Genomic DNA, 57183 nt, shown 5'->3' with positions numbered 1-57183 from the left:
CGGCAGTGGGGATGCGCATGACTGCAAAAGCAGTGGGGTTGCCGCTGCGGATGCGCCGGCGCAGTTCGTTGAGGGCGGGCAGATCTTCAGGATGGATGATGTGCCTGTTGGTTGGGCGGCCGGTTTCGTTAAAGAGGGGCGTGGCCTCCCTGCCGAATTTCAGCAAAAAGTTCGGCGAACAGCGGAACTGGCGTTTTTCGGTATCCACATCGAAAAAAATGTCCTGCGACTGCTCAAGCAGTATCCGGTAGCGCTCTTTTTCCTGCTCAAGCTCTTCCTGCATGCGCTTTTGCTCGGTGATATCCACCACCACGCAATCAATGGAGCGGTGAGCATTCTCATCGCCGGAAAATGTGCCGCGCAACAGCAGGGGAAGCCATTGACCATCCTTGTGGCGAAGCCTCAACTCCGTGGTGTTTGTCACAGGGCTATTTTTTTTGTCTGCCAGCATGCCCATCAGCTTTTGGGTGTCGTCAGTATGCAGCAGATCAATAAAATTGGTCGTTCGCGGCTTGTCGGCATCGTAGCCGAGCAATTGCCAGAATCCGTTGTTGGCATCAAGAATCTGCAAGGGAAGTTGGGTAGATATGCTGATGACGCCGCCATTTATATTGTCGGCTATGTGGGCAAGGCGCTGCTCGCTGGCCATCTGGTTTGACAGACTTTTGCGGCGAAGGTGCAGGGCGTAGGCAACAAGAGCCGAAACAAAGAGCATCAGCTCGGCTATAACCATCAGCAGCGAACGGTTTTCGTACACAATATCCCCCAGTGTGGGGGATGTGGTTGCTGCTGCGATATTGCTGGAAATGATCTGGGTTCGGCTTTTATCGTCAATGGTCAGCAGAAGGTTGTTCAAAATGCCCAGCAGCATATCGGGCAGCCCCGGCCGGATGGTCAGGCGTGCTTCTTCAATATCGCTGTAGCTGGTGACAGGATTGAACTCGCTGAAACGCGGGGAACTCGTCAGGTTGTTGAGAACCATGGAGTTGCCCAGAATGGCGTTGGCTTCGCGGCGGCCCGTGGCTGTCAGGCATGCTTCCTCATCAGAAAAAAGCTTGATTACCGCATTGGGAAACATGCGGGAGGCGTACTCTGCCGCATTATAGATATTTGCCGGTACCGCCAGTGTAAATAACGACTGTTGCTCAAGTTTTACATCGGGTTTTGCGTAAAGGTACAGATTGTTGCGCGTCAGCGGCGCGGTCAGGCGAAAATTCTTGTGCGATTGGAGGGCTGAAGAAGTAAATGAACCAAAGGCCATATCCAGCCTGTTTTGGGCATAGACATCTGTAAAATTCGCGGGGCGCACGGCATAAGGCTCAAAAGTAAACTGTAAGCCGCTGCGCGCCGCTGCATCGCGGAGGATGTCCGGCAGGATGCCACGTGCGTTCCCCGTGGCTGGATCCTGCCACGAATAGGGCTTGCGGTCAGGATCATAGCCCACGCGCAGGGGCGGTTGCTGAGCGATATATGTCAGTTCCGCCCGAGTAAGCGGCGTCTGAAACATGCGCGGAAGATACATGCGCCCCAGGCGATACTCCAGATCGGGCTGCTCCATCTTGAGCTGCACCATGGCCTGCTCAAGTTCCTGCATGAGTTTTGGATTTTTAGGTGAACCTATGTAGAAGAAAGGCGTGAGCTTGCACTTTGCCAGAATTTTTTCATCGTTCCGCAACGAAAGTACGGTTTCCAGAATGGCGTCCACCTGGCCGGAGTGCATGGCTTCCCGCAACTCTTCCCTGCCGGGGTACTCCACAATGGTGGGCATTGTGCCGCCGCGTTGTTTGATAAAGTCGGCAAAATCCTTAAGCCATATGGAATTGCCCAGGCTCCCCACGCGTAATTGCGCGAGGCTCTCCAGATCATCGTAAATAACCGGAGAATCATTGGGAGCCAGAATGGCTGTGTAGGAAGTACCGCCGGGGTATGCGCAGTAGAGATACTGGTGGGCGCGTTCAGCCGAATACCGGGCGGGCGCGCAAGTATCGACCTCGCCCTTGTCCAGAGCGGCAAGGCAAGCGGCCCAGTCTTTTTCAACAATGTAAACTATGTTCCATCCCGTATAGCGGGTGAGCTGGGTCAGGTAGTCGGGAATGTACCCCACAACCTGCCCGTCATCTACGCGGTTGAACTGCGAAATGGGGGGGAGTGCCACACGCACGGTGCGCTGCTGATCGGCAAAGACAGGCTGAACTGTGAGCTGCAACGGGCACAATAAGGCAAAGCAGAACAGGAGCGTAAGAAGGAAAAAATGCCTGTTGCCCATATGCCTTAACCCTGTGACGCAGAACGCCTGTTACGATTGACCCGCCGTACGCCGCAAGGCAAAAAGCCGTGCCGCCAGCGCCTCAAGAATCCTGGCCGGAGTAACTCCGTAGTTCAGGGCATCCTGAGCTTCGGCAAACCATTGGCAGGCTACGGCGCGGGCCTTGCCGCGCAGCCCCGCCAGGGCCGCATCCAGCGGGCGCGCCGGGTCTTGCCTGTCTGAAAGTATTCTGCTCATGGCTTTTTGGCAGCACAGCAACAAGCGGGTTGCCCCTGCTGCGTCGATGGCTCCCTTGGCAGCAACACGGTCAAAAAAACCTTGCCCTTGAACAAGAAATTGCGCAAGGGCGTCTTCCCATGGGCGCATGTCTTCATCATCGGCGCGGCTGTCGGGCCACGGCAGCGTGAGGCAGAATGAGCGGGAAACCAGAGTGGGCAAGAGCTGTTCGCGCTGGGGTGCGAGCAGAACGAAGACGGTGGTGCTTGAGGGTTCTTCCAGGGCCTTGAGCAGGGCGTTGGAGGCTTCGTCGCGGGTGAGGCTGAGCCCCATAAGTATAACAACCCTGCGCCCCTGTCCGTGCGGAGCATCCCGCAGGCGAACCTTGAGTTCGCGCACGCGTTCCATGTTGAACGCACGGACAGGGCCAGGGTTTTCTTCATCTTCACGGTTGCTTATGCGACCGTCATACGCTGCCAGATCCAGATGCTCGCCAGCGGCAATCTGCATGCACACGGGGCAAGTCAGACAGGGCGCGCCCGATGTTTCCGCCTGGGGGCAGTTGACGCGGGCTGCCCAGTAACGTGCCGTATCAAGGCGCTGGGCCTCGCTGCCGCCCTCAAGCAGCAATACCTGCGGCGGAGTCGCACCCAGATTGTCGAGTACGCTCTTCAGCCGGTCAAAGGCGGCATCAGCTATGGCGGGCAGCAGGGTGTTCATGACCTGTAAGGCCGCTCCGCCTCCTAGCGCACGATGGTCTGGCGGCGGTCAGCGCCCACCGAAACCAGCGAAACCTTGACGCCCGTCAGCTCTTCAATGCGGGCGATATAGGCGCGCACAGTTGCGGGCAGCTCTTCATAGCTGGCGCACTGGGTGATGTCTTCTTCAAAGCCGGGCATTTCTTCGTAGATGGGCGTTACGCTGCCAAGGGAGCATTCCTCCTGCGGCAGGTAGCTCAGGCGCTTGCCCTTGTATTCGTAGGCAACGCAGATTTTCAGCACCGGCAGGTTCTGCAACACGTCAAGCTTGGTCAGGGCAATGTCCGTAAGCCCGTTGAGGCGAACGCTTTCGCGCAGCACCACGGCATCCAGCCAGCCGCAACGGCGGGGGCGGCCCGTGGTTGCGCCGAATTCATGCCCCTGCGTGCGCAGGTAGCTGCCTGTGTCGTCCAGCAGTTCGGTGGGGAAGGGGCCGGAACCCACGCGTGTGGTGTAGGCCTTGACGATGCCCACAATGCGGTTCAGGGCCGAGGGCGCAATGCCGCAGCCAGCCGATGCATTGCCCGCCACCGTATTGGACGAGGTCACAAAGGGGTATGTGCCGTGGTCGATATCAAGGTGGATGCCCTGAGCGCCTTCAAAAAGGATATCGCCGCCTTCGGCCTGCGCTTCCTGCATGCGCTCTTCCACCTCGGTGAGGTAGGGAACAAGGCGGGGCGCAAGAGCCAGCAGCTCTTCACTCACGGTGTTTTCATCAAGAGGTTCAAATTTGTAGAGGTCGCGCAGCAGAACGTTTTTTTCCTGCAGGGCGTGAGCCACCTTGGCGCGCACAAGATCGGGGTCGGTCAGGTCGCCTGCGCGCAGGCCCACCCGGGCGGCCTTGTCTTCATAGCAGGGGCCGATACCGCGGCCAGTGGTGCCGATTTTGTGCCCGGCGCGTTTGGCTTCACGGGCCTGATCCAGGCTTTTGTGATACGGCATGATCAGATGGGTCTTCTTGCTGATGCCAAGGCGCGCGGGCGAAACGTCAATGCCTCTGGCGGCAAGGTGATCCACTTCTTCGAGGAACACATGCGGGTCGAGCACAACACCGTTGCCGATGAGGCAAATTTTGTTTTCGTGCAGTATGCCGGAAGGGATCAGGTGAAGAATGGTTTCTTCGCCCTGCACCTTGATGGTGTGCCCTGCGTTGTTGCCGCCCTGAAAGCGGACGATAACGCGGCTCTGGGCGCTCAGCATATCAACAATTTTGCCCTTGCCCTCGTCGCCCCACTGAGCGCCGATGATGACCGTATTCGCCATGGTGTTACCTGCCTGCAATGCCGCCGCGCAACGGCGGGTGATGTAAGGCGCGTTCATACGCCGGACGCGACAGATCGACCGAAGGGAGTCTACCCTACGGCCCTACTGCCGCTAAAGCGGGACGCAAAGCCTTTGATGATACGTATCCCGTATGCAACTGCAAGTCAAATGACCATCCAGGGTCATCTAACCTGCATGCGCGTCAACTTTCGGGCTTGGGGTCAGTCTGTTCCCTTTCGCTCGATCTGGAGGGCTTAAACTCAAGCACCCTGCACTTGCTGGCCGCAGGCGCGGCCTCCGGCCCTTCAAGCTCAAATTCCGGCATGGGATTGACCGCGCCTTCAGGCTCCTTGCCAAGCGGCTGCGCCTGCCTGGCCCAGTGATAGTTAAAAAGCTGGTTTTTCCAGCGTTTGGCCTGAATCAGCGAAAATACGAGCGTAGCTTCCTCCCACCTCTTGGTGGGCTCAAAGCGGCTGGCCGTCGTAGCATACTTGCTCCACAACGACATAAGCGAGGCTTCGTCAATGGCGTCCAATTGCTGGGCCAGCCTGACAAGCAGCTTTTCCATATTACCTCCCATGTAACAAGGTACTGTAGTGTGCGCATGAAATTTCGTCAACGCGGGCATGGACCGGGCAGGTTTGCCGCCAGGCGGCGTCAGGCTTCGGCTGCTGCGGGTCGAGTACCATAAGAGTACACTCCCCTTGCCAGCCGTGCGCCTTATTGATCTGGCGTGGCGTCCTGCCGTTCTGTCGATGGGCCTTGCCGCATTGCAACCTCCAGGCCGCCCCAACCGCCGCCAGCAGCGAATCGGGGCTGGTTGTCCGGCATGTTTTATGGTATGCGAATGCCTCACTTGATCGGCGAACATCTGGAGGCAAGCATGTCGGATCTCAAGTCCATGTACAGCACCGTCCACAAGGACGCTTTCCCTGACACCATGACCATCATTCTGGGCGATGAAAAACTCGTCTACCAAAAGCGCACCTGGACGCTGGACAACGAGGAGAAGGGCCTGCGCTACGGCGAAAACCCCGACCAGCCCGCCGCGCTCTACGCGCTTAAGGAAGGCACCATCACGTGTGGCGGTCTGAACTGGCGCGGCCCCGGCAACGGCATTGTTTCCGCGCTTACCGAAAGCCAGATGATTCAGGCCGGCAAGCACCCCGGCAAGACCAACCTCACGGACGTGGACAACGGGGCCAATATTTTGCAGTACCTCACCGAACGCCCTGCGGCGGTGATTCTGAAGCACAACAATCCCAGCGGCGCGGCCTGGAGCAATGACGGCATCGCTGCGGCCCTTGAAAAGGCCTTCTGGTGCGACCGCATCGCCGCCTTTGGCGGGGCCGTGGTGGTCAACCGTCCCTTTACCCGCGAAGCTGCGGAAATTGTTGCTGCCAACTATTTTGAAGTGGTTGCCGCGCCCGCCTTTGAAGAAGGCGTGGTGGAGATACTCAAGGGGCGCAAAAACCTGCGCATCATGGAACTGCCCGGCCTTGGGCGGCTTGAAGAGCTGACCAGCTCGGCCTTTCTTGACATCAAGAGCCTCGCTGACGGCGGCATTATTGTGCAGAAGTCCTTTGTGAACCGCATTCTTGAAGCCAAGGACTTTTTGCCCGCTACCGCCACCACCAAGGAAGGCGTTTCTGTTGCCGCCCGCGCTCCCAGCAAGCAGGAACTGGACGACCTGCGCTTTGCCTGGGCAGTGGAAGCCGGGGTTACATCCAATTCCGTCATTTTTGTGCGCGACGGCGCAACCCTTGCCATCGGCACGGGCGAACAGGATCGCGTGGGCTGCGTGGAACTCGCCATCCACAAGGCGCATACCAAGTATGCAGACACGCTTGCCTTCCGCGAACTTGGCCTGTCGCTCTACGAACTCAAGGAAAAAGCCGCTACCGATGCGGCTATGGCCGCCAAGCTTGTGGATATTGAAAGCCGCACCGAAGCCTCCCACGGCGGGTTGGCCGGGTCTGCGCTTGTTTCGGACGGGTTCTTCCCCTTCCGTGACGGGGTGGACGTGGCCGTGGCCCAGGGCGTTGCGGCTATTGCCCAGCCTGGCGGCTCCATGCGCGATGCGGAAGTGATCATGGCCTGCAACGAGGCCAAGCCGCAGGTTGCCATGGTGTTTACGGGGCAGCGCTCCTTCAAGCATTAGGAGCTGTTTCTCAATAATTCTTTTGGCCGATGATTGCGTCAGCCAGCATTCTTTACTCCAGTCATGGACAGAAAGAGTCCACTCCTGTAGTAAAAAACACTGTTTTCCTTGTTTTCGGCGCAAAATCTGTTATTGAGAAATATCCTCTAGAGTAGATTAACATTGAAAATGTTTATCTGCGCTGCACTGTGATAACTGCCTTTTGTTCCTGACGTTGTCAGGTGTGCGGCCCGGCCTGGTCAGCGTGGATTTTCGCGTTCCGGCCGGGCCGCAAGCCTTTGATACCAAGAACTGCGCCATATCTGTGCAAACTGATGGACGCAATACCTTGAGAGCACTGCTCCACAGGGCCCCGCATGCAGGACTCCTTGCCACAATCCGACCTCTCTCACTCTGCCTGCGGCTCAGCGGCGGCATCCATGCCCCGGCTGTGCGTATCGGCTCTTTCTGGCGGCGGCGGCAAAACATTGCTCTCTCTGGGGCTCACGCGCGCGCTTGCCGCGCAGGGGCATACGGTCAAGCCCTTCAAAAAAGGCCCGGACTACATTGACGCCGCGTGGCTAACCATGGCCGCCGGAAGGCCCGCCACCAATCTTGATCCCTACATGCTCCAGCCGGAACGCCTCAAGGCTCTGTTTGCGCACGCCATGCGCAAAACACAGGCGCAAAGCGGCGCAACAGAAGTGCTCGGCATGATTGAAGGCAACCGAGGGCTTTTTGACGGCATGGACGTAGCTGGCTCATGCTCCACAGCGGAGCTGGCGCGTATGCTTGGCTGCCCCATCATCCTTAGCATCAACTGCACAAAGATGACGCGCACGGCAGCGGCACTGGTGCATGGCATGACAACCTTTGAGCCGGGGCTGCAGTTTGCGGGCGTGGTGCTCAATCAGGTGGGCACGGCGCGGCACGAGGCCCTGCTGCGCAAGGTTATTGAGGAATATACGGATGTGGCAGTGCTTGGGGCCTTGCCGCGTCTGAAAGATAACCCGCTGCCCGAGCGCCACATGGGCATTGCCTCCTGCGGCGATGAACTTTCACCCGAGGCCCGAGCCGTGCTCGACAAGCTTGGCAGCTTTGTGGCCGAACACCTCAATCTTGACGCCGTGATGGCTGCGGCTCGTGCGGCCGCCATTGCCGATCCCTGGCCTGAGCACGCAGAGCCGTTTTGGTCAACAAATGGGGCGGTAGACGCGGCGGTTGGTATTGCGGTGGAATGTCTCAATTCTGTGGAAGCGCCAACGGAAGCGCCGCTCACGGATGCCTCCACACCGGCTGAAAATTCGGGCGGCACGTTGCCCGATGCGCAGGCCGTCAAATCAGTCCGCCTGCCGCGTATAGCCTATGTGCGCGACAGCGCCCTGTGGTTTTATTATGAAGAAAATCTTGAAGCCCTGGAGCGCGCAGGGGCGGAACTGGTGCGGCTTGAGATCGTGGGGTCGCGTTCCAGCGTCTGGCCTGTACTGCGCGGTGAAAACCCGCAACATGGCGATGCCGGAGAAATAGACGGCCTCTACCTTGGCGGGGGCTTTCCCGAAGATTGCGCGGCAGACCTCAGCGCTTCACCCCATCTGCGCACCTTGGCCGCATGGGCTGGGGCTGGCCTGCCCATCTATGCCGAATGCGGCGGCTTCATGCTGTTGTCTCAGGGCATAGAACGCGAGGGCGTACTCTGGCCCATGAGCAATATCTTCCCCGTTGTTGCACAGTTTTGCGGCAAGCCGCAGGGCCTTGGATACGTGCGCGGGACAGTGGTGGAGGAAAATCCATTTTTCCCCAAGGGGCTGGAAATACTGGGGCACGAATTTCATTATTCGCGCTGCTGCTGGCAGGGTGCTGCGCCGCGACACGGCCTGCGCCTGCGCAAAGGTCAGGGCATGGGCCGCGAGGCAGAGCCGGACGGGCAGAAAAAGGGCGAAACTGCCAAGCAGACCAGCGCGCCCGCTCTGGACGGGCTGCTGAGGCAGAATGTCTGGGCTTCGTACACGCATATTTTTGCCCCGGCAGTTCCCTGCTGGGCCCCAAATTTTGTGGCGGCTGCCGCCCGTTTTGCTCAGGGGCGCTGATGCCCGGAGGTGCTGAAATGTCGGAAGCAAGCCGTGTTTCTGTGGTCATTCCCGTCTGGAACCTCTGGGGCATGACAGAGCCTTGCCTGCGTTCGATGGCCGAGCATTCCGCAGGCGAAAACATGGAAGTGGTGGTTGTGGACAATCACTCCACAGACGCCACCGCTTCTGAACTTGAACCCTTGGGCGAGGCCCTGTTCGGCACGGCATTCAAGGCCGTGCGCATGACTGAGAATGTGGGTTTTGCCCGGGGCTGCAATGCCGGGGCTCAGGCGGCTGGCGGAGATCTGCTGTTTTTTCTCAACAACGACACCACGCTTACCCCAGACTGGCTGCCGCCTTTGCGCGAGGTCATGGCTGATCCCAAGATCGGCGCGGCCGGGCCGCTGCTGCTGTATCCTGACGGCACCGTGCAGCACTGCGGCATCTACGTGAATCCCTTCAATGCGGTGGGGCACCTCTACGAACACCTGCCCGGCAGCTTTGCCGCAGCCCGCAAACCTCATCCCCTGCAGGCCATCACTGGCGCGGCCATAATGCTGCGCAAAACGCAGTTTGAAGCTTGCGGAGGCTTTCATGAAGGGTTTCGCAACGGGTTTGAGGACATTGACCTGTGTTTTGCGCTGCGAGCGCAGGGGCTGAAACTGCGGGTGGAAAGCCGCAGCGTCATTTATCATCATACAAGCCGGACGCCGGGCCGCTTTGCCTATGACAGGGAAAACTGCACCCTGCTCATGCAGCGCAAAGGCGGGGCAGTGCGCCCCGATGAGCACGTGCTGGCAAAACTGGATGGATACGACCTGCGCATTGGTGACGATCTCGATACCTGGATGGTGCTGCCCGAGGAAAAGCAGCAGCGCATGGGTGCGGAGTTCTGCGGCAAGCCCTTTAACAGCGAAGCCTGCAAGGCCTTGCTGCGTGTCGAACCTCTTTGGCTTGAGGGCTGGCTCTTGCTGGCACGGTATCAGGAGCAGGCGGGCGACCTCGGTGCCGCAACAGGCACGCTTATGGAATGCCTGCGGCTCATGCCCGACCCAAAGGTGTGCAAAGCCTTGTCTCAGCTTGATCCCCAGGCCGTATTCGAGGGCGGCATGTGCGACCCGGCCACGGCAAAGGCACGCGTGCAGCAGGCGCGCCGTGCGGCCTATGCCAACGGCGATACAGCTCTTGCCCAGTTGCTCGGTCAGTGGCTTGTGCAGCATGCTGGCTGATCAGGGAACGCTCCGGACATTAAAAAAACGCGGCAGAGACAAGCTCTGCCGCATTTTTTTTCATCAGTTCAGGCTATAATGACTTAGAATCGTGCAACGATCAGGTCTTCAAGACTCCGCTTCGGCACATAGTGGACGCCTTCGGCATCGCGCCAGTAGGCAGTTGCGCCGCCCTCGGGCATAGGGGCCACAACGCGCTTTTCCTTGGCAAGGCCAAGGCCCAGCACCAAAGCGATTTTCATGTCTTCCGGCACGTTCAGCAGGGAAGGCGCGGCCTGATGGTCAAAGGACTGAATCATGCAGCAACCCCAGTTCCGGCTGGTGGCGGCAAGCTGGATGGTCTGGGCCGCAATGCCCACATCCATGCAGGTCAGCTCCTTACCCGTCTTGGGCATAAGAATGACCACAAAACCTGTGGGACGATCACCGGGATGCGGGCCGCCCCAATCTTTCAGCGCGCCCGCCCAGCGGGTGAGAGCGAACAGTTTTTGGCAGGTTTCACCGTTACCTACGAGCATGAAGCGCAGTTCCTGCCCGTTTTTGGCGCAGGGGGCTACGCGTGCGCAGTCCACAAGCCATTCCAGGTCGGCCATGCCAAGCGGCTGGTCTTCATAAAAGCGGCGGCAGGTGCGGGCCGCTTCCGCGAGCGCTTTAAAATCCATAGCTGGCTCCTTGGTTTTTCCGGGGCAAACCCGGTCGTTTGCGTCAGTCAGACTCAGCTTACACTGTTACCAACAGGAACCACAACTGGCTCCACTGGATACACGCGCCAAGAAAATCTCCGGAAACTCCGCCGTGTTCCCGCGTAGTGTCGATCATGCTGTGGATCAGTAAAAATTGACCAAAGGCCAGCAGGGGCAGGCGCCAGAAAGGGCAATTGCCCAAAAGCAGAATCAGTACGAGCATGCCCGATGCCAGCACAACTTGCCAACGGGCCAGTTGCGGGCTTGAGCCAGCGCAGGCAAGGCCGCCGAGCGAGCGTTCATCGTGCGGCACGGTATATGCCGCCAACCAGATGCAGGCTGCGCGACCCCAGGCGGGCGCGAGCAGGGGGGCAATCCACTGGCCGTTGGCAAGTTGCCATGTGAGGCCCAGCCATAAACCGCTGAATGCCACAAGAAGATGCAAAGCCCCAAATGCGCCAAGGCGGCTATCCCGAAGTACAGTCCAGAAGCGTTCGCCGGTGGCTCCGCTGCTTACGGCATCGCCAAGGTCTGATAATCCGTCCCAGTGCAGGCCTCGTGTTGCCCATATTTCGCAAAGCATCCAGGCCCAGGCGGCAAGGGCGGCAACGATACAGCGGCCTGCAAAACCTGTGTCTGGAGCGTCAAAGACCCACAGGCAGACAAAGGCGGCTGCCGTGCAAAGTGCGCCAAGCACCAGACCCACCGGGGCAAAAAAAGGCATGGCCGCGCTGAGAGAATCTGCGGTGCAGCAGGGGCGGGGGGGGACAAGGCGGGTCAAAAAAGCCAGGGCGTCATGAAAGCGCCCTGGCCAGGATGTCACAGAAGTGAGTGCCACGTTTGATTACCGTGTCTGGGGATGGTTGAACGCCAGCGCATAGAGGTGGTGGAAAAAGTCCACGTACTCCACGTTGATTCTGTCCGGCACCTTGATGCGCGAGGGGGCAAAGTTCAAAATGGAGGTAATGCCTGCGTCCATCAAGTGCTGCGCGGCCCTTTGCGCCCGCTCCGGCGGAGTGGTGATGATGCCGATCTCGATGTTCAGATCTGTCACCATGTCCTTGAGGTCGCGTGTGCAGTGCACTTCAAGACCATGGACAATTTCGCCGATCTTAAAGGGGTCGCAGTCGAAAATACCCACAATATTGAATCCCCGGGAGCGGAATTCGCCGTGGTTCAGAATGGCCTTGCCGAGGTTGCCGACACCGATCAGCGCCATGCGCCATTCGCGGTCAACACCCAGGGATGAGGTTATGGCGGCAATGAGCGATTTGACATGATAGCCAACGCCACGGATGCCGAATTCACCGAAGTAAGCAAGGTCTTTGCGCACCTGCGAGCCGTTGACGCCGCAGGCTTCTGCAAGGGGATTGGATGAAATGACTTCGACACTGTCACGTGCGAAATTTTCCAACACCTGAACATATGTGGCAAGGCGCTGGATAGTCGCGCGTGGAATGTGTTTGCTCTTGGGTGGGTTGACCATGTTGTACCTTCTGGGATGCCAAGCGTGTCTTGTTGTTACAAACTTTGTGAATTTGATTTTATAGCAGAAATACACACAGGCGCAAGCTTTGTGAATACATGGCGCGCATGGCAGGCAACTTCGCTAAATAGCAGGAGAAGAAGAGTGCTATGCCTGCAATATCCAGCTGGGATTAAGGGCGGTGGAGCCGTGCCTTAGCTTTTTCCTGCTGACTTTTTTGATAAAATTTATTTCACCACTTAGCAAGTTGCAGCTAACACAGTGTCACAAGTTGGCCACCTGTTATTTCAGTATGTTAGGCTCTAAATGCTATGTAGGACAAAATCTATACCATAAAAGTTAACAAAGGTTAAGCCTCTTACGAAGCTTACTGAATGCTGACTCAAGGAAAGGTATTTGCTGTAGGCAGATAACGGTCTTTTTTTATATATCAAGTCTATCCGGGTGGAAGTGTGGGCCCAACAATGTTTGACTTTTCTTGGCAGGTGTTGTGACTGAGGCAAGGTTTTATCTTCATATTTTTTACTGTTGCAGGCAGCTTGGATAACAAAAAATTGCTGATTTGAAGCAGTATCGGATTCGTATCAATAGCTACAGACGTAGCAGATATGACCTGTTGCAAATAAAAAAAGGCGGCCCAAGGGCCGCCTTTTTACAAATCAATGTGATCCGGACTTACGCGTAGGGGTTGGCGTACAGCAGGATGAAGCTGATAACCAGGGCGTAAATGGCCAGCGATTCGATGAAGGCGAAGGCCAGAATCATGGTACCGGTGATCTTGCCGCTCACGTCAGGGTTGCGGGCAACGCCTTCGCAGGCGCCCTTCAGACCAAGGCCCATGCCGATGCCGCAACCGAAAGCGGCAATGCCGATGCCAAGGGCGGCGGCCAGGCAGGTGTAGCCCAGAGCCGAGGCGTCGAGCTGGTTGGCAGCAAAAGCCATGGTGGCCATGCCGAGAAGGGCCACGGTGTTCAGGGCGATCATCAGAAACTTACGCATGAGACACTCCTTGCACTGTTGTATTGTTGGGTCGTTATCGACCATTCCCCACTATGTGTCGTGTGTAACGTCCCGCAATTTGCCGATGTTTATTCGGCGGGCCGCAGGCAGCCCGTGGCCATCGGCCTAATGCTCGGGTGCTTCAAGCGCGCCCTTGATGTAGAACATGGTCAGCATGAAGAACACGAAAGCCTGCATGGTCTTGCCCAAAAGGAAGAGGGCGTAGATGGGCAGGGTGCCGAGTATGGGAGCCATTACGAAGAACAGCACCATAACGATTTCTTCACCGCGGATGTTGCCGAAAAGACGGAGAGAAAGCGAAACCGGGCGCGAAAGGTGCGAAACCACTTCAAGCGGAAACATGAGCGGAATGAGCACCTTGGAGGGACCGGTAAAGTGGTGGATGTAGTGCGCCTTCCAGCGGATCAGACCCACGGCGTTGTAGAACACGAGCACGAACAGCGCCATGCACACGGTGGTGTTGAGGTTGGCTGTAGGAGCGTCAAAGCCGGGCACAAGACCCATAAGGTTCATGCCGAAGATGTAGATGAACATGCCAGCCAGGAGGCCAACGAACTTGCGTCCATGCTCACCCATGGTGGCAAGGATGAAGTTCTCGATGGTATCCACCAAGGCTTCAAAAAAGTTTTGCAAACCTCCGGGAACCATGGTCAGCCGACGGCGCATGATCAACGCTACGGTGAACAGAATGGCCATACAGACCCAGGAGTAGAACACATGTTTGAATTCCACCATCGTTCCACCGATGGCGATCTCGTCCATGCCCATAAATGTGGAGAGCAATACCGGATGCGGCAAACCACCTGCCATGAGCCATGCCTCCTGGTGAGTACGCGCCAAAGCGCGGCGTTAATGTTAGACCCGTGCGGGCCATTCCCCAAAATTTGCGGCCTTGGGCATTTGCCCTGCCGTGTTGCGGCTGCCGTGCCCCGGGTTGGCTGTCAGGCCTTTCCGGTTAGTCTGCCCGGCGTCGCGGTCCACGCGCTGCCAGGGCATAACTTGCCAGAGCGCAAGCTCCGGCTGCGGCCATGCCGCCTACTATGGCGAAAACAGGGGCTTGATACACAATCAGCGAAACATAGAGAAGCGCGCCGATTATAACCATCCGACCCATCCAGCGCACCAGTACTATGCGCAAAAAGGCCGTGCTGTAATCCCCCAGGCCCTTGCGCAGAAAAAAGCGCGCCAATCCCCAAAATGTCCAGGCCATGATGGTCAGGCCCACTCCAAACCAGAAAAACCAGGGTGTGGCCGTAAAGGCCAGCCCGCCGATCAAAAGGCTGCATGCGGCGAGCAAAATTTCGTTACGCAGCAAAACACGGATAGCCGGGTGATCAATGCCGCGCCGCCAAAGCCAGGCGTCAAGGCTGTGTATCATCTGTTTCAGTCTGCGCACGGCTGTCTGTTTTGCCTTGCCCCGCTGGGGGCGTTTCGTTTTGCTGTTCCGGCGCAAGGCCTTTCCGGCGGGCGTCCTGCGCCGCCATTTTGCGCAGCAGGGCCTGAGTGTCGCGATACACGTTCAAAAAACCTGCCGCTATGCCGATGAACAGAAAAACCAGCTTGCCCCATGGGCTGGTGCCAAACCAGTGGTCAATGCCATAACCAATGGCAAAACCCACTGCGGGGCCGCTCACCAGATGCAGTCCGATGACCCCTGTGTTGGCCATGGCTTCCATACCGGTTTGCTGCTGCTTAAGAAAATCCTTGAACGACATAAGGCCTCCGCGCACGTGGCTGGAACCTGTAAGCGTCATGGTCCCCTTAACGCTGTTCAAATTATCACAGGCGACCCGACGCGTCAATGACTTTGGGCGGAAACTTGTGATTACGCTGCATTCCTTAGGGGCCATAGGCGCGGAAAACTGGCTGTTGATACCAAAAATCGGCTCTGGCAAATTTGCAAAAAAATGTCTGCCTGCGGCTTAGTCGAGCCTGTGCCAGAGGCTCAGACACTCGAGGTGCGGCGTGTGAGGGAAAAGGTCTACCGCTTCAAGCCGCTCCAGGGAATACCTGGAGCGCAGTTGCGCGGCGTCTCGCGCCAGCGTAGCCGGGTTGCAGGATATATAAAGGATTCTGTCTGGCGCGATCTGCATGAGCGCATCCAGCGCGCGCGGCGAAAGCCCGGCCCTTGGCGGATCTGCCAGAGCATCTGTTGCCTGCGGAATGCTGGCTGACTCGTCAAACCCAGCTGCCTGCCAGCGGCTTGCAGGTTCTAGAGGCGCAAGGTGCTCAAGGCGATACGCCGCATCCCCTGCCTCATACTGGCAGTAATTGATGTCATTGGCCCTGGCATTTATGGCAGCAAGCTTCACGGCGCGGCTGTCCTGCTCCAGGCCGAGCAGGGCGGAATAGTTGCGCGCCAGCAGCAGGCCAGGTGCGCCAACGCCACAATAAAGATCGAGCAGACCTCGAGGGCGGACATTGTGTTGGCAATCCGTAGGTCTGTCGGACGCGAGCATGCGCTGTGCCGCATGCGCAAGCGCCTGCGCCCCGCCAGTATTCACCTGAAAGAATGAAGCCGCATCAAGGGTAAAGTTCATGTCGGCAAGGGGCAGAAACAACCGTGCGGCTGAGGGATTTTCCCGGCCAGTGTCGTCCAGGGTCTGCACGCGCTTTTCGCCAAAAGCAAAGGCATCAGCGGTGGCGCGTTCTTCATGGATAAATGCCGACAACTGGGGAAATGCCGCCAGCACCTCCCTGCCGAGCAACCGCACAGCTGCTCGCTGCGCCGTATCGCCAGGGCTTGTGATGCACAGGGCCCACCAGCGCGGAGTGCGCATGTCCGCAGCAAGGCCGCGCCGCAGCACAAAAAAACGCCAGAAGCCATTGTCCACGACCTCGTGAATCGGGATGGCGTGGCTGCGCGGGGTGCTCCGGGCAAAGCCGCCCCGGCGGCCTAGTCTTTGTTGACCTTGCGTGGGGCGAAAGGGCTGACCTTCCCTTGCATTGGGTGCTGTGTAGGCGGCAAATCCGCTTTCAGCTGCCAGTTTGCCCACCATGCTTACTATCTGTAGCGCTTCGGGCGGCATGAGGGCGCAGTGCGGCACATCGACCACATCGCGGCCATTGCGGCGTCGCAGGCCGAGTTTCAAATCGGCCTTGTTGTCCGTGTCGTGCCCGAAGGCAAATTCCATTTTATTGCGAAACCGCGTCAGCGCGGGTGAGCCAGTGACGGGCGGAAGTATAGTTTCAATCAGCTCCCGGTCAAACTTGCCAATGCGGGTCAGGGCGTCCACTGTCAGAGTGCGCTTCCAGTAACGCTGCTGCGCATAGGGCATGGTTTGCAAGGGGCAGCCGCCACACTCGGCATGGTGGGGGCAAATGGGATCGACGGCGTCCGGCGCGTTCTGGATCAGGGATGCGGTTTCCGCATCTATAAAGGAGGACTTGCGCCGCAAAACGCGCGCGTTCACCCGCTGGCCCGGCAGGGCATTTGCCACAAATATGACGGTGCCCTTGCTGGCATGGTCGTCCGTCGGCGCAAGGCGAGCAATGCCGCGCCCATCGTGCGAAAGGGCGGTGATATCAAGTGTGAGATGTGTGGGGGCTGTGTTCATGCGCCCCAGAGATAGCAGCAGGCTTGCGGCTGTGCAAGTGCGGCCGAAAATGAAAGGGCGAGGCGGCGCGTGCTCGGGCGCAAAAAGACATTGCTCCCCGCTATGAAGTTGTGTATTCTCGCCACTCGCGCAAGTCGCGGACTGTTGTAGCGAGTTTTGCAAAAATTTCTGCAAAACGCGCTTGACATTTGTCGGCCTGTGGGGCAAATATGCCTTTCTCTTTTTGGAGGTTGATATGTACGCGATTATCGAGACCGGCGGAAAACAGTACCGCGTCGAAGAAGGTTCTAAAGTAGTTGTGGAAAAGCTTGCGGTTCAGGCCGGAAGCGAGATTTCCCTGGACAAGGTGCTGATGGTCGGCGGCGCTGAATGCAAAGTCGGCGCTCCCTATCTTGCCGGGGCCGCCGTTATGGCGGAAGTGGTGGATCACGGGCGCGGACCCAAGATCAAGGTGTTCAAGCGCTGGCGTCGTAATGACTCGCGCAAGCTGCGCGGTCACCGCCAGGATTACACCACCATTCGCGTTAAGAGCATCAACGCCTAGAACCCGGCTTTAGCTGAGGTTCGGCAGGCCGCGGGCATGGTCTGCCAATAGCCCCGCATTCGTGCAGGGCGCGTTGAAAGATATTTATTTTGCCCCGCCGGTCCACAGGGTCGGCGCCCCAGGGAGGCTACCATGGCACATAAGAAAGCAGGCGGCTCTTCGCGCAACGGTCGCGACAGTGAAGGCCAACGCCGCGGCGTAAAGCGTTTTGGCGGTCAGAGCGTTCTGGCTGGCAATATTCTGGTGCGTCAGCTCGGCACTACCGTTTACCCCGGTGTGAACGTGGGCATGGGCAGGGATTTTACCCTGTTCGCCAAAGTGGCCGGCGTTGTGCGCTTTGAGAAGTATATCCGCAAACGTCGCGTTCACACGCGCGTGCATGTGGAGGCGGCCGCCGACTAAGCGGCCGCGTGGAATTTGCCGATGAGGGAAGGGGCCGCGAGGCTTCTTCCCTCTCGGTGTTTGTGCTGGGGTATGTGTGGCGCAAGGCCACAGACCGAAAAGCAGGCAGCGTAGGGCAAGCAGGTGTTTGCCACATGGCGCTGACCTGCATTGCTGCATGTTTTGCGCGGTTTTTCGGAACGGCAGCCCCTTATACAATACGGCGAGCGCCAGCAATGCAGGCGCAGCCGCGCGGACTGACCGCAAGGATATCCCATGCGATTTGTAGATGAAGCTCGAATTCAGGTGCGCGCCGGTAAGGGCGGGCACGGTTGTTTGTCTTTTCGGCGTGAAAAGTTTGTGCCGCGCGGCGGCCCGGACGGCGGCAACGGTGGTGACGGCGGTTCAGTGTTGCTGAAAGCCGATGGCCGTTTGCTGTCTTTGTACGATTTTCGCCTCAAGCGCCTTTACGAAGCCCGTAATGGTCGCCCCGGCGAGGGCAGCCAGTGCGATGGCAAAAAAGGTGAAGACATGGTGCTGCACCTGCCGGTGGGCACGCTTGTTTTTGTTGAAGGCCCGGATGGTGAAGAGCTGCTGGCCGACCTCAGCGATCCTGAAGCGGAAGTGATGGTTGCGCGCGGCGGACGCGGCGGCAAGGGCAACGAGCATTTCAAGTCTTCCACCATGCGCGCGCCGCGCTTTTGCCAGCCCGGCGAGCCGGGCGAAGAAAAAAATCTTCGCCTTGAGTTGAAGATTCTGGCCGATGCCGGTCTGTTGGGCTTGCCCAATGCGGGCAAATCCACCTTTATTTCGCAGGTCTCTGCGGCGCGTCCCAAGATCGCGGCCTATCCCTTCACCACGCTCACGCCCAACCTCGGCGTGATGATTGACGAAGTGGATCCCGACAGGCGCATGGTCATTGCCGACATTCCCGGCCTTATAGAAGGCGCGCATGAAGGTCAGGGGCTAGGGCTGCGCTTCCTCAAGCATGTGGAGCGCACACGTTTTCTCGTGCACATTCTCAGCGTGGAAGATGTGGGCGAGGATGACCCTTGGGCGGGCTTTAACCTCATCAATGAGGAACTGCGCCGTTTTGACGAAGAGCTGGGCGAGCGTCAGCAGATTGAGGTGGTCAACAAGATCGACCTCATCAGCCCTGAGCGTCTGGAAGAACTGAAAAACAGGGCCAAAGCCGACGGTCGGAATATCTTTTTTATTTCCGCGCGGGACAACATCGACGTTGAGCCGCTGGTGGAAGAGCTGTGGCGCATGCGCGATGAAACCGCCAGCCACGCGCCTATCCTGCATTTTGCCGATACAGACGGTGATGAGGAAGAGGACTTCCCCGAAATTGAAGTGATCTATACCCGCGAGTAGCGGTCTGTGGAGCATATATGACAGCGCCGACGGAAGACTGGCGGCAGGAACGCGCCCGGGTGCTTGCTCAGGCGCGGGTGGTGGTTGTCAAAGTAGGCAGCGCCGTACTCACCGATGCCCAGGGCCTGAGCATGCCTGTGCTGGAAAATCTGGCCGGGCAGTTGGCGCGTTTGCGCAACCTGCTGCCTGCGGGCGATGCGGCATCCGGTAATGCTGGTGGCGCGGAGCCGCGTCGGCTGGTGCTTGTTTCTTCCGGCGCTGTAGCCGCAGGCAGGGCGGCGCTTGCCACGCGCGGGCATGTGGTTGAAACCACAGGCCTCGCGGCGCGTCAGGCTGCGGCAGCAGTGGGGCAGGGGCAGCTCATGCAGAGCTGGGACAAGGTGTTTTTAGCCCACCGCATGCCCACCGCTCAGGTGTTGCTGACCCGCGATGACCTGCGCGCGCGTCAGCGCTTCCTTAACGCGCGCAATACCTTTGCCGAACTGCTGGAATGGGGCGTGCTGCCCATTGTCAACGAAAACGACACCGTATCCATCAGCGAACTGAAGTTCGGCGATAACGACTGCCTTGCAAGCCTTCTGGTCAATCTGACCGGAGCTGATCTTTTCATCAATCTCACTTCCGCCTCGGGCGTGCTGGCTGCCGATCCGCAAAAAGACCCCAACGCCCCCATCATGGATCACATTGATGATGTGGCGGCCCTTGATCTGGGTCAGCTTTGCGGCGGCAAGACTTCCGTAGGCACGGGCGGTATGTATTCTAAGCTGCTGGCTGCCCGTCGCGCCGCGCAGATTGGCGTTCCCACGCTGATTTTGCCGGGGCGCGAGCCGGAGATTATCACGCGGGCCTTTGCCGCCAGCGGTATTTGTCCGGCTCCGCAGGGACATGAGCCATTTACGGGCGGCACATGGGTTTGCCCGGCGCGGCATGCCATACCGCGCCGAAAATTCTGGCTGGCCTATCAGTCTGATCCGGCGGGCAGCGTGCATGTGGACGCTGGCGCGGCCAAGGCCCTGCTGCACAAGGGCGGCAGCCTCCTGCCCGGCGGCGTGTTCCGCGTTGAGGGCAACTTTCAGCAGGGCGGGCTGGTACGCGTGCTGCACGAAGGGCAAAGCCTTGGCGTGGGCCTCTCCAACTACAGCACCTCAGACCTGAAAAAAATTATGGGCCTGAAAAGGCACGAAGTCGCAGCTATTCTGGGCGATGCGCACTATCCTGAGGTTATCCATAGAGACAATCTGCTGCTTGATGCGGCAGTGTAAAGACAAAGGACGGATTCGATTACCCTCAGCAGCGCTGGCCTCAGTATAAAGGGCACCTGGGCAGCACTGCTATGCCCACCCATCAGGTAGACACCGTAAAAGCGAACAGGCGGAACATGTGCAAGAGCCGCTTGCTAAGTTTTTAGTACGAGGCCAAGTGAAGTCGGTGCACGAAGTGCCGCTGGTTGCTGCGCGGGGAGAAATGCAACAATCCGGAATGTTGGTGGGTGGGAGCATTGCCGGGATATAAACCGAGCATGCCCAAGGATATTTGCGCAACAACAGCGCTCAGGATGTTGTGGAAATAATACTGCCAATATCCCGCAAAAGCGGGTCTTCCTCACTCGGCATCGCATCCTTGGCGGCCTTATCCAGAATGCCTGCCTGTTCCACCAAGACTTTCGCCTCGCTTGTGTAAGATCCAGATAGCGAATTATTCCGACTATATATTACATTTACTGTGTTTATTTGTGTTGAAAGATCGCTGATAAGCGCATTTACATCGAGCGAGCCGCTGCTTAAATCAACACTCTTCAGGTAATCCAGATACGACAAATCGTTCAGTGTAAAGGTTGAACTACCGTATCCCATCTGCAGTTTAAAGGTGGAGGATTTTCCGTCGCCGCTGATAGTGAGGCGACTATCGTTCGTCCAGCCATTTTTATTTAACAAAGAAATATTATTGTATTTTGTTCCAGAAGCAACTGATGAGAGCTCCCCGGCGAGGGCTGTAAACGCGGCGCCGTTGACGCTGCCCTTGGTCGGGTCAGCCTTCACCTCTTGGGCAAGGGTCAACATCTTGTTCAGGTTGTCGCGCACCGAGGATGTGGACGTTGCAATCAGCGTGGCAATATTTGCCCCTTCAGTGGCATTTTTCGCCCCTTGCCGCAACATGGATGCATCAGTCCGGATTCGCCCGGTCAAGGCTGCGGCCAGCATTTCTTTGCCGGATGTGTAAGTTGGGGGCACTGACTGCGGCAAACTATCCAGCAGAAGGCTCAAGCTGGCCCTCTTTAAATATGTGGCTGTCAAAATATCATCAAAAAAGTCCATTCCGACACCTCACGCGCGCACAGTTTTGTACTCCTCCTTTTCTTGACGACATTTTCCCCAAAAAGTTTACCTGAATTCTGCCGCTTCTTGCACTGTGGAAGCTACGAAGTATGAAAACACGGCCAGCTCTCTCCGATAGAATTTCGGGAAAAGCTGGCCGATTGAATATTCGTCCTGGCCTTTTTGGCCTGTCCACTTGATGGGGAGCAGACCACTGTCCGGCCTTTCTCTTTTGTTGGACAGGGGGTTAGCTGTGCGATCTGGATTTGCTGAACCGGATGAATACTTCGCGCAATTCCTGCCGGGAAAAGCCCATTACAGCGGGCATGCCCAGGCAGAGCAGCCCGATAGCCGCGGTGTAGATGACGCCGGAAACAAGAAAACGCGGCAGGGAATCCACATCGCCAATGCCAAGATAGAGCGTAAGCTGGCGGCAGCCAAAAGCCAGCAGCAGCAAGACGGCGAGGCTCCATACCTGATGGGCCACGTTGCGCCAGAACTTGAGCGGAATAAAGCGCGAGGCCAGCCAAAGATACACGTTCACCGTGATGATCTGCACGCACACGGTTTTGATCGCCAACCCTACGGCTCCGAGGCCAAGCCCATAATATTCCGGCGGCGCAAGCAGAAACCACGCTGTGCTGAAACCGTAAATGCATTCCAGCGCCGCCATATTGCGCAGCACCTTGGTGCGGCCCGTAGCGTGAAAAACTGATCCGGCAAGCTGCCCATAGGCCTGATGCAGGGGGTAAAGCGCCATGATCTGCACGGGCAGGGTAGCAGCGGCAAACTGCGCGCCGCCAAAAAAGTTCACCAGGGCGGAACCTTCGGCCAGCGTAAAGCACGAAAAATAGGCGGCCACTACGTACAGCAGCGGGGCAAAGCGCGTGAGCAGGCGGCCCATGGCCTCGCGGTCATTGTTGCCCCAGGCGATGGAAAGTTCGCGCATGACCAGAGGTGTCATGGCTGAAACAAAAAGAAAGCAGGCCATGCTGACTTTTTGGGAAAGGGCAAAAAAGCCCTGTTCCACGCTGCCGTCAAACCATTGCAGCAGCCAGCGCTCGGCAGTGAGGAGCAAAAAGGAAAGCAGGGCCTGCACGAACAGCGGGTGGCTGTAATTGAAAAATTCCCGCCCATAGGCGCGCGTCTGCTCAGGTGTGAGCCGGAAGTGCAGGGGAATGCCCGCCTGCCGCCAGTAGGTGCGCGTAACAAGCCAGTACCCAAGGGCAGTTGCCCCAAGCATGAGGTATTGCTGGGCAAAGAGCGTGTGGATGTTCAGCCAGTCGGCCCAGAACATGAGCCCCAGCAAGCCCACCGTAAACAGCGAAACAACGGTGCGCACCATTTCGGAAGAAACTGTCGCGCCCACGGCATCGTTCATGGAGCGCAGCACCCGGCCCCACCATGTCAAAAAAGCCCACAAGGCTGCCAGCGGCGCGAGCCAGAGGGGCACATCTGGCATGAGCAGCTCGCCAGCCGCAGGAATCTGCAGCAGGCCTGCGGCCAGCAAGATAATGGCGAATACCGCAGCTGTGGCGCGCATGTAAAAGCCGATGAGGCCGGTCTCTGCCTGACGGCGCGAGAGGGAATTGTAAAAGCAGGTGGAGGTTCCCATATCCAGAAAGCCGGAAAGCTGCTGGAACAGGTTGGTGGCAAAGCTGTAATTGCCGTACATCTGCGGCCCGAGCGCGCGGGGCAGAATGGCCTCCATGACAAGGTAGACCGGGACGGAGGCGATATTGGCCACGAGCTTGAATATGTAGCGACGGGCCAGGGTTGGGGTAGAGCTTTGCATGCCGGGAAATTAGCTCACTTCGGCGGCGCGCTCAAGTGGCTGAGGCCTGTGCGGAAAAAATACCTGTTCAGCCGGGGGGATTGCCATACGTCTGGATGGTAATTTTCTGTTCGGCAGGGCGGCAGGGGCGGCTATGGCGTGTTTACGGGCGCAAAAAATTACCGTACCATTCTCATTCCGATTGCGGGCGCAAGAGGAATGTTTGTTGTTCATACCATAAGGATACCGTCATGGATGATGAAGCACGCAGCAAAAAAATGAAGTCCGGGCTGGAAAAAGCCCCCCACCGCTCCCTGCTCTATGCTCTGGGCCTCACCAGAGAAGAAATGGAACGCCCCCTGGTAGGCATTGTGAATGCCGCCAGCGAGGTTGTTCCCGGGCATATGCACCTGAACAGCCTGGCCGATGCGGTCAAGGCCGGTGTACGTATGTCGGGCGGTACGCCGCTGCAGTTCCCGGCTATTGCCGTGTGCGACGGCCTGGCCATGAACCACGAAGGCATGCGTTTTTCCCTGCCCTCGCGTGAATTCATCGCGGATTCCATTGAAATTATGGCGCGCGGTCACGCCTTTGACGCCCTGGTGTTCATTCCCAACTGCGACAAGTGCGTTCCCGGTATGCTCATGGCCATGATGCGCCTGAACATCCCTTCGGTGCTGGTTTCCGGCGGCCCCATGCTGCCCGGCGACATCGGCCCCGGTAAGCGCGGCGATCTTATCACCGTGTTTGAAGCCGTGGGCAAGGTGCGCAGCGGCGCCATGACCGAAGAAGAGCTGGAATACATGGCCGAACGCGCCTGTCCCGGCTGCGGCGCCTGCGCGGGCATGTTCACGGCCAACTCCATGAACTGCCTGTCTGAAACCATCGGCGTGGCCCTGCCCGGCAACGGCACCATCCCCGCTGTGAGCGGCGCGCGCATCCGCCTTGCCAAAACGGCGGGCATGCGGGTTATGGATCTGCTGCGCAAGAACATCCGCCCGCTGGACATCGTAACACCCAAGTCTATTGCCAACGCAGTGGCCGTGGATATGGCCCTTGGCTGCTCCACCAACACCGTGCTGCACCTGCCCGCCGTGTTTGGCGAGGCCGGGTTGAAGCTTGGCCTGGAAATTTTTGACGAAGTCAGCAAAAAGAGCCCCAACCTGTGCAAGCTTTCCCCGGCGGGCAAGCATTACATGGTTGATCTGGACAACGCGGGCGGGATCCCTGCCGTCATGACCGAGCTGGACAAGCTGGGCCTCATCAACAAGGACTGCATGACCGCCACGGGCAAGACCGTGGGCGAAAACCTCAAGATCATGAACGCCCGCGTCATGAACCCTGAAGTGATCCGCAGCGTTGAAAACCCCTACTCCAAGCAGGGCGGCATTGCCATTCTGCGCGGCAGCCTGGCCCCCGAGGGCGCTGTGGTCAAGCAGTCTGCCGTTGCACCCGAAATGATGTGCCGCGACGTCACGGCACGGGTGTTTGAGTCGGAAGAAGACGCCATGAAGGCCATTCTTGACGGCAAGATCAAGGCCGGGGACGGCGTTGTGATCCGTTACGAAGGCCCGCGCGGGGGCCCGGGCATGCGCGAAATGCTCTCGCCCACGGCGGCCATCACAGGCATGGGCCTTGGCAAGGATGTTGCCTTGTTGACGGACGGCCGTTTCTCAGGCGGCACCAATGGCGCGGCCATCGGGCACATTTCGCCCGAAGCAGCGGACGGTGGCGTTATCGCTCTGGTGCACGAAGGCGATACCATCCATATCGACATTCCCAACCGCAAGCTGGATCTGCTTGTGGACGAGGCCGAGCTTGCCAAGCGGCGCGCCGCCCTTGTGGTGCCCAAGAAGGATTGTCCTTACCCCGTGCTGCGGCGTTATGCCTATCTGGTCAGCTCGGCTGCCAATGGCGGGCGTTACAAGGAAATCTAACTAACTGAGCGAAATGATTCAAAGCCCCCACGAGCCGGATTTGTTTTCTGGCTTGTGGGGGTTTTCTGGCCCCTGAGCGCAAGTTGCGAAAGAGCATTTTGAAAGGATAAAGAGACATGGCGTTTTTGCATGCGCTGGGCGGTGTATTCGGGCTGATGCTGCTGGGCTTTGTGGGGTTCATGCTGGCGGCGCGCAACTGGTTTGGCGCGGAAACCCGCATTGTGCTGCCGCGCCTGATCACCCAGATCGCCCTACCGCCCTTTCTTATGTACACCATCATGCACTCGTTCCATCGGGACGATCTGCTCATGCTGGCAAAGGGGGCGCTGCTGCCGTTGGGCTCGGTGACCCTCACCTTTGCGATGGCCATTGTGCTTGCCAAGCTGGCCCGCGTCAAAAGGCAGCATTTTGGCCTGTTCTGCGCCAGCGTGGCCAATTCGAACACAATTTTTATTGGTATTCCCGTTAATCTGGCCCTGTTCGGCGAAAGTTCCATCCCCTATGTGCTGCTGTACTATGCCGCGAGCACGGTTTTTTTCTGGACTGTGGGGGTCTACTCGATCACCTGCGATATTACTGAAAACAGAGGAAAAATTCCTCTGCGCACCCGGGTCAGGCAAGTATTTTCTCCGCCTTTCCTGGGTTTTATAACGGGTTTGATTCTGACAATGCTGGGCGTTGAACTGCCCGAATTTTTACAGAACGTCGCCCGCTCGCTGGGTAATCTCACTACGCCGCTTGCCATGATTTTTATTGGTATTTCCATCTACGACATGGGATTGCGCAGTATCAGGATCGGCAAGGATATGGTTCTGCTGGCGATGGGGCGCATGATGCTTGGCCCGCTCGTGATGCTTGGCCTGCTCTATTTCTTTCCGGTGCCTGCGCTCATGGGCAAGGTTTTCATTATCCAGGCATCCCTGCCGGTGATGGCCCAGGCGGCTATTTTGAGCGCCCACTACCATACTGACCCTGAATTTGGGGCGCAGGCCGTCAGCCTGACAACGTTGCTTTCCATGATCACCATACCGCTTTACATGGTTATTTTTTAGAGCAGCCCTGTCATTGTGCCATCTTCAGCGGAGGTAGCAGTTCAAATTAACATGCTCTGTTCTTGCTTTTTTCAAATACAAGGGCCGCAGATTTTGCAATCTGCGGCCTTCAAATTTTGGGGGAGGGATTGGGCTACTTGGCGCTTTCGGCCAGCACGTCCAGCATGAGGGAATCGGGTTTTTTGCTGCAAGCGTCAAGGTAGGCCTTGAGGGTGTCATCGCTGTTAAGCACGGATGCGGGTTTGCCGCTCTTGCCCCGGTTGTAGCCGTCAAGCCAGATCACAAAGCCACTGCCATCGTCGGGGTTGGCGGTGTAATCCTTGCACAGGGTCTTGTCCGCGCGCCATGTGCTCCCTGTATCAACAGGAAATGTCTTGCGGGCTTCCTGCCAAATGGCGGCAACCTTTTTGGTGGGGTCAACCTGGCAGGCGCCGTAAACCTGGCCCAGCATGGGGGCGAGTGTCTCCGGGTCTGCAATGGGGTTGCCCATCTTGGCGCTCACATAGCCGTCAATTTGCAGGCCTTCAAATATGGGCGGCTGGCCGCCTTCGGTCATGGGCTGGGTCACGAGCTCGGCGCAGATGTAGGTGGAAGGATCAATCTTGTCGTTGCTGGCCTGAACAGCCACGGGCAGTCCAAGCATCAGGCAACAGAGAATCAGCATTTTTTTCATGAATACTCCCTTGAAGAAAGCGTTGTACTTCCTTGACCCACTGCGCCCGTCCTGTCAACTGTCGCCGAATGGATGCGCAGCGGCAAAACCGGCCTGGCTCAGTGGTCTGCGCGAGTGTGCAGGCAGAACTCCAACTGGGCGCAAAAAAGGGAGGCTCCATTATGGCTGCCCAAGGGCAATCACAAGGGAACCCCCCGCAAACAGACTATGCTGAATGCCGTGGAATTTTACAGTTCCGGCGGCAGATCCTGCAATTCCTGCCAGGTGAACACGGGGCCGTCCACGCAGACGTAGCGGCCGCCGATGTTGCAGCGTCCGCAGATGCCGACGCCGCACTTCATGCGTTTTTCAAGTGTGGTCACGATGTTTTCAGGCGCAAAGTTGAGCTTTTGCAGGGCCTGCACCGTGAACTTGATCATGATGGGCGGGCCGCAGAGCACAGCCACGCAGTTTTTGGGATCGGGGTTCAGTTCCAGCAGCACGTTGGGGATCAGGCCTACCTTGTGCGGCCAGCCGTCAAAGGGGGCGTCGATGCACAGGGTGCAGTCCAGATCGTCGCGGCGCAGCCAGTCTTCCGTTTCATAGCTGAAGGCCATGTCGCGCGGGGAACGCGCGCCGTAGAGCAGGCTCACCTTGCCAAAGTCGGCGCGGTGTTCCAGCACGTGCAGCATGATGGTGCGGATAGGTGCCATGCCGATGCCACCGCCCACAAAGAAGATGTCCTTGCCCTTCCAGTCGGCATAGGGAAAGTGATTGCCCAAGGGAGCGCGCACGCCCACCTTGTCGCCGGGTGAGAGCCTGTGGATGGCCGAGGTCACTTCGCCCGCCTGCATGACAGAGAACTGGAGGTAGTTCTTCTGCGACGGCGGCGAGTTGATGACGAAGGTGGATTCGCCAGCGCCGAATACGGAGAGCTGGCCCACCTGGCCGGGTTCGTAGGTAAAGGACTTCATGGCGGCATCATCGTCCAGCACCACGCGCAGGGTCTTGATGTTGCCGGTTTCCTGTATGACTTCGGCCACAGTGGCGGGCATGGGCAGGTAGGGGTTGCCCTGCATCATGGGACGGGCCGTGATTTCGCGCAGCATGCCGCCGTCGGGCGCGGGCTTGAGGCCCGGCTTGGCGGCTGGCTTGGCGGCGGCAGTAGGCTTGGTATCCACAGCGGGTTCTGCCTTTGCAGCGGCCTTTTCAGGCGCGGCGGTATTTTGGGGCTCAGTCTTGGGAGTGGTGGCTTTGCCGGTAGTTTTCTTGGTTGCCATGTCTGCTCCTACTTGTCCGTGGACTTCTTGTCATCGTTGCCGTCTTCGATGGCGGCCAGCACGATGGAGCGGATGTCCACGCAGACGGGGCAATTGCTGATACAACGGCCACAGCCGCTGCACGAGAACGAACCCCAGTTTTCAGGATAGGTGGAGTACTTGTGCGAAACGCGGTTGCGCATGCGGAATGCCTTGAGCATGCGCGGGTTGTGGCCGCTGGCCTCGCGGGTGAACAGCGAGGACATGCAGTTGTCCCAGCTGCGCAGACGGCGGCCACCTTTTTCGCTCAGTCCTTCGCCCTCATCGGTGATGGTGAAGCAGTAGCAGGTGGGGCAAAAGTAGGTGCAGGCCCCGCAGGAGAGGCAGCGGTCGGTCTGATCCTGCCAGAACTGCGTGTCGTTAAAGCGGGCAGCCACTTTTTCGGGCGCGTTTTTGATATTGGGTGCAGGCACAAGGCTGGCCCAGGCTTCCTTGCGGGCGGCTTCCGCCTTGGGGAAGAGCTCGGCGCCTTCCGCAAGGGAAGACGCAGCCAGCAGTTCTTCGCCCTTGGGCGTGATGGCCTGCAGCACATAGCCGCCCTCGATCTCGGTCATGAGCACGTCCGAGCCTTCGGGGGAGGTTGGGCCGCCGCCAACCCAGTGACAGAAGCAGGTGTTGCAGCCGCTGCCGCAGGTGAGCGTAACCACCGTGAGCTGCTCGCGCCGCGCCTTGTAGTAAGGATCGGCGTAAGGCCCTTTGAGGTAGGGGCGGTCAAGCACCGCATAGCCCCGCGCATCGCAGGGGCGGCAGGCAAAAACCACGGTGGGCTGAGCCTCGGGCTTGTCGTCCAGGCTCATGGTGACGCGCTCGAGGTTTTCCGGATCCTTGGTTTTCTTGTAGCGCACCAGGGTTTCGCACTGGGGCAGCACGGCCTCCTTGGCGGGCACAGTGGCCTTTTCCAGAGTAAACGGCTTGCCTTCCTGCCACGGCTCAAAGACCACAGAGCGCTTGTTGGCGGGCTTTTCTACCGGCACCAGCACACGGCGGCCATTCTGCGAGAGGTAGGCAAGAAACGCGGGCAAGCCGTCAGGGGTAACAAAGCGGATCATGCTCATTTCCAGTCCCTCTCATGAATGTTCTTTTCAACCACTTCATAACCCAGCAGGGGCGGCACTTCGTCCGGGTTGAGGCCGGGCTGGTAGTCGTCGAAAAGCTGGGCCACAGCGCGGGCAATCTGCTGGCGCAGGGCCAGGATGGGAATGCCCACGGGGCAGGCGCGCTGGCATTCGCCGCAGCCTGTGCAGCGGCCAGCCAGATGCATGGCGTGGATGGTCTGGAAGAAGAGTTTTTCCTTGGCGCTGTCTTCCTGCGTCATCCAGTGCGGATCGCGGCTGTCGGAGACGCAGTAGTCGCGGCACACGCACATGGGGCAGGCGTTGCGGCAGGCGTAGCAGCGCAGGCAGCGGTCCATCTGGCCGCGCCAGAAGGCGAGCCGCTCGTCCAGAGTCATGGAATCGAGCAGGGCCAGTTCCGGCGGGGTATTGGGTGCGCCGTCCACCTTGACGGGCTGACCAAGCAGGGTGTCGGCCAGCACTGCCGAAGGCGTGGTGCAGCCGTAGCATTTGCCCTGGGCGTAGTCGGTCATGCAGAAGCGGTGATCCTTGCCGTCGGCGGTGATGGTCACACCGGCCTCGTCATAGGTCACGCCGTCGATCTTGGTGTAGCGACCCAGATCCTGATTGACGCGGGCCATGTCGAGCGTGCCTTCGCAGGGCAGGGCAAAGATGGTCACATCCTCGCGGCGGATCAGGTTTTCCTGAAGCAGCTCGACAACGGAGCGGGAATCGCAGCCCTTGACCACAATGCCCACCTTTTTGCCCTTGAACGAGGGCAGGTACACGGCGGGATTGTTGACGTTAAAGGGCCCCCACACCAGCTTGTCCACATCCTCGGGGGTCTTCATGAACAGGGGCACGGTGTGCGCGGCGTCATAGCCCTGCTGCCAGCCCAGCACACAGTCCAGCTCGGGCAGCTTGGCCTTGATGGCTTCCTTGAGTTCGGCCAGGGCGGCGTTCTGCCCTGTGCCGAGGGAGCGCAGGGAGGTCAGCGCCATGTCGGCTATTTTGAGCAGCGGTTCCGGATCTTCCAGCTTGGGCGCGGGGCCGAGCTTGTGGATGCGGTCGGTAAAGACCGTGACCACCTGCTGCCAGCGCTGGCCTTCGGAGGCTGAAACCCAGGTGTATTCAAAGCGGCGTTCGTCAATGCCCAGCACGGGCAGGAACTGCTTGAGCACCTCAAGGCGGCGGCGGGCGTAGAAGTTGCCCGCTGCGTAGTGGCAGTCGCGGGGGTGGCAGCCGGAAACCAGCACGCCGTCCGCGCCGTTGAGCAGCGCCTTGACGATGAACAGCGGGTCAATGCGCCCCGAGCAGGGAACACGGATGACGCGCAGGTCAGTTGGCTGGGTGGCACGGGCCACACCGGCCGTATCCGCGCCGCCATACGAACACCAGTTGCAGAGAAAACCTACAATTCTCAGTTCTTTGCCGTTTAGCACTGGCATAAGGCGTTTACCTCCGCAAGGATCTGGTTGTCAGTAGCGTGTGAAAGCTGGATGGCCCCCTGCGGACAGGTGGACGTACACAGGCCGCAGCCCTGGCACACGGTCTCGATGACCTGAGCCTTGCCCTCGCCCCGGATTTCCACTTCCTTGATGGCTCCAAAGGGGCAGCAGCGGATGCACTTGCCGCAGTTGACGCAACGGCGGATGTCCACCTGGGCGATCTGCGGGTCGCTTTCAAGCTTGTCCTTGGAGAAGAGCGCCAGAACCTTGGCCGCAGCGGCGGAACCCTGGGCCACGGAGGCGGGAATGTCCTTGACCCCCTGGCACACGCCCGCCAGATACACGCCGGCGGTATTGGTTTCCACAGGCTTGAGCTTGACGTGGCTTTCCATGAAGAAGCCGTAGCTGTCGTAGGAGATACGCAGTTTTTCCGCCAGCTGGGGCGAGCCCTTGCTGGCCTCGACGCCCACGGCAAGCACCACCAGGTCGGCCTTGATTTCCACGGGCTGGCCCAGCAGGGTGTCCACGCCCATGACCGTCATCTGGCCGTTGCCGTCGGGGTAAATCTGCGACACGCGGCCACGGATGTATTCCGTGCCGTATTCTTCCATGGCCCGGCGGGTAAACTCGTCGTACATCTTCCCTGGAGCGCGGATGTCCATGTAGAAGACAAAGGACTTGGAATCGGGAATGTGATCCTTGGTCAGGATGGCCTGCTTGGCCGTGTACATGCAGCAGAAGCCGGAGCAGTAGGGACGGCCCACGGATTTGTCGCGCGAGCCGACGCACTGCACAAAGACGATGTTCTTGGGTTCCCTGCCGTCAGAGGGGCGCTTCACATGCCCGCCCGTGGGGCCGGATGCGGAGAGCAGGCGCTCGTACTGCAGGGAGGTGATGACGTCGGGGTACGCGCCGCCGCCGTATTCCTTGTACACGGTCCAGTCCATGAGGTCATAACCGGTGGCGGCAACAATGCTGCCCACTTCTTCGGTGATGACTTCATCTTCCATGTCGTACTTGATGGCCCCGGTGGGGCACACCTTGGCGCACACGCCGCACTTGCCCTTGAGAAGCTGGCGGCAGAACTGCGGATTGATGACGGCCTTCTTGGGGATAGCTTGCGGGAAAGCAATAGTGATGGCCGTGGTGTTGCCCGTCAGTTCATTGAAGGTGTCGGGCGTTTTCTTGGCAGGGCATTTTTCGGTGCATGCACCGCAGCCCGTGCACAGGTTCCAGTCCACATAGGTGGTACGCTTGCGGATTTTAACCGTAAAGTTGCCCACGTAACCCGAAATGTCTTCCACTTCGGAATAGGCGTAGAGCGTAATGTTGGAGTGCTGGGCCACGTCCACCATCTTGGGGCCGAGAATACAGGCCGAGCAGTCAACGGTGGGGAAGGTTTTGTCCAGCTTGGCCATCTTGCCGCCGATGGTCGCGTCGCGTTCCACCAGCACCACCTGAATGCCGCCGTCGGCGCAGTCAAGCGCGGCCTGGATGCCAGCCACGCCGCCGCCGATGACAAGCACGCGCTTGTTGACGTCAAAGCTCTTGGCCAGCAGGGGCTTGTTGTTGCGCAGCTTTTCCACCGCAAGCTGCACCAGTTCGGCAGCCTTGTTGGTGTTGGCTTCCATGTCTTTGCCGATCCACGAAACGTGCTCGCGGATGTTGGCCATTTCGAGCATGTAGCGGTTCAGCCCCGCGCGTTCCACCGTGCGGCGGAAGGTGGGCTCATGCATGCGCGGCGAGCAGGAGGCAACAACAACGCCGTCGAGCTTGTGCTCGTGGATGGCAGCCTCAATTGCCGCCTGGCCCGGTTCGGCGCAGGTGTACATGGGGTCATCGGCATAGACCACGTCCGGGTAGGTGCGGGCAATGGCCGCCACCTGGGCGCAATCGACGGTTCCGGCGATGTTGCTGCCGCAGTGGCAGATAAATACGCCTATTCTCATTACCTGCCTCCTTCAGCGGCCTTGGCCTTCTGCTCTGTGGGTTTGGCCGCTTCCTCGCGGCGCAGCTCGCCCAGTTTGCGGATAAGGCCGTTGGGGCTCACGCACAGCTTGTTCAGGCCCAGTTCTTCTTCCGGCAGATCAAAGGCAATGCCCATCATCTGGGTGAAGTAGAGCACCGGCATGCGGAACTTGGTATCCATGGCCGCGCTGGCCTGATCCTGGCGCAGGTCGAGGTTCATCTGGCAGAGAGGACAGGCCACCACAATGGCGTCCGCGCCAAGGCGGGTTGCCAGCTCAAGGATGCGGCCCGAATTCTTGGCTGTCATGGGGCGCTCGGGAATACCGAAGGACGCGCCGCAACAGGCGGTCTTGAGCGGAAAATCAAGCATTTCCGCGCCGCAGGCCGACATCACTTCTTCCATGAGCGTGGGATTTTCCGGGTCGCCAAAGTTCATGACTTCCGCCGGGCGGCTCATGAGGCAGCCGTAGTAGGCCACAAGCTTCAGGCCCTTGAGGCTCTGGCGCACGCGGGCGGCGATGGCGTCCATTTCCATCTGCGCGGCAATGCCCTGCATGACGGAGGTGACAGGCGGGAATTCTTTGGCCGAGGGGCCGTCCAGCAGCTCGTCAACACGGCTGCGGAAGGCGGGGTTTTCCATGCGCTTGGAGGCCATGCGCAGGTTGGAAAGGCAGCTGGGGCAAGGCGTGAGCAGAACTTCAGCCTTTTGCTGGGCGGCAATATCAAGATTGCGCACGCACAGGGCAGCGGAAAGTTCCGTATCCACGGCATGGGCCGGGGTGGAGCCGCAGCAGTTCCAGTCGGGAATATCCACAAGTCTCATGTCCAGGGCTTTGCACACAGCCTGGGTGGACATTTCGTAATCTTTTGAGGACCCCCTGGCGGAGCAGCCGGGGTAGTAGGCAAAATTCATGGGCGCACCCCCTCGCGCTTGGCGCGTTCCTTGTAGCGCGTAAAGATACGGGTAACCGGCCCTGCCCCGCCCGGCAGAATATGGGGCTTGAGGCCCAGCTTGCCTTTTTTGAGGGCTTCGGGCGCGAGGTCAACGTCGGTAAACACGCGAAGCGAGCGCATCATGTAGAGTGCCATGGTGCCGATTTCGTGGGTGCGGCCAAAGGTGCGCACCGTATCCAGGAAGGAAAACCAGAATTTTTCCACCTTGGGAACGGCCACGCGGCCTTCCTTGCGGGCCATGTGACGCAGGGTCTCCATGACTCCGGCCACATCGATGTTGTTGGGACACCGTTGGCTACAGGTGGAACAGGACAGGCACATCCAGATGGAACGCGAATCAAGTACCGCGTCCTTCAAGCCCAACTGTACCGCCCGCATGATCTGGTTGACCTGCATGTCGTAAACGAAACCTGCGGGACAGCCGGCAGTACAATTGCCGCACTGATAGCAGGTGGACACTTTTTGCCCGCTGTGCGCATCCACTTCCTCCGTAAAGGCGGGATCGCGCAGGCGGTTCAGGTTAATGGCTTCGTTCATGGGAACTCTCTGGTTAGAAGCTGATGGGGTGCCGCTGTGACAAGACTATCTACAACGCTACAGCAGAAAAAGTCAAAAATCTAGGCTCACACCCCAGCAAATTATATACTGCGTCTTTACTACGCTTTGTTTGTGGCTTTAGCCGCCAGCGATTGCGCGGCTCGCAGGCCGAGAAGATAACTCTCAACGCCGAATCCGCACACGCTGCCCGCGCACACTGGCGACAGCACAGATTGGTGCCGGAACGCCTCGCGCGCGTGAACATTGGACATGTGAACCTCCACTACGGGCACAGGCAGAATGGCCAGGGCGTCAGCGATGGCATAACTGTAGTGCGTCCATGCGCCCGCATTGATGGCCACTGCGTCAACACCCTCACCAAGCGCCTGGTGGATGCGCTCCACCATCAGGCCCTCGTGGTTGGTCTGAAAACATTCCACAGTTGCGCCCAGTTCCTGGGCAAGCGATTGCAGCGCCGCGTCAATGTCCGCCAGGGTGGCCGTGCCGTACTGTGAAGGGTCGCGCTTGCCAAACATGTTCAGATTGACGCCGTGCAGCACCAGAATTCGCATGGAAGCCTCGCTTTTCATGTCGGTTTATTGGGGCTGTTGCCCAAGGGCGTCCTCAAGGGCGCGGCGTGATTCGGGCGGCAGGCCCTGCCCCGTCCAGAGGCGGAACTGCGCATCGCCCTGACCAAAAAACATTTCAAGCCCCGATATGCAGCGGCGGCCAGCCACGCGGGCCTCGCGCAGAAACCGTGTTTCGAGGGGGTTGTACACGATATCGTAGGCAAGGGGTGTTGCCTTGGCAGCGCCCGCTGCGGAAAGTGGCGCAACCAGTGAAAAATCATAGGGGGTATCGTCTTCCGCCTTGCCGCGCATGCCAAGGGGAGTGGTGTTGACAACCAGCAGGGCCGAAGGCTCGTGCCGGTCTTTCCACAGCAGGGGCGTAAGGCCGAATTCTTCTGCCAGCGGCAGGTGCGATTTATCGGAAGGCGTGGCCACAAAGATTTTGGCAGGGCGCTTTGCATTGCCCGGCGCTGCAAGACCTGCGGCTACGGCCCGGGCAGCGCCGCCCGCACCCAGCAGCAGCACGTCCGCTCCGCCAAGAGGCATGTCTGCGAGCGGAGCCATGAATCCCGCCACATCGGTATTTTCGCCGCAAAGGCGGTCGCCATTCCAGTAAATGGTATTGGCGGCGCCCACCTGACGTGCGAGGGGGCTGACTTCGTCCAGCAGGGGCAAAAGACCAACCTTGTGCGGGATGGTCACAGAGCAACCTCGAATATCAAGCAGGCGTACACGTTCCACAAAGGCGGGCAGTTTTTCGGGCGGTACTTCCCATTTCTGGTACAGCGCGTTGATGCCCAGAGTCCGGAATCCCGTATTGTGCAACAGGGGCGAAAGTGTCTGGGCCAGCGGCCAACCGATGACGCCATAGAGAGCGGTACCATTGGTGGAGGATGCTGTGGCGCTCATGCGGGGTGCTCTCCTGCGGAAAAGTGCGAAAAAAGTGTTTCTTTACAGGGTGATCCACATCTGGAGGCAATACTGTACCCTATGGGGAGGTACGGAGCAATGCTCCGGGGCAAGGATTGCCCGGATAATCAAAGTAGTTGCGTATGATATGGGCGTATCTGGCTCGCAGCGGTATCCTGCCAGAAAAACAGAAAGCCCCGGTTTTGCCGGGGCCGGAAAATCATTACACAAAAAAGGCTCTGCACCGCACTACTATGAACGTTTGAGTTCCATGGCCTTTTGCAGCATCTGGTCTGCCGTCGTTACAACCTTGCTGTTGGACTGAAAGCCGCGTTGATTGACAATCATGTTGACCATTTCCTGGGACATGTCCACATTGGAATGTTCAATGTTGTACGCGTTTATCTTACCGTAGTTTTCCGTGCCTGCAACGCCCATTTCCATACTGCCGGAATCTTCTGTGGCGGAAAAGAGGTTGTTGCCCTCGCGGCGCAGGCCGTCTTCACTGGTGAAACGGCATACAGGAATCTGCCAGAGATTCATGCTTTCGCTGTTGGAATACTTGCCCACAACCGTACCATCGGCGTTGATGCTGATGCTGTTCAGTGAGCCTTCGGCGTACCCATTCTGGGTTCTTGTGCGCGTCACAGGAGAGGAAGAGGTGTAGTTGGTTGTGGCGTCCGCAGCGCGGGTGTAATTGTTGCCCATGCTGGCCAGCGCCGTGGGATCTGTGCCCACGCTTGCGGCGTTGCCGGGGCTGTTTTGCCAGCCGCTCTTGGCGGTGATGCCAAGATTCACAGTGACAGGCGCACCATCGACAGTCATCTGGGGTATGCCGTCCTTTGAGAGTGTGGCCGCGTTCCAGTCCGCAAGGTTTGTGCTGCCCGCAGTGGATGGCGTGTAGGCCGACATGCCGGTGACTTCGCCCTTGTCATTGAAGCTGAGCGTGCCCGCCATCAGGGGCTGGGCCTTGCCGCCATTGGCATCGGCATCCGAGGCAATGAGATACTCCACAGTGGTTCCGGATCCTGTGGATGGTGCGCCGTCAAAATAGATGGTGGCCGAGTGGGCCGTGCCATCGGCGCCGTACAGGGTAATGCTTTGCCCGTACCCATAGCTGGAACTGGCCAGGGGCGGGTCATTGGCGGCATTATACTGGCCGACGAGGCTGAAATAAGGATTTGCAGGGTCACTGGTGGAGTCTTTGGACTGCCCCACATTAAAGCGCATATCAACAGTCGAAGTGGCCTTGGCGGGCATCTTGGCGAATTTGTCAATGGTGACCTGCGCCAGACCACCCTTGGTGCCGTCCTCCGCGTACTTGTATCCCATGAGGGCCATGCCCGCCGGTGTACGCAGAACCCCCTGATTGTCGGGGCGGAAGTCGCCCGCGCGGGTGTAATACTCCTGGCCGCTTTTGTCCGTTACCTGAAAGAAGCCTTTGCCGCTGATGGCCATATCGGTAACGGTATTGGAAGACTCAAGAGCGCCCTGGTTGTACCGTGTGAGCACTGCATCCATCTGTACGCCCTGACCTACCTGCCCAAGGGCCACCTTGGAGTCTGTCTGCGCATCCCACCAGTCGCCTATACTCCCTTGCTGGGCGTAAAAAACGTCAGAAAACAGAGCTGTTTGCTGCTTGTACCCGATGGTGCTCACGTTGGCGATGTTGTTTGAGATAACGTTCATGCCGCTACTCAACGTCTTCATGCCCGTGGCGCCGATAAACAATGACGAGTTCATGCTCTGCCTCCTGCGGGGAGGGAATAATTTTCCCTTGCCCGGAAACGATGTCCCAAACGGCAAGGCGTTTCTGTTGCGAAAGCGTCAGCCGTAGCGCCGTCCAGATGTGCGGCGCGCCTTGCCTGCGGCGCGTTAGTCGCACATCTGGGCAGGCAAAGAAAAAGGGCGGGGAGGAAAAATCTTCCTCTCCACCCTGTATAGAAGCAGAATCCATGCCAGCCGTAACGCTGCTTGCGCTACAGCGGCATGCTATTTTTGCAGCGGCAGGCCTTGCTTCTGCCAGCCCGTGATGCCCTCATTCATGTGAAGGATATTGGTTATTCCTTCTTTTTCCATGGCGTCGTAGGCCCCGGCAGAGCGGTTGCCCGTGCGGCAATAGAGCAACACGGGCTTGTCCTTGGGCAGGCCAAGTATCTGTGAATCAAAGGATGCGCCGAAAAAGTCCATGTTGACTGCGCCTGCGAGATGCCCCTCGCGGAATTCCGCCGGGGTACGCACGTCAACAATGGTCAGCCCCTGTGGAGGATTCTGCAGCAGGGCTGCGGCGTCCTTCACGCTGATATCCTTGGCGGAAACCTGAACGGCAGCCAGCAGGAGGAAGCATGCGAGCGCCGACATCAGGCCGTAAAGCCTGCCGCGCGATGGCGTTGCGGAGGGGGTGTGCGTCATTTCTGCTACCTGTAGTGGTTTGAGATCGGGCTGTGGGCCAGCCAACGACACTATTTTACGGAAGCGCGGGCCTTGGCAAAGCCATCGGCAGCCTTGCGGATCACTTCTTCGCCCACACAGAATGCCAGGCGGAAGTAACCGGGGCAGCCAAAGCCGGAGCCGGGAACCGCCAGCACCCGTTCTTCGACCAGCCTGTTCACAAAGGCCACATCGTCCCCGCCGGGAGCCTTGGGGAAGAAGTAGAACGCGCCTGCGGGCATCTGGAATTCGTATCCGGCATTTTTGAGCACCTCGGCCATGGCCTTGCGGCGGGCGGCGTAGACATTCAGGTCAACCTGGCTGCCCAGGGCTGCGGCCATGATGTGCTGGCCCACCACCGGCGGGTTCACAAAACCGAGAATGCGGTTGGTGAGCGTGAGGGCGGCCATGAGCTCGGCCTTTTCGTGCAGCAGGGGCGACACGGCGGCAAAACCCACGCGTTCGCCGGGCAGAGAAAGATTTTTGGAGAAAGAGCTGATGACCACGGCATAAGGATAGAGCGGCAGCACCGAAGGCACTTCTGCGCCGTCATAGGCAAGGAAGCGGTATGGTTCATCGGCCACCAGCCAGATGGGCTTGCCGTATTCCTGGCTCTTGTTTTCCAGAAGCTCGGTCAGGGCCTTGAGGTCTTTGCGGCTGTAAATCACGCCGGTGGGATTGTTGGGCGAGTTGATGAGCACCACGCGGGTTTTGGGGCTGATGGCTTCTTCAAGCGCGGCAAGGTCGGGTGCAAAGGTGTCGGCCTTGCTCATCACAGCGCGGAAGGTGCCGCCGTGGTTGGCTACATAGAAGCCGTATTCCACAAAGTAGGGGGCAAAGCCCAGCATTTCTTCGCCAGGATTGATGACCGCGCGCAAAAAGGCGTTGAGCACGCCGGCAGCGCCGCAGCCCAGCAGAACATCATTGGCGGTAAGGTCTACTCCCTGCTCCTTGCTGAGGTGGGCGGCCAGTTTTTCGCGCGCCCAGACAAAGCCGCCGTTGGGCATGTAGCCAAAAGCAAAAGGCTCGCCAGCGTGTTCGGTGAAGGAACGCAATCCGTCCACAACGGCGGGAGGTGCTGGCAGGTCGGGGTTGCCCAGGCTGAAGTCGTAAACGTTGTCCGCGCCAAAACGGGCCTTGAGCTGGCCCCCGGCCTCGAACATGCGGCGGATCCACGAAGAGTGTTCCAGATACCCCGTAACGCTGTCTGCAAGAATGGACATATACTGCTCCCACTGGTTGTTGTATTCGACCTGACTATTGGTTATGCTTCCAAAAGCCGCATAAAGCAATTGTCATTTGGAGGCCCTGATGCGTTTTGAAATTTTAGGCAAAGCCCGGCGTGCGCTCTTACCTGTGCTGTGCGCGGCAGCTCTGCTGCCCGCTTGCGCCTCCAAGGAGACGCAGGAAATTCCGGAGGGCATGGCCGTTACCGTTACCTTGCGCGAAGTTCACCGCTGTTCCCGGATTTCGCCTGAAATTCAGGTGGCACAGACCCCTGGCAGCACCGATTATTATGACGTGCGCCTGGTGGAATTTACCAGCGATGGTCAGGATCTGTTCCTTGGCGGTGGCGAGTGGAACAACGACGGCAGCGGCATTATTCCCGAGGGCGGTTTGACGCGTCACTATCGTGGCCCTTGCCCGCCTGCCGGACAGTCCCGAAACTATGCCTTTATTGTTTCGGCCATGAACCGGCAGAACATGCAGCCCCTTTCCGTGAGGCTGTTCCGCTTTACTCAGGAATAACCTTCGCAGCCGCGCTTTTTTGTCCGCTATTGCGGAGTGGGCATGGCGGCTCAAATGGAATTTCCGTCCCGTTGCAGATATGCTGCGCGGGGCGGATTTTTTTTGGCCGCTGCGCCAGACGTTGCCGGACAGAAACTTTCTGCCCACTGGTCCCTGTGCCCCGCTAACATGCAATGGCGCAGGGCATAGGCTTGCTGGTGGCCCTGGCTCCGCGCGATGCCTTCACGTCTGCTTACCCTCGTAAACGCCAACAGGCGCTGGGGACGATGTCTCGCCGCCAGCGCCTGTTGTTTATTTTTTTCTAATAGTCGTCTTCGTCTTTCAGTTCCGGCGGTACAGCCACTGCGCCGGTGATAATGCGGCGTCTGGGCGCAGCAACCGGAGCTTCCGGCGCGGCCGAACGGCGCACTGCCGGTTCGGGCAGGGTATTGTACAGCGCCCAGAAGGGCGGATACAGCCCGGTCATGATGCCGGGGTTGCCCAACTTCTGGTGGGGGCTTGCACAAGCAGCCAGTGCAAGGGCCATTGCCCAGACCGGATCAGGGGCATTCCAGCCCGTGCGCGGGCCAGATTGTTCCTTTTTGCACAATCTGCCGTTTTCATCCAAATCCAGACCCACAGCAGAAAGAAAACTTTCTACCGTTGTGCGGTCTGTGCCAGAGGGCAGGGTGGGCAGAACGGCCTTGTCGCCCCTGAGGGCTGCGCATGCGGCCAGAGCCACCGGCAGCGGGGCCCAGACGGCGGGGAATCCGGCCGGCAGATCGCCCTTTGCGTACTGTTTCAGGGGCGCGGCAGCGCGAGCGCAGACCTCGCCGCCGTTTTTGCCTGCTTCGTAGCGCAGTTCAAGGCCAAGCTGCTGCAAAAGATCCCAGCCGGCTTCGGCGGCGGGCAGGGCGGGCCACTGGCCGCCAAGCAGGGCTTCGCCACCCAGAGCCAGGGGCAGGGCCAGAAGAAAGAGCGCCAGTTCCGGCTCCATGCCAGCCTGAGGTTGGGCAGGCAGGCTGAGCGGGCCGGGGTTGACGCGCACCTTTGCGCCTTCCACCTGCACATCTGCGCCAGCTGCGCGCAGTATGGGCAGTATGCGGGCAACAATGAGCCTGTGCTCGGGATGCGAGCCAAGATCAAGTGTGATTGCCCTCTCGTAGCCGGGAGCCGCCAGCAGGATGCCCTCGGCCAGTTCGGCGGGCACATCGGCAGGCAGCTTGACGGAATCAGGCAGAATGCCGGAGCACTCAAGGCGCGCGGGCAGGCCGTCGCTCTTGGGCACCACATGCACGAGGCGCGCGCCCAATGTGGGCAGGAAGTGCCGCACAGAAGAAAAATCGGCCAGTTTCAGGCTTGCATCGCCAGTAAACTTGGCGCGCGAGGGACGGCCTAGATAGTGCCCCAGCAGCATGAAGAAGTTCCAGGCACTGTCGCCCGTGTGGATAACCTTGTCAGACGCGCCAAGCGGAGCAGCTGGGCGGGCGGAAACGCCTTCATCCTCGCGGGTCAGCGAGGCGCCAGCCTGATTGAGCATCTTGACGCAGTCAACGATGGGATCATTCATGAGGCAGGGCGCGATATGCAGGGGCTGACCTGTGGCTGCGGCCAGCATCAGCCATGCGCGCGTGGCCCGGCAGGCCAGAGGCGCAGGCATGTGCAGGCGTACGTGCTTGGCGGGCGGCGCAAGGTTAAAGGCCGTGCGCGGCGGTTCCTTCGCTGCTGCGCCGCCGGGTTCGCCGCCTTCATCCGCGCCGTCAGCGCGGGCAGAAGCGGGACGGGGCTGGAATTCCACTTCCTGCATGAGCGAAAAAAAGTGGCCCGAAAGGCGCGCGTCGCGGCTGATGTGGGAAACGGCGGCTTCCCACGACTCACGGATGGTTTTTTCTTCCGTGGAATCAAGACGGGGTTTGTCGCCGCGCATGCGGACAAGAATATTATTGCGGCGAAGCAGCAGCCGCAGAATGTCGCGGTCGATCTCGCAAACAACTTCTCGCAGCGGCTTGCGGGCGCGCGCATCGCCGGTTTCGTGCCCGTTACGGGGGCCGCGCGGGGCGCGCTGGCCCCGTGCTTCGCGCGCATCGCGGGGAGCGCGGGAATCGTTGGAATTGTCGGTCATGCCTTGTCCTGTACTGATAATGAAATTTGGATAGGAGGGGTCCGCCCGTGGCGCAGCATTGAAAAAACAACAGGTTGCCGACTCATGGCTCGTTTCGCCGCGGGGGCTTCCCTTATCTGCCCAAGCGTGTTAGCTTGAAATGACTTCTCTTGCAAGGGTTGCCCATTGGGCAGCCCCGCGTGGCATGATCCGTTAGCTTTTGAAATGGTTGTGACGCAAGAGGGGCGAAAATGCGAAATAGATTTTTTTTCACAAGGCAGTTAACTTTTTGAATTTGCTGTAAATCCACATGACGGCTCTGTGAAGTTTCCACGAATTTTTGCAGAGGGGGGTTGACTCAAAGGCTAAGTGCTTGTTACTAATTGCGCAAGCCATACGCCCAACCTTCGTTGTGGAGGCGCTCGGCTAACCCCGGCGTGACGGATTTGCCGCGCGCCTCGCCGAACCCGGCGGGTTTTTCTGAAACACTTTTAAAAGAGTTGGAGGATACGTATGCCGACGTTTGTCGATCCGTCCAAGTGCGACGGCTGCAAGGGTGGCGAAAAGACGGCCTGCATGTACATTTGCCCCAATGACCTCATGATTCTTGATTCTGAGGAAATGAAGGCATACAACCAGGAACCCGATGCCTGCTGGGAATGCTATTCCTGCGTTAAGATCTGCCCCCAGGGCGCCATTACGGCCCGTCCCTATGCAGACTTTGCCCCCATGGGCGGGACCTGTATCCCCATGCGTTCGGCTGACTCCATCATGTGGACCGTCAAGTTCCGCAATGGCAACGTGAAACGCTTCAAGTTCCCCATCCGCACTACGCCGGAAGGTTCCATCAAGCCCTTTGAAGGCCATCCCGAAGGCGCCAACATCGAAGATGAACTGCTGTTCACCGAATCTGCCCTGGCCGTCCCGAAGACCGCCCTTGGCAAGAAGTTCGATGTTAAGGACGCTGACAAGACCTTCACCTGCATGGAACACGGCCGCTAGGCTATTGCAACCGCTAGTGCGATAAGGAGAAACAATTATGCCAATGATTCCCGTCAAGGAAGCGACGAAGGGTGTGGCCATTGCCGAGCCTGAAGTTAAGGAACATGCGGTTGACCTGCTGATCGTGGGCGGCGGCATGGGCTCCTGCGGCACCGCTTTTGAAGCAGTGCGCTGGGGCGACAAGCACGGCCTGAAGATCATGCTGGTTGACAAAGCCACCCTCGAGCGCTCCGGCGCCGTGGCCCAGGGTCTTTCCGCCATCAACACCTACCTGGGTGAAAACGACGCCGACGACTACGTCCGCATGGTCCGCACCGACCTTATGGGCCTGGTTCGCGAAGACCTTATCTTCGACGTAGGCCGTCACGTTGACGACTCCGTGCATCTGTTTGAAGATTGGGGCCTTCCCTGCTGGATCAAGGGCGAAGACGGCCACAACCTGAACGGCGCTGCCGCCAAGGCTGCTGGCAAGAGCCTGCGCAAGGGCGACGCCCCTGTGCGTTCCGGCCGCTGGCAGATCATGATCAACGGTGAATCCTACAAGTGCATCGTGGCCGAAGCTGCCAAGAATGCCCTGGGTGAAGACCGCATCATGGAACGTATCTTCATCGTGAAGCTGCTTCTCGATAAGAACACCCCCAACCGCATCGCCGGCGCCGTGGGCTTCAACCTGCGCGCCAACGAAGTGCACATCTTCAAAGCCAACACCATCATGGTGGCCGCTGGCGGTGCCGTTAACGTGTACCGTCCCCGCTCCACCGGTGAAGGCATGGGCCGTGCATGGTATCCTGTGTGGAACGCTGGTTCTACCTACACCATGTGCGCTCAGGTTGGCGCTGAAATGACCATGATGGAAAACCGCTTCGTGCCCGCCCGCTTCAAGGACGGTTACGGCCCCGTGGGTGCGTGGTTCCTCCTGTTCAAGGCCAAAGCCACCAACTCCAAGGGTGAAGATTACTGCGCCACCAACCGCGCCATGCTGAAGCCTTACGAAGATCGCGGCTACGCCAAGGGCCATGTCATCCCGACCTGCCTGCGTAACCACATGATGCTTCGTGAAATGCGCGAAGGCCGCGGCCCCATCTACATGGACACCAAGAGCGCCCTGCAGAACACCTTCGCGACCCTGAACGAAGAGCAGCAGAAGGATCTTGAATCCGAAGCTTGGGAAGACTTCCTCGACATGTGCGTTGGTCAGGCCAACCTTTGGGCCTGCACCAACACCGCGCCTGAAGAACGTGGTTCCGAAATCATGCCCACCGAACCCTACCTGCTCGGCTCCCACTCCGGTTGCTGCGGCATCTGGGTTTCCGGTCCCGACGAAGCTTGGGTGCCCGAAGACTACAAAGTGAAGGCTTCCAACGGTAAGGTCTACAACCGCATGACCACCGTTGAAGGCCTCTTCACCTGCGCCGACGGCGTGGGCGCTTCCGGCCACAAGTTCTCCTCCGGTTCGCATGCTGAAGGCCGCATGGCTGGCAAGCAGATGGTCCGCTGGTGCCTTGATCACAAGGACTTCAAGCCTGAGTTCGCTGAAACCGCCGAAGAACTGAAGAAGGCCGTTTACCGTCCCTTCTACAACTTCGAAGAAGGCAAGGCCGCTTCGACCGACCCCGTGGTGAACCCGAACTACATCACGCCCAAGAACTTCATGATGCGTCTCGTGAAGTGCACCGACGAATACGGCGGTGGCGTGAGCACGTACTACACCACCTCCAAGGCGCTGCTTGACACCGGCTTCAACCTGCTCGCCATGATGGAAGAAGACTCCTTCAAGCTGGCCGCTCGTGACCTGCACGAACTGCTGCGCTGCTGGGAAAACTACCATCGTCTGTGGACGGTGCGCCTGCACATGCAGCACATCGCCTTCCGTGAAGAATCCCGCTACCCCGGCTTCTACTACCGTGCGGACTTCATGGGCCTGGACGACGACACTTGGAAGTGCTTCGTGAACTCGAAGTACAATCCCGCCACCGGCGAGACCAAGATCTTCAAGAAGCCCTACTACCAGATCATCCCCGACTAGTCGGCGGCACTGATGCCAAATGGGGGCGGCCGCAAGGCCGCCCCCTCTGCTGCAAGCTCTGGCTTTGCCAGGCTCGCGGCGGCGAAAAACGCGTGCCGGCGGCGGCCCAGGCCCTGCCGGAAAAAGAGCGGTTTTCGTGCCAGCCTGTTGGTGTGCCGATTGTTTGGGCATAGGTGCGCAGCACAAGGCAAATGTTCGGCAAGGGGATGACCGGCAGCAGGCCCCCCTTTGTCGGCGGGCGTGGTGCGGGCAGTTTTGTGCGCTGGCGCTCGCAGAGGTCGGCCACGGGGCCGCTCCTTTTTTTTCGCGGCGGGAGTCCTTTTCCTTCTTCAGCCGCTATGCAACAACGCAGGAGGATATCCAGGATGTCCAATGCCATTCTCGTCGTGGGCGGCGGCTTTGCAGGCCTCACAGCCGCCATTGAAGCGGCGGAACTGGGCCACGACGTCTTTATCGTCGAAAAGTCGCCCTGGCTTGGTGGGCGCGTGGCTCAGCTCAATAAGTATTTTCCCAAACTTTGTCCCCCCTCCTGCGGCTTGGAAATTCAGTTCCAGCGCATCAGGAACAACCCGCGCATAAAATTTTTCACCCAGGCCGAAGTGGTCGGGTTTATGGGTGTAAAGGGCGATTACAAGGTGAAGGTGCGCATCAGTCCCCGTCACACCGCCCCGCACAATATTGATTTCAGCCTGCTGGCCTCCAGCCTGACCGGCGAAGTGGAAAGCGAATTCGAGCTTGGTCTTGCCACGCGCAAGGCCCTGCACAAGGATATGCCTTTCGCCTTCCCCAGCCGTTACACGCTTGACCTTGATGCGCTTTCCAAGTCTGACAGCGCACGGGTTGCCGGGGCCAAGTTCCTTGATGTGAATGAACCGCAGCGCGATATTGATCTCAATGTCGGCGCGGTGGTCGTTGCCACAGGCTGGAAGCCCTATGATGTTACCCAGCTGACCAATCTTGGTGCGGGCAACGTGAAAAACTGCGTGTCCAACATGCAGCTTGAACGCCTTGCTTCACCCTTTGGCCCCACTGGGGGCCGCATTGTCCGTCCTTCCGACGGCCGTGCTCCCCATCAGGTCGCCTTTGTGCAGTGCGCTGGTTCCCGCGACCAGAACCACCTGAACTACTGCTCCTACATCTGCTGTATGGCCACGCTCAAGCAGTGCCTGTACATTGCAGAGCAGAATCCCGATACGCAGATCACGGTGTACTACATTGACCTGCGCGCCCCGGGCCGCTATGTGAAGGTGCTGGAAAAGGTCAAGGCGCTGCCCAACGTGAAGTTCGTCAAGGGCAAGGTTGCCGACGCCGTGCAGGCCGAAGGCAACAGGGTGCGCATTACGGCTGAAGACGCCGTGCGCGGTGAAAAGATGACCCTTGATTATGATCTTGTTGTGCTGGCCACTGGCATGCAGCCCTCGCTGGCTGGCGAAAATGCGCCCCTGCCCCTGCCGCTGGACGAAGACGGCTTTATCGCGGGCGGAGAAGAGGCCGGCATTTTCGCCGCTGGTTGCGCGCGCATGCCCCTTGATGTGATGCGCTCGGCGCAGTCCGGCACAGCCGCCGCCCTGAAGGCGGTACAAACGGTGAAAGGGAGGTAGGCGGCATGTCGGGTAAAATTGGCGTCTATTTTGACCAGCAGAACATTGGCGGCGGGCTTGATCTGACCGCTCTGGCCGAACAGACGAGCCAGAAGTGGGGCAGTCTTGTGCCCGTAGTCAAGGTCGTTCCCGTGCTGGCCCTGGCCGTGAGTGAAATCAAGGCCGACATCGAAGCGCAGGGGCTGGACGGCGTGCTGCTGTGCGGCGCTTCCCCCCGCGTGGATGCGGACATCTACCGCCTGCCCGTGCAGGTGGAACACGTAAACCTGCGCGAACAGTGCGTGCAGGCCTATAAAAACCCTGATCACACCCCCGTGGACACGGCCAACGGCGCGCCTGAACTGCTGGCGATCATGGCCCGCGACTATGTGAACATGGGCGTGGTCAAGCTGCAAAAGAGCGAAGTGCCCGATTCTGCCGCCATTACCGGTGTGCCGAGGGTGCTCGTTATCGGCGGCGGCTGGACGGGCCTTACCGCAGCTGCTGAAGCCGCTGAAACCGGGTATGAAGTTGTGCTCGTGGAAAAAGCCGAAAAGCTCGGCGGCGCAGCCAACAACATTCCCATGGGTTCGCCCCTGGCCTCCCCGTGGACGGACAAGCAGCCCACCAACGTGGCCGACAAGGCGAGCAAGGTGCTCGGCAACAGCAAGATCACCGTGCACCTGAACACCCGCATGGAAAAGCTGGAAGGCCAGCCCGGCGAGTTCAAGGCCACCTTTGCCACCCCCTCTGGCTCGCAGACCATCGAAGTGGGCGCTGTGGTGCTGGCTACCGGCTGGGTGCCGCTGGATCAGAAATTCCTTGCTCCCATGGGCCTTGGGCAGAGCACCAAGGTTGTGGACGCCGCCACCTTTGGCAAGATGCTGGTGGCTGATCAGGTGAACGCCCGCCGTATCGCCTTTGTGCTTGATACCACAATTGCTGAAGAGGCCGTGCGCAAGGCCGCTGAAGAAGCTGAAGCCGCTCCTGAAGCCGCCGAGGCTGCCAAGCCTGCGGAAGGTGAAGAAAAAGGCTTTGTAAAAGCCAACCTCGAAAGCTTCCGCCATGTTGCGTATTCCAACGCGGTCAACAGCGTGGGCATGCTCCGCCTTGCCAATACGGTCTGCGAAAAGACCAACGACACCTGTCAGACCTTTATCCTGTATAAGGACATGACCGTTCCCGGCATTCTTGAACGCTTCTACAAGAAGATGCAGGATCGTCTGGGCGTCATGATGACCAAGGCCGACGTGACCGATATCCGCGAAGCTGGCGACCACATGGTTGTGAGCTGCAAAAATACCCTGCTGGGTATGGATTTTGATCTGGATGTGGATCTGGTTGTGCTGCCCACGGGCCTCGTGCCCACCACGGCCAAGGATGTGACTGTCTGCTTTGACTATCGCCAGGGCCCGGACTTCCCGGATTTGAACCTGTTCGATGGTTTTGCGGATTCCAACTACATCTGCTTCCCCTACGAAACGCGCCGCACCGGCGTGTACGCAGCGGGTTGCGTGCGTCAGCCCCTGACCATGGATGCCTGCGAAGAAGACGCCAAGGGCGCTGTGCTCAAGGCCATGCAGTGCATTGAAGCTGCCAGCCACGGCGTGGCTGTGCATCCCCGTTCGGGCGACCTTTCCTACCCCGTGTTCAACTTTGTGCGTTGCACCCAGTGCAAGCGCTGCACGGAAGAATGCCCCTTCGGCGCTCTGGACGATGACGAAAAGGGAACGCCCAAGCCCAATCCGGCACGTTGCCGCCGCTGCGGCACCTGCTTTGGCGCTTGCCCGGAACGCGTGATCTCCTTCGCCAACTACAATATCGACCAGATCGGCTCCATGATCCGCGAAGTGCAGGTGCCCAAGGACTTCAAAGCCGATGGCCCCCGCGTGCTGATTCTGGCCTGCGAAAACGACGCCTACCCGGCGCTCGATATGGCCGGTGCCCGCAACAAGCCCTGGAGCCCCTACTGCCGCATCATTCCGGTGCGTTGCCTTGGCTCGGTCAACGCCATCTGGGTGTCTGACGCCATGAGCAAGGGCTACGACGGCGTCATGCTGCTGGGCTGCAAATATGGCGATGACTACCAGTGCCACTTTGTGAAGGGCTCTGAAATCTGCTCCCGCCGCAAGGAAAACATTGCCGAGACGCTCAACCGCCTTGGCGTGCAGCCCGAACGCGTGGAACAGCTTGAAGTGGCCATTGACGAATACGACAAGGTTCCCGACCTGATCGACGGCTTTGTTGACCGTATCATGGCCATGGGCCCCAACCCGTTCAAGGGCATGTAGGAGGATGGCAGCAATGGCACAATGTACAATCAAACCTGATATGGAGTTTGTCAGGGCGCTGGAAGAATCTGGGGGAGAGTCCCTCAAGAAGTGCTACCAGTGCGCCACCTGCTCCGTGGCCTGCCCTCTCGCTCCGGCCAATGCGCCTTATCCGCGCAAGGAAATGGTCTGGGCTTCGTGGGGCCTTAAAGACAAGCTGCGCGCCGACGTTGACCTGTGGCTCTGCCACAACTGCGGCAACTGCTCCGACCTTTGCCCGCGCGGCGCCAAGCCTGCGGACCTCATGGGCGCAGCGCGCAACGTCATTTACCGCGAACTGACCGAACCCACCTGCGTGGGCAAGCTCATGAGCAAGCCTGCTGGCCTGCCTGTGCTCTTCGCCATCCCGGCTGTGTTGTGGCTCTTTGTGTGGTGGATCCGCGCCGGTTTCAACGGCGGTCAGTGGTTCCCTCGCGCTGCCGATGGCCGCATTGTTTTTGGTCAGATTTTTTACGGCGACTACACCATCGACCCCATCTTCATGCTCACCTTCTTTGGCGCGGCCTTGATCATCGCCAGGGGCGTCATGAAACTGTGGGGTATGTTCAAGCCTGAAGGCTCACTGGCCGTCATCGGCAAGAAAAAGTGCTGGATCTGGCATTTGTGGGACGTGCTGTGGGATGAAGTCATCACCCACCGCAAGTTTGACGACTGCGAAGACGGCCCCGCCACCGGCAAGGAAACCCCCAACCGTAAGTTCGGCCACATGCTGCTGGTTTACAGCTTTGCCATTCTGGCCTTTGTTACGGCGGTTGTGGCTGTTGGTCACTGGGGCGGCAAGGTTATTCCGCTCATCCACATTGAAACGCCCATGCCGCTGCTCTTCCCGGTGAAGATTCTGGCCAACCTGGGCGCGCTCATGCTGCTGGCCGGTCTTGCCATCCTTACTGTCCGCCGCGTGATGCTGAATCCCAAGTTCCAGGGTTCCAGCTGGTACGACTGGTATCTGCTGGGCATCATCTGGCTGGTGGCCGTCACCGGTGTGCTGTCGCAGTGCTTCCGCCTGGCGGACGCCCTTGTGCCCGCCTTCCTGGTGTACTACCTGCACCTGGTGTTTGTGTGGATGCTTTTCGCTTACCTGCCCTGGTCTAAGCTTGGGCACTTCGTGTACCGCACGGCGGCCCTGGTTTACGCCCGCATGTACGGCAGAAGCTAACGGCGTTGGCCCCTGGCTTTGCGCCGGGGGCCGCCCTTGAGGATGCGCACAGTTCCCCGTGAGCTTTTCTGAAAAAAATACGATCTCCGAGGAGGAGGCCGCCATGTCCGATACATCTCGTAAGGTTTTTCCCGTGGAGTCCGTGCTTGCCCTGGTTGTGGGCAAGGAGGGCGTAGACGTCAAGGAAATCGCCGGTTTTGTTGCCGGTCGTTCCGTTGCCTGTGATACCTGCGCCAAGGCCGTTGGCCCCTTTGCCGCCGCATGGCTGGCCCGCTGGTACCCCAAGTTTGCCGACCTGAACTGGGTTGAAGGCCAGTCCTGGGACGCCTTTGTCAACACTGGCCGCAGCGCCCTTGGCGACAATGTTTCCCTCACCTGCATGGACGGCCTGACCAAGGCCCTGTGCGACAAGGTGCTGAACTACCTTGGCGAAACCTACGCCAGCATGGCCGCTCAGACCGCCGCCGCCGTGGCCCTTGAAGACCGCGTGCGCGCTCTGGAACCCGCTGAAGCCCGCGCTGCAGCTCTTTCCAAGAAAGTTGATGAGCTTGAAGCCAAAATCAAGACCATGAACACCGATATGGGTGGGCTGCGCAAGCAGGTTGCCGAATTCCAGGGCAAGGTCGCCATCAACCATGACGAACTGATGATGAACATCAAGGACGCCATCAAGGACGGCCTGAAAGGCATGGTTGTGGGCGGTGCCGCCGCCGGTGCAGCCGCCGCTGCCGGTGAAGAAGCTGCCCCTGCTGCTGAAGAAAGCGCCGTGCCGGACGATTTCGGCTTTGGTGCCTCCGGCGCCAACAACGACGGTTTCGGCTTCTAAAGCAAAAATTGCCTGCAAGAGGGTTTGGGGCAAGGCCCCGAACCCTCAGACAAATAAAAAACCCGCCATTGGCGGGTTTTTTATTTGTCTGACTTTGGTGCGGTGCGCTTGTAGGCCTTGCTGGCAGCGGAGTGCGCCTGTATTCGTTTGCTGTTACAGCCTCGGACAGCGCTTGGCGATTTATTCTTTACATATAGCGCCGAGCGCTGGTGCTACCAGCGTTCGGGCATGGAGTGGGGCGGTAGCGAATTTTCCGGCTGGTCGCCAAGCTTCTCGCGCAACAGGCGGATCACGGATGTGGCATCGGAAAAATCCTGCTCCAGCTTGTCCAGTTGCAACTGTTGGGCGGTCAGCGCCGCATCAAGAGCCTTGATGCGTTCCTCCTGAAAAAAGGTCAGTTCTTCCAGACGGGTCAGCCGATCATCTTCTGAAGTCAGTGGGCGGGACATGGTTGCCTCCTTATGAAACACCCGTTGGCACAGTTACGCGCGTCTTCCGCCGCGCCGTCCATCGCCGCGTTTGCCGTTGCGGTCAGAGCCTCGATCATCAGAACCGAAGCGTGAGTCCTTGCCCCTTTGCGGGTTATCACCCCTAGCCGGTCTGCCTTTTGCTGCACCACGATCATTGTCTTCCCTCCGTGCAGGCCTGTCATCCCGCTGCCCTTGTGGGCCACGGGAAGGCCTTGCCCTGTCCTCTGGCTTGCCAGCTCTGTCAGGCCTTGTGCTGTCAGACTTGCGAGCGTCTCCATGCGCGCCGGGCAATGTGTTGCCCCGGGTGTTGGGCCTGACACCGGGCCGAGAGCCGGGCCGCCGGGGGGCGTCACCATCCTCTGCAGCAGGCATCAGGATGTAGTGCTGCCGCATGCGCTGGGCATCTGTGCGGGCAACATAAATCTGCTCGCCAAGCTCATCGCGCCCGCAATAAAACATGCCCGTGGCAATGGTGCCGGGGGTGGGAATAAAGCACTGCGTCTGCTGCGGATTCCAATGCCGTTGCCGCAACCAGTGCGACAGGGTGCGCATGTCCTCATCCGTACAGCCGGGGAAACCGCTCATAAGGTACGGTACTACATACTGTTCCCGGCCTGCGGCGCGGCTTTGGCGCACAAAGCTCTCCAGAAAAGCCTCAAACACGTCCAGCGAGGGCTTGCGCATGAGCTCAAGCACAGAGGGCGCGCAATGCTCAGGAGCAACCTTGAGCTGACCGCCCGTAAATTCGCCAGTGTAAGCGGCTAGGGCCTCGGCGTCGCGCAGGGCAAGGTCGGCGCGAACGCCGCTCGCCACGCGGGCCTGCTTGACTTCCGGCAGGGCGGCAACCTTGCGCAGCAGCTCCACATGTTTGCGCTGCGGCGTGATGAAGGATTTGCACACGCTGGGAAAGCAGCAACTGGTGCGGCGGCAGGCGCTTTTGACTCGTGGTTTGGACATGTCGCCGTCCTGCGCAGTGCGGCTGTCCAGCGCGCAGTGCCCCTGCCACATGTTGGCGGTGGGGCCGCCCACGTCAGAAATCGCCACCGGGCCTTTGCCTCGGGCCACGTTCTGCTGTCCCAGCATACGCGCCTCGGCAAGGATGGACTGCTCGGAGCGCGAGCTGATGCGCCTGCCCTGATGCAAAGCCAGAGAACAGAACGAGCAGCCCCCGCCGCAACCCCTGTGGCTTGTGATGCTGGTACGCATCATTTCCGCCGCAGGGATGGCCTCCCTGTAGCGCGGGTGCGCCAGCCGGGTGAAGGGGAGGGTGTAGAGATCGTCCATTTCTTCTGTGGTCAGCGGCTGGGCAGGGCGGGCCAGTACAACGGCGCGGTCGCCCACAGGCTCAAAGGCCCAGGCGTCAAGGCGGTGCACCTGCCGCTCCAGTTCCTGCGTCAGTTTGAGCAACTCGAAAGAGTCGGCCAGAATTTCATTGTGCGAGGGCAGGGCAACCCACGGCTCGCCTTCAAGGGCGGGCGGAAGATTGGCCGGATGCCCGGAAGCGTCCAGCTTGTTCATCCAGGCCGTGCCGGGGATGCCGCGAATATCTTCGCCTTTGTCCAGGCGTTGGGCGCATTCGATAATGGCCTTTTCGCCCATGCCCCAGATGAGCAGGTCAGCCTTGGCATCCATAAGAATGGGTTTGCGCAGGGAGTCTGTCCAGAAATCGTAGTGGGAAACACGGCGCAGGCTGGCCTCAATGCCGCCAAGAATGATGGGCAGGCCGGGAAATGCCCGCCGAGCAAGGTTGGCATAGACCAGACACGCACGGTTGGGGCGCGCCCCGGCTTTGCCGCCGGGCGTGTAGGCATCGTCGTGCCGCTTTTTACGAAAGGCCGTGTAGTGCGCCAGCAGGGAATCAAGCGCACCGGCGCTCACCCCGGCAAACAGGCGCGGGCGGCCCATGACGAGCAGATCGTCAGTATTTTCCCAACCGGGCTGGGCCACAATGCCGGTACGGAAGCCGTGGTGGATCAGCCAGCGGGCCAGCAGCACGTTACCGAACGAAGGGTGGTCAACGTAGGCATCACCGTTGATCAGCAGCACATCAAGCTGATCCCAGCCAAGGGCGCGCATTTCTTCCGCGCTCATGGGCACAAAACGAGGCTGACGCAAGCGGCCTTGAGGCTGTGCGCCGCCAGCGCCTGCCTGTGGCGCGTCCGCCCACAGAGATTCTGGGGCAACGGCCTTGCGTTGCTGCGCGCTCTCGCGCAGCAGATCGGGAAAGGGCGGCTTGCGCGTGGGCGCGGGCTTGTTGTCTGCGTGTGCGGAGGCTCTGGCACCCTGTCGGCGCGGCGCACCTTTGGGCGCGTCAGCAGAAAGCGGAACGGCAGCCGTTTTTGATTTTTCGGGCTGCCGCTCAGGAGCAGCACAGCCCTGGTCGCCGTGCTGACGCCAGGGCTGCGGAAATGGCGCGGGGCGTTTATTTGCCATTGGGGGGCGTCACCAGGGGCATGTCTGCGCTGCCGGGAGTGGGCATCATGGCGTTGCCGGGCATGCCGTTCTGGCCGCCCATCATGTTGCCCATGCTGCCACCCATGTGGCCGGAGGAATGGTTGGACACAAACTCGTCCCATTCAGCGCGGTCAATAACTTTATCGCCGTTTTTGTCAATAACGGCAAAGGCTTCTTCGCGCATATTGGGGAAGTACGCCTTGAATTCCTCGTAGGACACCTTGTCGTCCTTGTTAGTATCCATCATGGCAAATTTATCAACCTTGGCCGTATCGGTTGCGGCGGGGTTGGCCTGGGCAGATGCGGCCCAAAGGCAGAGCACGGCAGCGAGGGCTATGTGCAGAAGCTTCATGGGGGATCTCCTTGTGGGGTGTTGAGCCGTCAGCGCATGGGTGCTGCCTGCGGCGTTGCTGTTTTCAAGATAAAACCTTGCCAGTTGTCGGCAAGGCCAAAATTTCAAGCCCGGATTACTCTGTTCTGAAATCTAGGCCCATTTTTTCCATGCGATCAATGCACAGAGTGAGGTTGTCGGGCTGTCCCGGCTTGTGATCATCGGGGTAGAGCAGGGCTGACATATAAAAAATTGAGTTCAGACGCAAAGACATTCTGGCACTTGCCGAAAAGCCTTCTAGAGCGAGCGCGTAATTGAAGCGCGTTTCACCCGGCAGCGGCTCAAGCAGGGGCTTGGCGTCTTCGGCCATGGCTGCAAGCAGTTCGGCCTTGAGGCGCATATGTTCATTATGGCCGGGGGTATCCCCGGCGTCAAGGCGGGCAAGGGCCTGCGCCTCTGCCGCCATAACTTCTGCATGGCGGTTGCGCAGCCACTTGATAAGGCTTTCCAAGGCCTGTTCGCTGGTGTTGGCGCTCACGGGATTCTCCTTGCTGGGGTTCGGCGCGGCCTGCTGTGCAGCCGTGCATGATTTTTAAAATGATACAGTTCAGGCAAGAAGGCAACGCCGGGCATATATTTTGCGGCGCGTGCCATGACGGCCATTGACAGGTGCGGTGCGTAGGTATGACTATCAAAATAGTTCCCCCTTCACGATTTATCCGCGTAGTGGAGGACACTATGGGCATGTCGCTTCGGGTTAAACTGGCAAGCGGTTTTGGCGTGATCCTGCTGATTTTTGCCATATCCGGCAGCCTGGCCATGCTGGCCTTGCGCGCGCAGCGCGAGACGCTGGGCATGCTGGGCAGGCATGAACTGCCCACCATCAATCTGCTGCACGAAGCATCCCTGGATATGCAGCTTTACCGCAAGGCTGAAAAAGACATCCTGCTGAACATGGGTGACAGCAAGGCACTCAAAGGATATCTGGGCAAGCTGGATGAAATTGCTGCTGAACTGAGCGAGACTCTGCGAAAGCTGGAGGCCGCCCTGCGGGGCAATCCCCAGGCCGGAGCCCAGGCTGAGGCCCAAGCGCAGGAAGCGGCACAGGCATTTGCGGCTTACGATGTGGTGGTGCGCCGCACTTCTTCAGAGATTGCCTCAGGCTCTGGCGGCATGAGCGCCGCGCAGGCCAATGCCTATTACACAACCTACAAGAATCACGTTCATACTACCGAAAAAAATCTGGAAGCGCTGGAAATCGAGTTCATGGAACGCGTGGTATCCAGCCAGCGTGAACTGGCCGAGCAAACGCGCGGCACAGAACACCTGCTGTTGATTTCCATTTGCGGCAGCGTTGTGTGTGGCACGGGTATTGCCCTGCTGGTGCTGCTGTCTGTCACCCGGCCTCTGGGGCGGGTGATCAGCTTTGCGCGCGCCGTGGCTGGCGGAGACCTCGAGGCCCGGGCCAGCGGCAGTTACAGTGCGGAAATGGCTGCGCTGCGCGACAGCATTGAGGGTATGGTGGGCACGCTCAAGGGCAAGATAGCCGAAACCGAGCGCAAGAGCGCCGAGGCTGCGGAAGAAGGCCGCCGCGCCCGGCAGGCTGCGGATGAAGCTCAGGCCGCCAAGGCCGCAGCAGAACGCGCCAGGGCGGAGGGCATGATGGAAGCCGCAGCACAGCTTGAACGTGCGGTGGAGGGCATTTCGTCCGTTTCCGGGGACATATCTGCGCAGGTGCGTCAGGCCAGCCTTGGTGCGGAGCGCCAGTCTGCTCGCGTAAGCGAGGCCGCCACAGCCATTGAGCAGATGAACGCCACAGTGCTTGAGGTTGCCCAGAATGCCGCCCACACCGCGCAAAGCACGGATGCCGCGCACAGCAGGGCCAATGAAGGTTCCGGCGTCATGCGTCAGGTGGTGGACGGCATGGGCGAGGTGCGGCGCGTCTCCGCCGAGCTGAAAAATTCCATGGATACGCTGGGCGGCATGGTGGGCAACATCGGGCAGATCATGTCTGTCATTTCTGATATTGCGGATCAGACCAACCTGCTGGCCCTCAATGCAGCTATTGAGGCAGCGCGGGCTGGCGATGCCGGGCGCGGTTTTGCCGTGGTGGCGGACGAGGTGCGCAAACTGGCGGAAAAAACCATGGGAGCCACCCGCGAGGTGGGCGAGGCTGTCAGCGGCATCCAGAGCGGCACCAGCGCTAACATTGAAAATATGGAGCGCGCCCTTGCCGCTGTGGAGCGCACAACGGAAATGGCCGGGCGTTGCGGCGAGGTGCTGCGGGAGATTGTGACCATGGTTGACGGCGCGAGCGATCAGGTGCGCGCCATTGCCACCGCCAGCGAAGAACAGTCTGCCACATCGGAAGAAATCACCCGCAGTATTGATGAAATTAACGGTATTTCGCGCGATACGGCTTCAATTATGAGCAAGTCTGCCCAGGCTGTGGAGCAGTTGGCAGGGCAGACGCGCGAGTTGCAGGGCCTGGTGCAAAAGATGAAGTCTGGCGCGTAGCAACTACGCCGAATGCCTCGCCTATGGCGGGGGGCAAGGCCCATTTTTACCAGATGCTGCATACCGGGCCTTGTTGCTGACCCACGCTGCGAAGCTTCTGTTTATAGATTGCGCAGATTCACGAGCGATTCATGCGCGGCAAAAAGTGATGTCTTGAAAAAGACATCACTTTTTATTGTATGTAGAACCCCCCCCGCTAGGCGGGGGGTTCCGTAAAGCTTAAAGCTTTAAGCATGTCAGCAAAACTCCTTTTGATTTGTTACAACAACTTGCGGTCTGGCAACTGCAAACGAAACAAATCAAAAGGAGGTCACAATGGGTGACGCAAAAAGTTTAGCTCACACAAAGTGGAACTGTAAATATCACATCGTCTTTGCCCCTAAATATCGTAGACAAGTATTCTATGGTGAGAAGAGACGAGCGGTAGGAGATGTTTTGCGTAAGCTGTGTGAGTGGAAAGATGTAAAAATACTAGAAGCAGAATGCTGCCCAGACCATATCCACATGCTGCTTGAGATACCGCCGAAAATAAGCGTATCGAGTTTTATGGGGTACTTAAAAGGCAAAAGTAGTTTGATGCTCTATGAACAATTCGGCGATCTCAAGTTCAAATACCGCAGCCGTGAGTTTTGGTGCCGTGGCTTTTATGTAGATACAGTAGGCAAAAATACGGCTAAGATGACCCTCCCCCCGAGAAGTATACCATTGAAAAGTTAGTGTTCCTGACATAGGAGCACAAGAATGAAACGTAGCAGAT

At 59.1% G+C, this 57183-nt stretch carries 49 protein-coding genes and 1 pseudogene (1 of these 50 only partly in view); 18 read left to right on the top strand and 32 right to left on the bottom strand.

Features of this window, described 5'->3' with window-relative positions:
• From QZ383_RS13145 to QZ383_RS13130, 4 genes are all read right to left on the bottom strand, one after another.
• Positions 1-2161 carry the 5' portion of a diguanylate cyclase gene (locus QZ383_RS13145; protein WP_291446074.1) on the bottom strand. It extends 683 nt beyond the left edge of the window, so only the first 2161 of its 2844 coding nucleotides appear in the window; it begins with the start codon at positions 2159-2161; the stop codon falls past the left edge of the window.
• 135 nt (positions 2162-2296) lie between these two features.
• Positions 2297-3202, bottom strand: coding sequence for a DNA polymerase III subunit delta' (locus QZ383_RS13140; RefSeq protein WP_291446072.1), 906 nt, complete (start codon positions 3200-3202; stop codon positions 2297-2299).
• A 23-nt stretch (positions 3203-3225) separates the two neighbouring features.
• Positions 3226-4503, bottom strand: coding sequence for an adenylosuccinate synthase (locus tag QZ383_RS13135; protein WP_209818275.1), 1278 nt, complete (start codon positions 4501-4503; stop codon positions 3226-3228).
• A gap of 202 nt (positions 4504-4705) precedes the next feature.
• Complete coding sequence (locus QZ383_RS13130) at positions 4706-5071, bottom strand: hypothetical protein (protein WP_192112622.1); 366 nt, start codon at positions 5069-5071, stop codon at positions 4706-4708.
• Between the two features lie 315 nt (positions 5072-5386).
• On the opposite strand from QZ383_RS13130, the gene QZ383_RS13125 reads away from it, so the two are divergent.
• The 3 genes from QZ383_RS13125 (at position 5387) to QZ383_RS13115 (ending at position 9941) form a co-directional block, all read left to right on the top strand.
• Positions 5387-6664: an IMP cyclohydrolase gene (locus QZ383_RS13125; RefSeq protein ID WP_291446070.1), complete on the top strand. Its 1278-nt coding sequence runs from the start codon at positions 5387-5389 to the stop codon at positions 6662-6664.
• Between the two features lie 419 nt (positions 6665-7083).
• Positions 7084-8730, top strand: coding sequence for a cobyrinate a,c-diamide synthase (locus QZ383_RS13120; protein WP_291446069.1), 1647 nt, complete (start codon positions 7084-7086; stop codon positions 8728-8730).
• A gap of 17 nt (positions 8731-8747) precedes the next feature.
• Positions 8748-9941: a glycosyltransferase family 2 protein gene (locus QZ383_RS13115; protein ID WP_291446068.1), complete on the top strand. Its 1194-nt coding sequence runs from the start codon at positions 8748-8750 to the stop codon at positions 9939-9941.
• An 83-nt stretch (positions 9942-10024) separates the two neighbouring features.
• Here the strand turns inward: QZ383_RS13115 and QZ383_RS13110 are convergent, their stop codons facing one another.
• From QZ383_RS13110 to QZ383_RS13075, 8 genes are all read right to left on the bottom strand, one after another.
• Positions 10025-10603, bottom strand: a complete 579-nt coding sequence (locus QZ383_RS13110; protein WP_291446066.1) for a nitroreductase family protein — start codon at positions 10601-10603, stop codon at positions 10025-10027.
• A gap of 58 nt (positions 10604-10661) precedes the next feature.
• Positions 10662-11462 (bottom strand): adenosylcobinamide-GDP ribazoletransferase, encoded by an 801-nt coding sequence (locus tag QZ383_RS13105; RefSeq protein WP_291446063.1) that lies wholly within the window; start codon positions 11460-11462, stop codon positions 10662-10664.
• 6 nt (positions 11463-11468) lie between these two features.
• Positions 11469-12110, bottom strand: coding sequence for a redox-sensing transcriptional repressor Rex (locus QZ383_RS13100; protein ID WP_022658857.1), 642 nt, complete (start codon positions 12108-12110; stop codon positions 11469-11471).
• Positions 12111-12785: 675 nt separating this feature from the next.
• The gene (gene atpE, locus QZ383_RS13095) at positions 12786-13109 is read right to left on the bottom strand and encodes an ATP synthase F0 subunit C (protein ID WP_022658856.1); all 324 of its coding nucleotides are present in this window, start codon (positions 13107-13109) and stop codon (positions 12786-12788) included.
• 126 nt (positions 13110-13235) lie between these two features.
• Positions 13236-13940: a F0F1 ATP synthase subunit A gene (gene atpB / locus QZ383_RS13090; protein ID WP_291446061.1), complete on the bottom strand. Its 705-nt coding sequence runs from the start codon at positions 13938-13940 to the stop codon at positions 13236-13238.
• A 145-nt stretch (positions 13941-14085) separates the two neighbouring features.
• Complete coding sequence (locus QZ383_RS13085) at positions 14086-14526, bottom strand: hypothetical protein (RefSeq protein WP_291446059.1); 441 nt, start codon at positions 14524-14526, stop codon at positions 14086-14088.
• Complete coding sequence (locus QZ383_RS13080) at positions 14492-14884, bottom strand: AtpZ/AtpI family protein (protein ID WP_291446057.1); 393 nt, start codon at positions 14882-14884, stop codon at positions 14492-14494. The genes QZ383_RS13085 and QZ383_RS13080 overlap by 35 nt, the downstream gene beginning before the upstream one ends.
• Positions 14885-15052: 168 nt before the next feature.
• A complete protein-coding gene (locus tag QZ383_RS13075) occupies positions 15053-16687 on the bottom strand; it encodes a TRAM domain-containing protein (RefSeq protein WP_291446055.1) in 1635 nt (544 codons plus the stop codon).
• A 235-nt stretch (positions 16688-16922) separates the two neighbouring features.
• Here QZ383_RS13075 and rplU point away from each other — a divergent pair, with 235 nt between their 5' ends.
• From rplU to proB, 4 genes are all read left to right on the top strand, one after another.
• Positions 16923-17231, top strand: a complete 309-nt coding sequence (gene rplU, locus QZ383_RS13070) for a 50S ribosomal protein L21 (protein ID WP_192112630.1) — start codon at positions 16923-16925, stop codon at positions 17229-17231.
• 132 nt (positions 17232-17363) lie between these two features.
• On the top strand, positions 17364-17633 hold the full coding sequence (rpmA, locus tag QZ383_RS13065) for a 50S ribosomal protein L27 (protein WP_192112631.1): 270 nt from the start codon (positions 17364-17366) through the stop codon (positions 17631-17633).
• A gap of 255 nt (positions 17634-17888) precedes the next feature.
• A complete protein-coding gene (gene obgE / locus QZ383_RS13060) occupies positions 17889-18989 on the top strand; it encodes a GTPase ObgE (protein WP_291446054.1) in 1101 nt (366 codons plus the stop codon).
• A 17-nt stretch (positions 18990-19006) separates the two neighbouring features.
• Positions 19007-20251 carry a glutamate 5-kinase gene (gene proB / locus QZ383_RS13055; RefSeq protein WP_291446053.1) on the top strand — a complete coding sequence of 415 codons (1245 nt, stop codon included), beginning with the start codon at positions 19007-19009 and terminating at the stop codon, positions 20249-20251.
• Between the two features lie 288 nt (positions 20252-20539).
• Here proB and QZ383_RS13050 read toward each other — a convergent pair whose 3' ends face one another.
• Both QZ383_RS13050 and QZ383_RS13045 read right to left on the bottom strand, forming a co-directional pair.
• Positions 20540-21304, bottom strand: coding sequence for a hypothetical protein (locus QZ383_RS13050; RefSeq protein WP_291446052.1), 765 nt, complete (start codon positions 21302-21304; stop codon positions 20540-20542).
• 247 nt (positions 21305-21551) lie between these two features.
• Complete coding sequence (locus QZ383_RS13045; RefSeq protein ID WP_291446051.1) at positions 21552-23099, bottom strand: lipopolysaccharide biosynthesis protein; 1548 nt, start codon at positions 23097-23099, stop codon at positions 21552-21554.
• A 230-nt stretch (positions 23100-23329) separates the two neighbouring features.
• On the opposite strand from QZ383_RS13045, the gene ilvD reads away from it, so the two are divergent.
• Together ilvD and QZ383_RS13035 are read left to right on the top strand one after the other, a co-directional pair.
• Positions 23330-25015 carry a dihydroxy-acid dehydratase gene (ilvD, locus tag QZ383_RS13040; RefSeq protein WP_291446049.1) on the top strand — a complete coding sequence of 562 codons (1686 nt, stop codon included), beginning with the start codon at positions 23330-23332 and terminating at the stop codon, positions 25013-25015.
• Positions 25016-25131: 116 nt separating this feature from the next.
• Complete coding sequence (locus QZ383_RS13035; RefSeq protein ID WP_291446047.1) at positions 25132-26067, top strand: AEC family transporter; 936 nt, start codon at positions 25132-25134, stop codon at positions 26065-26067.
• A gap of 133 nt (positions 26068-26200) precedes the next feature.
• Here QZ383_RS13035 and QZ383_RS13030 read toward each other — a convergent pair whose 3' ends face one another.
• From QZ383_RS13030 to QZ383_RS12970, 13 genes are all read right to left on the bottom strand, one after another.
• Positions 26201-26740, bottom strand: a complete 540-nt coding sequence (locus QZ383_RS13030; protein ID WP_291446046.1) for a hypothetical protein — start codon at positions 26738-26740, stop codon at positions 26201-26203.
• 227 nt (positions 26741-26967) lie between these two features.
• Positions 26968-27828 carry an FAD/NAD(P)-binding protein gene (locus QZ383_RS13025; protein WP_291446199.1) on the bottom strand — a complete coding sequence of 287 codons (861 nt, stop codon included), beginning with the start codon at positions 27826-27828 and terminating at the stop codon, positions 26968-26970.
• 179 nt (positions 27829-28007) lie between these two features.
• Positions 28008-29093: a 4Fe-4S dicluster domain-containing protein gene (locus QZ383_RS13020; RefSeq protein ID WP_291446045.1), complete on the bottom strand. Its 1086-nt coding sequence runs from the start codon at positions 29091-29093 to the stop codon at positions 28008-28010.
• A complete protein-coding gene (locus QZ383_RS13015) occupies positions 29090-30538 on the bottom strand; it encodes a hydrogenase iron-sulfur subunit (protein ID WP_291446043.1) in 1449 nt (482 codons plus the stop codon). Before QZ383_RS13015 ends, QZ383_RS13020 begins: the two co-directional genes overlap by 4 nt.
• A complete protein-coding gene (locus QZ383_RS13010; RefSeq protein WP_291446041.1) occupies positions 30526-32487 on the bottom strand; it encodes a CoB--CoM heterodisulfide reductase iron-sulfur subunit A family protein in 1962 nt (653 codons plus the stop codon). Before QZ383_RS13010 ends, QZ383_RS13015 begins: the two co-directional genes overlap by 13 nt.
• Entirely contained in the window at positions 32487-33419 is a 933-nt protein-coding gene (locus tag QZ383_RS13005; RefSeq protein ID WP_291446039.1) for a CoB--CoM heterodisulfide reductase iron-sulfur subunit B family protein, read from the bottom strand. Before QZ383_RS13005 ends, QZ383_RS13010 begins: the two co-directional genes overlap by 1 nt.
• On the bottom strand, positions 33416-33997 hold the full coding sequence (locus QZ383_RS13000; RefSeq protein WP_022658838.1) for a 4Fe-4S dicluster domain-containing protein: 582 nt from the start codon (positions 33995-33997) through the stop codon (positions 33416-33418). Before QZ383_RS13000 ends, QZ383_RS13005 begins: the two co-directional genes overlap by 4 nt.
• Positions 33998-34116: 119 nt before the next feature.
• Positions 34117-34569, bottom strand: coding sequence for a type II 3-dehydroquinate dehydratase (gene aroQ, locus QZ383_RS12995; RefSeq protein ID WP_291446036.1), 453 nt, complete (start codon positions 34567-34569; stop codon positions 34117-34119).
• Positions 34570-34593: 24 nt separating this feature from the next.
• Positions 34594-35475, bottom strand: coding sequence for a shikimate dehydrogenase (locus QZ383_RS12990; RefSeq protein ID WP_291446034.1), 882 nt, complete (start codon positions 35473-35475; stop codon positions 34594-34596).
• 252 nt (positions 35476-35727) lie between these two features.
• A complete protein-coding gene (locus QZ383_RS12985) occupies positions 35728-37218 on the bottom strand; it encodes a flagellar hook-basal body complex protein (RefSeq protein ID WP_291446032.1) in 1491 nt (496 codons plus the stop codon).
• On the bottom strand, positions 37169-37432 hold the full coding sequence (locus QZ383_RS12980) for a hypothetical protein (protein ID WP_291446030.1): 264 nt from the start codon (positions 37430-37432) through the stop codon (positions 37169-37171). Before QZ383_RS12980 ends, QZ383_RS12985 begins: the two co-directional genes overlap by 50 nt.
• A gap of 35 nt (positions 37433-37467) precedes the next feature.
• Positions 37468-37887 carry a rhodanese-like domain-containing protein gene (locus tag QZ383_RS12975; protein ID WP_291446028.1) on the bottom strand — a complete coding sequence of 140 codons (420 nt, stop codon included), beginning with the start codon at positions 37885-37887 and terminating at the stop codon, positions 37468-37470.
• A 50-nt stretch (positions 37888-37937) separates the two neighbouring features.
• Complete coding sequence (locus tag QZ383_RS12970) at positions 37938-39128, bottom strand: pyridoxal phosphate-dependent aminotransferase (RefSeq protein WP_291446026.1); 1191 nt, start codon at positions 39126-39128, stop codon at positions 37938-37940.
• A gap of 88 nt (positions 39129-39216) precedes the next feature.
• Between QZ383_RS12970 and QZ383_RS12965 the strand changes: the two genes are divergently transcribed.
• Positions 39217-39654 carry an MbtF gene (locus tag QZ383_RS12965; protein WP_291446024.1) on the top strand — a complete coding sequence of 146 codons (438 nt, stop codon included), beginning with the start codon at positions 39217-39219 and terminating at the stop codon, positions 39652-39654.
• A gap of 301 nt (positions 39655-39955) precedes the next feature.
• Here QZ383_RS12965 and QZ383_RS12960 read toward each other — a convergent pair whose 3' ends face one another.
• On the bottom strand, positions 39956-41755 hold the full coding sequence (locus QZ383_RS12960) for a 3-phosphoshikimate 1-carboxyvinyltransferase (protein ID WP_291446022.1): 1800 nt from the start codon (positions 41753-41755) through the stop codon (positions 39956-39958).
• A 492-nt stretch (positions 41756-42247) separates the two neighbouring features.
• Here QZ383_RS12960 and aprB point away from each other — a divergent pair, with 492 nt between their 5' ends.
• The 6 genes from aprB (at position 42248) to QZ383_RS12930 (ending at position 50654) form a co-directional block, all read left to right on the top strand.
• Positions 42248-42736, top strand: coding sequence for an adenylyl-sulfate reductase subunit beta (aprB, locus tag QZ383_RS12955; protein ID WP_240825259.1), 489 nt, complete (start codon positions 42248-42250; stop codon positions 42734-42736).
• Between the two features lie 37 nt (positions 42737-42773).
• The gene (gene aprA, locus QZ383_RS12950; protein WP_291446021.1) at positions 42774-44762 is read left to right on the top strand and encodes an adenylyl-sulfate reductase subunit alpha; all 1989 of its coding nucleotides are present in this window, start codon (positions 42774-42776) and stop codon (positions 44760-44762) included.
• 365 nt (positions 44763-45127) lie between these two features.
• Positions 45128-46363, top strand: coding sequence for an FAD-dependent oxidoreductase (locus tag QZ383_RS12945; RefSeq protein ID WP_240825256.1), 1236 nt, complete (start codon positions 45128-45130; stop codon positions 46361-46363).
• 5 nt (positions 46364-46368) lie between these two features.
• The gene (locus QZ383_RS12940) at positions 46369-48633 is read left to right on the top strand and encodes an FAD-dependent oxidoreductase (RefSeq protein WP_291446019.1); all 2265 of its coding nucleotides are present in this window, start codon (positions 46369-46371) and stop codon (positions 48631-48633) included.
• Between the two features lie 13 nt (positions 48634-48646).
• On the top strand, positions 48647-49828 hold the full coding sequence (gene qmoC / locus QZ383_RS12935; RefSeq protein ID WP_291446017.1) for a quinone-interacting membrane-bound oxidoreductase complex subunit QmoC: 1182 nt from the start codon (positions 48647-48649) through the stop codon (positions 49826-49828).
• 103 nt (positions 49829-49931) lie between these two features.
• A complete protein-coding gene (locus QZ383_RS12930; RefSeq protein ID WP_291446015.1) occupies positions 49932-50654 on the top strand; it encodes a hypothetical protein in 723 nt (240 codons plus the stop codon).
• Positions 50655-50866: 212 nt separating this feature from the next.
• Here the strand turns inward: QZ383_RS12930 and QZ383_RS12925 are convergent, their stop codons facing one another.
• The 4 genes from QZ383_RS12925 to QZ383_RS12910 form a co-directional block, all read right to left on the bottom strand.
• On the bottom strand, positions 50867-51103 hold the full coding sequence (locus QZ383_RS12925) for a SlyX family protein (protein WP_022657521.1): 237 nt from the start codon (positions 51101-51103) through the stop codon (positions 50867-50869).
• A gap of 33 nt (positions 51104-51136) precedes the next feature.
• Entirely contained in the window at positions 51137-53215 is a 2079-nt protein-coding gene (locus tag QZ383_RS12920) for a YgiQ family radical SAM protein (RefSeq protein WP_291446197.1), read from the bottom strand.
• A gap of 331 nt (positions 53216-53546) precedes the next feature.
• A complete protein-coding gene (locus QZ383_RS12915; protein ID WP_192112653.1) occupies positions 53547-53930 on the bottom strand; it encodes an EF-hand domain-containing protein in 384 nt (127 codons plus the stop codon).
• A 115-nt stretch (positions 53931-54045) separates the two neighbouring features.
• The gene (locus tag QZ383_RS12910) at positions 54046-54447 is read right to left on the bottom strand and encodes a hypothetical protein (protein ID WP_291446012.1); all 402 of its coding nucleotides are present in this window, start codon (positions 54445-54447) and stop codon (positions 54046-54048) included.
• Between the two features lie 200 nt (positions 54448-54647).
• On the opposite strand from QZ383_RS12910, the gene QZ383_RS12905 reads away from it, so the two are divergent.
• Positions 54648-56426 carry a methyl-accepting chemotaxis protein gene (locus QZ383_RS12905; RefSeq protein ID WP_291446010.1) on the top strand — a complete coding sequence of 593 codons (1779 nt, stop codon included), beginning with the start codon at positions 54648-54650 and terminating at the stop codon, positions 56424-56426.
• A 315-nt stretch (positions 56427-56741) separates the two neighbouring features.
• A pseudogene (gene tnpA / locus QZ383_RS12900) lies at positions 56742-57095 on the top strand (IS200/IS605 family transposase); the annotation flags it as partial.
• Positions 57096-57183 lie beyond the last annotated feature (88 nt).

The sequence above is a fragment of the Desulfovibrio sp. genome (assembly GCF_019422935.1).
Taxonomy (GTDB): Bacteria; Desulfobacterota; Desulfovibrionia; order Desulfovibrionales; family Desulfovibrionaceae; genus Desulfovibrio.
Note: the sequence above shows the minus strand (reverse complement) of the source record. Positions and strands in the feature narration are given on the sequence as shown.

What these genes read in the sequence shown, in the direction of transcription:
- proB (WP_291446053.1), top strand. Translation starts at nt 19,007, where the DNA reads ATGACAGCGCCGACGGAAGACTGGCGGCAGGAACGCGCCCGGGTGCTT.
- QZ383_RS13005 (WP_291446039.1), bottom strand. Translation starts at nt 33,419, where the DNA reads ATGAATTTTGCCTACTACCCCGGCTGCTCCGCCAGGGGGTCCTCAAAA.
- ilvD (WP_291446049.1), top strand. Translation starts at nt 23,330, where the DNA reads ATGGATGATGAAGCACGCAGCAAAAAAATGAAGTCCGGGCTGGAAAAA.
- QZ383_RS13045 (WP_291446051.1), bottom strand. Translation starts at nt 23,099, where the DNA reads ATGCAAAGCTCTACCCCAACCCTGGCCCGTCGCTACATATTCAAGCTC.
- aprB (WP_240825259.1), top strand. Translation starts at nt 42,248, where the DNA reads ATGCCGACGTTTGTCGATCCGTCCAAGTGCGACGGCTGCAAGGGTGGC.
- obgE (WP_291446054.1), top strand. Translation starts at nt 17,889, where the DNA reads ATGCGATTTGTAGATGAAGCTCGAATTCAGGTGCGCGCCGGTAAGGGC.
- rplU (WP_192112630.1), top strand. Translation starts at nt 16,923, where the DNA reads ATGTACGCGATTATCGAGACCGGCGGAAAACAGTACCGCGTCGAAGAA.
- QZ383_RS13100 (WP_022658857.1), bottom strand. Translation starts at nt 12,110, where the DNA reads ATGGTCAACCCACCCAAGAGCAAACACATTCCACGCGCGACTATCCAG.
- aprA (WP_291446021.1), top strand. Translation starts at nt 42,774, where the DNA reads ATGCCAATGATTCCCGTCAAGGAAGCGACGAAGGGTGTGGCCATTGCC.
- QZ383_RS13030 (WP_291446046.1), bottom strand. Translation starts at nt 26,740, where the DNA reads ATGAAAAAAATGCTGATTCTCTGTTGCCTGATGCTTGGACTGCCCGTG.
- QZ383_RS13110 (WP_291446066.1), bottom strand. Translation starts at nt 10,603, where the DNA reads ATGGATTTTAAAGCGCTCGCGGAAGCGGCCCGCACCTGCCGCCGCTTT.
- QZ383_RS13025 (WP_291446199.1), bottom strand. Translation starts at nt 27,828, where the DNA reads ATGCTGCGCGAAATCACGGCCCGTCCCATGATGCAGGGCAACCCCTAC.
- QZ383_RS12925 (WP_022657521.1), bottom strand. Translation starts at nt 51,103, where the DNA reads ATGTCCCGCCCACTGACTTCAGAAGATGATCGGCTGACCCGTCTGGAA.
- QZ383_RS13050 (WP_291446052.1), bottom strand. Translation starts at nt 21,304, where the DNA reads ATGGACTTTTTTGATGATATTTTGACAGCCACATATTTAAAGAGGGCC.
- atpB (WP_291446061.1), bottom strand. Translation starts at nt 13,940, where the DNA reads ATGGCAGGTGGTTTGCCGCATCCGGTATTGCTCTCCACATTTATGGGC.
- QZ383_RS13000 (WP_022658838.1), bottom strand. Translation starts at nt 33,997, where the DNA reads ATGAACGAAGCCATTAACCTGAACCGCCTGCGCGATCCCGCCTTTACG.
- qmoC (WP_291446017.1), top strand. Translation starts at nt 48,647, where the DNA reads ATGGCACAATGTACAATCAAACCTGATATGGAGTTTGTCAGGGCGCTG.
- QZ383_RS13130 (WP_192112622.1), bottom strand. Translation starts at nt 5,071, where the DNA reads ATGGAAAAGCTGCTTGTCAGGCTGGCCCAGCAATTGGACGCCATTGAC.
- QZ383_RS13010 (WP_291446041.1), bottom strand. Translation starts at nt 32,487, where the DNA reads ATGAGAATAGGCGTATTTATCTGCCACTGCGGCAGCAACATCGCCGGA.
- QZ383_RS13140 (WP_291446072.1), bottom strand. Translation starts at nt 3,202, where the DNA reads ATGAACACCCTGCTGCCCGCCATAGCTGATGCCGCCTTTGACCGGCTG.
- QZ383_RS13015 (WP_291446043.1), bottom strand. Translation starts at nt 30,538, where the DNA reads ATGCCAGTGCTAAACGGCAAAGAACTGAGAATTGTAGGTTTTCTCTGC.
- QZ383_RS12930 (WP_291446015.1), top strand. Translation starts at nt 49,932, where the DNA reads ATGTCCGATACATCTCGTAAGGTTTTTCCCGTGGAGTCCGTGCTTGCC.
- QZ383_RS12905 (WP_291446010.1), top strand. Translation starts at nt 54,648, where the DNA reads ATGGGCATGTCGCTTCGGGTTAAACTGGCAAGCGGTTTTGGCGTGATC.
- QZ383_RS12965 (WP_291446024.1), top strand. Translation starts at nt 39,217, where the DNA reads ATGCGTTTTGAAATTTTAGGCAAAGCCCGGCGTGCGCTCTTACCTGTG.
- QZ383_RS12975 (WP_291446028.1), bottom strand. Translation starts at nt 37,887, where the DNA reads ATGACGCACACCCCCTCCGCAACGCCATCGCGCGGCAGGCTTTACGGC.
- aroQ (WP_291446036.1), bottom strand. Translation starts at nt 34,569, where the DNA reads ATGCGAATTCTGGTGCTGCACGGCGTCAATCTGAACATGTTTGGCAAG.
- QZ383_RS12940 (WP_291446019.1), top strand. Translation starts at nt 46,369, where the DNA reads ATGTCGGGTAAAATTGGCGTCTATTTTGACCAGCAGAACATTGGCGGC.
- QZ383_RS13120 (WP_291446069.1), top strand. Translation starts at nt 7,084, where the DNA reads ATGCCCCGGCTGTGCGTATCGGCTCTTTCTGGCGGCGGCGGCAAAACA.
- QZ383_RS13135 (WP_209818275.1), bottom strand. Translation starts at nt 4,503, where the DNA reads ATGGCGAATACGGTCATCATCGGCGCTCAGTGGGGCGACGAGGGCAAG.
- QZ383_RS12980 (WP_291446030.1), bottom strand. Translation starts at nt 37,432, where the DNA reads ATGGATTCTGCTTCTATACAGGGTGGAGAGGAAGATTTTTCCTCCCCG.
- QZ383_RS12920 (WP_291446197.1), bottom strand. Translation starts at nt 53,215, where the DNA reads ATGAGCGCGGAAGAAATGCGCGCCCTTGGCTGGGATCAGCTTGATGTG.
- QZ383_RS12985 (WP_291446032.1), bottom strand. Translation starts at nt 37,218, where the DNA reads ATGAACTCGTCATTGTTTATCGGCGCCACGGGCATGAAGACGTTGAGT.
- atpE (WP_022658856.1), bottom strand. Translation starts at nt 13,109, where the DNA reads ATGCGTAAGTTTCTGATGATCGCCCTGAACACCGTGGCCCTTCTCGGC.
- QZ383_RS13020 (WP_291446045.1), bottom strand. Translation starts at nt 29,093, where the DNA reads ATGAGCATGATCCGCTTTGTTACCCCTGACGGCTTGCCCGCGTTTCTT.
- QZ383_RS13115 (WP_291446068.1), top strand. Translation starts at nt 8,748, where the DNA reads ATGTCGGAAGCAAGCCGTGTTTCTGTGGTCATTCCCGTCTGGAACCTC.
- QZ383_RS12945 (WP_240825256.1), top strand. Translation starts at nt 45,128, where the DNA reads ATGTCCAATGCCATTCTCGTCGTGGGCGGCGGCTTTGCAGGCCTCACA.
- QZ383_RS13075 (WP_291446055.1), bottom strand. Translation starts at nt 16,687, where the DNA reads ATGAACACAGCCCCCACACATCTCACACTTGATATCACCGCCCTTTCG.
- QZ383_RS12970 (WP_291446026.1), bottom strand. Translation starts at nt 39,128, where the DNA reads ATGTCCATTCTTGCAGACAGCGTTACGGGGTATCTGGAACACTCTTCG.
- QZ383_RS13080 (WP_291446057.1), bottom strand. Translation starts at nt 14,884, where the DNA reads ATGACGCTTACAGGTTCCAGCCACGTGCGCGGAGGCCTTATGTCGTTC.
- QZ383_RS12915 (WP_192112653.1), bottom strand. Translation starts at nt 53,930, where the DNA reads ATGAAGCTTCTGCACATAGCCCTCGCTGCCGTGCTCTGCCTTTGGGCC.
- rpmA (WP_192112631.1), top strand. Translation starts at nt 17,364, where the DNA reads ATGGCACATAAGAAAGCAGGCGGCTCTTCGCGCAACGGTCGCGACAGT.
- QZ383_RS13125 (WP_291446070.1), top strand. Translation starts at nt 5,387, where the DNA reads ATGTCGGATCTCAAGTCCATGTACAGCACCGTCCACAAGGACGCTTTC.
- QZ383_RS13035 (WP_291446047.1), top strand. Translation starts at nt 25,132, where the DNA reads ATGGCGTTTTTGCATGCGCTGGGCGGTGTATTCGGGCTGATGCTGCTG.
- QZ383_RS12960 (WP_291446022.1), bottom strand. Translation starts at nt 41,755, where the DNA reads ATGACCGACAATTCCAACGATTCCCGCGCTCCCCGCGATGCGCGCGAA.
- QZ383_RS12990 (WP_291446034.1), bottom strand. Translation starts at nt 35,475, where the DNA reads ATGAGCGCCACAGCATCCTCCACCAATGGTACCGCTCTCTATGGCGTC.